The following is a 44,636-nucleotide window of genomic DNA, read 5'->3' as shown; positions in this document are numbered from 1 at the left end:
CGTCAACGCCTACGAGGCGAGCTCCCCGCCATCAAACTGCTCGGCGACGAGCGCACGCTCAAGGACGTCATGGACGACTTCATCGTCGCGAGCAACGCCGCGAACCTCGTCGAAGACGGCACGCTGGAGCTGCGCACGTTCGCCGGCGACGCGCGCTCGTCGATGCTCGTCACCGAGGAGCGCACGGTCGCGCTCGTCGACGTCGGCGGCCTCGTCGGCGGCCTCACCACCGACGACGAGGAGTTCGCCGCGACCGCCTACGACGCCGTCGCCGACGACTGGGCGGACGCCGAACAGTTCACGCTCCGCACGCCCGCCATCGACCGCGTCCGCCGGACCCTCGGCGAGGACATCGGGCCCGACGTCGAGGAGGACTTCGGCGACGTGCTCGCGTCCATGGAGACCGCGCGCGGCGACGGCGACGGCCTCGACGAAGTGACCGTCAGCCTGCTGGTCGCCGCGAAGAACCGCGAACTGCTCTACGACATCAGCAAGTGGGGCGAGGACGTCGGCATCGCGTCGAAGGCGACGTTCTCCCGCACGAAGACCAAACTCGAGGACCTCGGCCTCATCGACACCGAGAAGGTCCCCATCGACGTCGGCCGACCGCGCCTCCGACTCAAGCTCGCCGACGACCGCCTCGAGGACGCGCCGCCCGCCGAACTCGCGAACGCCGCCCAGTCGGTCCTCTCGTAGGCCGTCCGCCGAATCCCGTACTGTTTTCCCCGCGTCGCCCCACCCAGTAGCCATGCCACTGGAGGAGTCGCCGTGACCGTCGCCGTCGTCGGCGACGGCCCGGCGGTCGAAGCGGTCCGGGACGCGCTCGCGGACGTCGACGCCGCCGTCGAGAGCACGAGCGTCGGGGGCGTCGCGGACGCGGCGTTCGCGGTCGTCGTCGGCGTCGCCGGCTCCGGCGGGTTCACCACCGCGAACGAGAACGCCCGCAAGGGCGGGACGCCGCTGCTCACCGTCGAGGTCGGCGGGCTCGGCGGCCGCCCGCTCGCGGACGTCGACGCGGGCGTCTCACTGCTCGCACCGGAGGGGCCGTGTTTCGAGTGTTTAGCGGCGCGCGTGACCGCGACGGGCCACGAACCGGCGGAATCGCCGAGCGCCGACCGGAGCGCGGTCCGGCTCGCGGGCGCCCACGCCGGCCGCCTCGCCGCGGACGCGCTCCGCGGAAACGCTGAACCCGGGACCGTCGTCGAACTCCCGTACGCCGAGCGCTCGCTCGCCCCCGTCCCGAACTGCTCGTGTGCGGCCGGCGGGCCGAGCGACGGCCTCGAACTCGGTGACGAGGACCGGTCGCTTGACGACGCGCTCGCGGCCGCCGAACCGCTCGTCGACGACCGCGTGGGCGTGCTGTCGGCGGTCGGCGAGCGCGAGTCGTTCCCCGCGCCGTACTACCTCGCGGTCGGCACCGACACCACGGGGTTCAGCGACGCCGAAGCCACCACGAAGTCCGCGGGCGTCGCCGCCGACTGGAACGCCGCCTACATGAAGGCCGTCGGCGAGGGCTCCGAGCGCTACGCCGCGGGCGTCTACCGCGAGAGCGACTTCGAGACCGCGCCCGCCGACCACCCGGCCGCCGTCCCGCCGGAGCGCTTCGTCCGCCCCGAGACCGCCAGCGACGACGGCGGCGAACGCGAGTGGGTACGCGGCCGGCAGCTCGGCGCGGACGAGTCGGCGCTGCTGCCCGCGGACCGCGTCGTCTTCCCGCCGCCCGAGGACAGCACGGGCCCGTCGATTACCACGGGGCTCGGCCTCGGGAACTCGGGAGTCGGCGCGGTGCTCTCGGGGCTCTACGAGGTCGTCGAACGCGACGCCACGATGCTGTCGTGGTACTCCACCTTCGACCCGCTCGGGCTCGCCGTCGACGACTCCGGCTTCGATGAGCTGGCGCGGCGCGCTCGCGCGGAGAACCTCACAGTCACGCCGCTGCTCTGCACGCAGGACGTCGACGTCCCGGTGGTCGCGGTCGCGGTCCACCGCGACGAGTGGCCGCGGTTCGCGCTCGGCTCCGCCGCCGACCTCGACGCCGAGGCCGCCGCGACGGACGCGCTCTGCGAGGCCGTCCAGAACTGGATGGAGCTCCGCGCCATGGGCCCCGAGCAGGCCGCCGACGAGGACGGCGCCATCGGCAAGTACGCGGACTTCCCGCGCGACGTCCGCGGGTTCGTCGACCCCGAGACGACGATTCCGGCCGCCGACGTCGGCCCGGACGACCCGCCCGCGGGAGCCGACGAACTCGACGCCGTGCTCGACGCGCTCGCGGACGCCGACCTCGACGCCTACGCCGCCCGCCTCACCACCCGCGACCTCGAATCCCGCGCTTCGAAGCCGTCCGGGTGTTAGTGCCGGAAGCCCAGCCGCTGTTCGTCAACGACGCGTTCTTCGGCGAGCGCGCGCGTGAGATTCCGCGGGAGATGGGGTTTCAGGCGCGGCTGGACAAGCCGTTCCATCCCTTCCCCTGAACCTTTTGCGCTGCGCGAGCGGCGCTACGCGCCGCTTGCTCGGCAAAAGCTTCACCAAAAGCACTCCTCACTCCCTACGGTCGTTCGTCGGCCCGCGAGCCTCCGGCTCGCGGTGAACGGCTTCGCTCGGGTTCTTCGAACCGCTCGCTCGCCGATTCTCGTCAGCGGTTGGGTCAACCGGTCGCGAGCGTCCGGCGACCGAGCGGGCCGGAGGCCCCGGAAGGTCGCCGGTTCACTGCGTGAGCAAACGAAGTGAGAGAACGCAGGCCGACGACCGACTAAGCACCGCGAAGCGCCACGAGCGCTGGAAAAGTGCGAATAAAGCGCTTCTTAGATACCGAACGTCGCTCTGAGCATGTCCCGACTTCCCGGACCTAACCCGACGGCGAGGACGGCGACGAGCATGAGCGTGAAGTACCGGGGGGCGTCCTCGCGGAGGCGGGCGTCGAACAGCCAGAGGACGAACAGCGCGGCGACGACTTTGAGCACGAGGAACGGCCACGCGTCGCCCGTGTAGTGGATGATGGAGGCGGGGAGGACGTCCTGCGTGATGTCGACGACCGCGGCGTTGACCGGGTGCTTGGGGACGAGGTCGTACGGGAGGCCGAGTTCGTCCGCCCAGTCGAGGCCGATGACGTTCGCGACGCCGTCGACGGCGTGCCCCCAGAGGACGACGGCGCCCGCGAACTCCGTGCCGGAGGCGACCTCGGGGAGCCGGCGGCGGACGACGTACCAGACGCCCGCGGTGATTATCGTGGCGAACAGGAGCGTGAGCAGCGTGAACTGCGGGAGCAGGGAGACGTAGTCGGTGCTCACGGCGAGGTAGACGAGGAAGCCGACCGTCGCGAGGAGGAGGGCGGTGCCGACGCCCGCGAGCGGCCGGAGGTAGCCGTCGACGGCGTCGGTGCGGCGCGCGAGCGCGACGCAGGCGACGAGCGCGACGAGCGTGATGGCGAACATCACGAAGTAGATGATGGGGCTGATGATGAGCGTGTTCGCGGGGAACGAGAGGAACTGCTCGACGCCCGGGGCGGCCGCGGCGGCGTCGTTGGCGTCCTCGACGACGCGGAGCGCGCCGCCGAGCAGGACGAACGGGAAGAGGGCGTACAGCATGTCGAGGTCCTCGCCGACTTCGAGGTTGTCGAGGAGGAAGGTGACGCCGACCAGCGAGACGAGCAGCGTGACCGCGTAGCCGACCTCGGAGACGAGCGTGTAGCCGGGGTACGCGACGGGCTCGGCGGCGGCCGAGCAGGCGCCGGCGTCGTAGAGGAGTTCGACGGCGCCGCCGTTCCACGCGGCGCAGTGCGCGCCGTTGGCGTCGGCGACGACTGGGCCCCAGAAGTAGTGCCAGACGAAGCCGCCGTAGACGGTGTCGGGGAACAACAGCGACCCGGCGGCGAGGGCGGCGACCGCGACCGCGACGAGCGCGGTCCACGCGCGTTCGCGGTCGGTCTCGGGGAACGTCATACTGGAAGTGGCGGCCGGTGGCGGTTTTACGGTTGCGGTCTGGGCGCGGCTACAGCGGGAGCTCGTGGGACTCGTACTCCGTGGCGAGGACGACCATCGTCTGGGAGCGCGCGAACCCGTCGACGTCCGCGATCTCCTCGAACATGAGCTCGCGGAGCGTGTCCGTGTCCTCGGCGTACACCCGCAACACGATGTCCCACTCGCCGGTCGTGAGGTGGATCTCCTGGACGCCGTCGATGTCCGCGAGGCGGTCGAGGGCGTCCTGCTCGCGGCCCTGTTCGACGCGCAGGCCGACGACCGCGGAGGTGCCGAGGCCGGCGGCCTTCGGGTCGACGTCGGCGTGGTAGCCGCGGATGACGCCGGCGTCCTCCATGCGGTTGACGCGGTCGTGGACGGTCGCGCTGGACATGTCGATCTCGCGCGCGATCTCGCTGAACGGCTTGCGGGCGTCCGCCTGGAGCGCGCGCAGAATCTCGCGGTCCGTCTCGTCTAGCTCCATACGCGGACAGTCGGGCGAGGCGCCCAATACGCTTACTGCTCGCCCGAGTTTCGCGACGCGCTACTCGATGTCCTGCGCGGCGTCGAGGACGACGTCGTGGGCTTCGCCGTTCGACGCCACCAAGCCCTCGCAGACGGGTTCCCAGCGGTCGCCGTGGACGTCGGTGACGACGCCGCCGGCCTGCCGCACGAGGTGGACGCCCGCGACGGAGTCCCACGCGTTCACGCGGACGTTCGTAATCGCGCCCTCGAGCTGGCCGCTGGCGACCATCGAGAGGACGGCCTGCGCGCAGCCGTACCGCCGGAGGTCCGCGAACCGGGTGACGACGGCCTCGCAGGCGCGGGCGTACTCGTCGCGGTCGTCGAACCCCCACCAGATGGTCGGCGCGACGGCGAACGTCTCCGGGTCGGTCTTCTCGCTGACCGTGACTGGCTCGCCGTTCCGCGTCGCGTCGCCGTCGCCGGCGACGTACTTGTCGCCGAGCGCGGGCAGCACGTTCGCGGCGGCGACCGTCTCGCCGTCCTTCACCGCGGCGACGGACGTTGCCCAGATCTGGGTGTCCCGCACGAAGTTGTTCGTGCCGTCGATGGGGTCGATAATCCACGCGGCGCCCGTCTCAGGGACCTCCTTCAGTTCGTCCTCCTCCTCGCCGACGATGGCGTCCTCGGGGTGGGTCTCCCGAATCACCTCGATGACGCGGCGCTGGGCGTCCCGGTCGGCCTGCGTCACGACGTCCGTCTTCCCGGACTTCGTCTCCACGTCGATGCCGGTGCGGAACGCCTCGTAGGCGACCTCGCTGCCTGCGAGCGCGGCGCGCTCGGCGACGCTCGCGCGGTCCTCGTCCATGCCCGGAGTGGCGGTCCGCCGCCCCAAAGTCCCGTCGGTCGACCCGGAGCCGTCGCTGGGCGGCGTCGTGCAGTGAAGTTTTGCGAGGGAAGTCCGCCTCGCGGACTTCCCGCATCCCGCGGCGCACGAGGCGCCGGCGATGCGAGGGAAGGGATTCGAACCCTCGAACTCCTACGAGAACGGATCTTGAGTCCGTCGCCGTTGGCCGAGCTTGGCTACCCTCGCACGCGTCGAGTAGTCCGCGCGTGCCGGGTTTAGGCGTTGCGAATCGGCCGAGAAGGCGTGCTCAGTCGTCGTCGTCACCGAGCACGCGGGAGGCGACCGGACCCGTGGAGGCGTCCTCCGTGACGTCCCGGAGCACGAACCGCTTCTTCACGACGTCGTAGGCGAAGACGACGGTGCCGAGGATGAGCATGGTGTCCCCGGGGAACCGCGCCCAGAACAGCAGCTGGACGAGGTCGCGGTTGTAGAACGCCAGCGAGCGGGCGGCCGCGTACCCCTCGGTGAACGCGGCCTCCAGCTGGAGGAAGCCGACGGGAAGCAGCGAGAGCCCGACCATCACGGCGAGGCCGGCGTTCCACAGCCAGAACGCCCACCAGAGGCGCTTGCCCACCCACTCCGCGGGGTCGACGGAGAGCCGCAGCATGTACGTCGCCATGCCGAGCGCGAGCAGCCCGAACGCGCCGAACATCGCGGCGTGGGCATGCGCGACCGTGAGGTAGGTGCCGTGCTCGTAGTAGTTGATGAGCGGGAGGTTGATGAAGAACCCGAGCACGCCCGCGCCGAAGAAGTTCCACACCCCGGACGCGATGATGAACGCGAACGGGAGCTTGTAGTGGAACGTGTCGTCGCTGGCGGCGAGCGCGCGGTACTGCCCGAGCGCCTCGAAGAGGATGAGGATGAGCGGGACGAGCTCGAGCGTGGAGAAGACGCTCCCGAACGGAATCCAGACGTCGGGCTGACCGATCCACCAGTAGTGGTGGCTGACGCCGATGACGCCGCTCCCCATCACGAACAACACCTGCAGGGCGACGGCCTTCTCCGCGGAGCGCTTGCGCAGCAGGCCCATGGAGACGAGGGTGATGCCGACGATGGCGACGATGAAGAACTCGAAGGCGCCCTCGACCCACATGTGGACGACCCACCACCGCCAGAACTCCGTCATCACGATGTTCGAGTCGGGCGTGTACAGCATGCCCGCGACGAACAGCAGGCCGATGGAGCCGCCCGCGTACAGGATCATGTGCGCGAGCCCGAAGCGCTGCTCGCGGTCGAGCAGCGGCTTGAGGCCGCGGTACGCGAGGAACGCCCAGATGGCGAACCCGAGCAGGAGGCCGACCTGCCAGACGCGCCCGACTTCGACGTACTCGAGGCCCTCGTTGCCGAGCAGCCACCACAGCGGGCCGTCGAAGAACCCCTTCGACCCGAGGTAGATGCCGACGAACCCGCCGACGACGACGAGGAGCAGGGTGCCGAGCAGGCCGTTGATGGCGGGCACCTGTCTGTCGGGCTCGTGGCCGGTCAGCAGGCCGGGGAGGAAGAGGCCGGCGCCGATCCACATCGTCGCGATCCAGAGGATGCCGAGGTCGAGGTGGTAGGTCTTCGCGAGCGCGAACGGCAGCCACTGGATGACGTCGACGCCGAGCGCTTCCCCGATGCCGAAGAACGCGTCGCGTTCGACGTAGTAGTGCGCGAGCAGCGCCCCGAGCAACACCTGGCCGACGAACAGCAGCGCCGCGACCGGTATGAACCGGGTGGCGGCGCGCTGGCTCGGGAGCAGGTCGACGTCCGCGGGGTCGGGGACCTTGATGCCCTCCGTGGAGGGCTCGGGGAGCTCGATGCTGTTGTACAGCCAGACGCCGAGGCCGGCGCCGCCGACGAGCAACACCATCGAGATGGCGCTCCACACCATCGTCGCGCCCGTGGGTTCGTTGCCGGCGAGCGGGTTGTACGGCCAGTCGTTCGTGTAGCTGTGGTCGGTGCCGGGGCGCTCGGCGTGGGAGACCAGCGCCGTCCACATCGCGAAGTCCGCGAACTTGCGGGCGTCCTCCGCGGAGCCGATCATCCCCTCGGGGATGCCGCGCTCGGCGTCGCCCTCGTGGTAGCGTTCGACGTACACCTCGCGGACCTGCTCGTGGGCGTACGCTTCGGCGGCGGTGTAGTCGGCGGAGTCGCCGGACATCGAGCGGTCGAGGTCGGCGGTCACGCGGCTGTCCACGCCGGCCTGCGCTTCCGCGGAGAGGTCGGCGTAGGGTTCGCCGTACCGCTCGTCGGCGTAGTACTCCCGCATGAACTCGGTCTTCAGTTCGAGCGCGTCGGCGGTGTAGTCGGCGCCGAAGTACGCGCCGTTGCCGAGAATCGACCCGTGGTTCATCAGCGCGTTCGACTGGAAGACGGCCTTGCCGTCCTGAATCGACTCGTGGGTGGCGAGCACGTCGCCGTCCGGCCCGACGATCTCGTCGGGAATCGGGGGCTGGTGCTGGTAGGAGTAGGCGGCACCGGCGCCCATGACGACGAGGTTCAGGACGAACACGACCGCGAGTATCTTCGCGAGCGTTGACCTGGTGACGTCCATGTTGCGGGGTTCAGGTGGCTGCTGGAAAAGGCTACGGCGGATTCCGAGACCCTGGGGACGGACCCGTCAGCCCCGGATGTACGGCCGCTCGAAGATGTTCGGGGCCGCTACTCGAGCAGCTCGCGCGCGATGATGTTCTTCTGAATCTCGGTCGTCCCCTCGTAGATCTGAGTGATCTTGGCGTCCCGGTAGAACCGCTCGACGTCGAAGTCGTCGACGTAGCCGGCGCCGCCGTGAATCTGGACGGCCTCGTCGGCGACCTCGACGGCGACCCGGGAGGCGAACTCCTTGGCCATCGACGCGAGCGCGGTGAGCTGGTCGTCCTCGTGTTCGACGCTCCACGCGGACTTCCGAGTGAGCGTGCGCGCGGCCTCCGTCTGCGTGTGCATCTCCGCGAGCTTGTGCTCGATGGCCTGGAAGTCGCTGATGGGGCGGCCGAACTGCTCGCGCTCCTGGGCGTAGTCGAGCGCGCGCTCGGCGGCGCCCTTCGCGATGCCGACGCCCTGCGCGGCGACCATCGTGCGCGTCTCGTCGAAGAACTGCATCAGCTGGAGGAACCCCCCGCCCTCCGTCCCGACGAGGTTCTCCTCGGGGACGCGCACGTCGTCGAAGCGCAGCTCCGCGGTGTCGCTGGCGCGAATCCCGAGCTTCCCCGTGATCTTCTCGGCCTCGAAGCCGTCCCGGTCGGCCTCCACGACGATCTGGCTGAAGCCGTTGTACCGGCCGCTCGCGTCGGGGTCGGTCTCGCAGAGCACGACGAAGAAGTCCCCGACGGAGCCGTTCGTGATCCACATCTTGTTGCCGTTGAGGACGAACTCGTCGCCGTCGCGCTCGGCGCGCGTGGAGACGCTGGAGACGTCCGACCCCGTGTCGGGTTCGCTGATTGCCGACCCCATGACGGCGTCGCCGGACGCGACGTCAGGCAGCCAGCGCTCCTTCTGGTCCTCGGTGCCGAACTCGATGATGGACTCGGCGCCGAAGCCGGCGCTGGAGACGCAGAGCCCGATGCCGGGGTCGGCGGCGAACAGCTCCTCGGTGATGAGCGCGGCCTCGACGGGCGAGTAGCCCGCGCCGCCGTAGTCGAGAGGGATGGTCGGCCCGAGCAGGCCGGCGTCCGCGGCCGCGTCCATCACCTCGTAGGGGTACGTTTCCTCGTTGTCGTACTCGGAGGCCACCGGCCGAATCTCGTTGTCCGCGAACCGCCGGACCTCCTCCTGTATCGCCTGCTGCTCGTCGGTCAACCCGAAGTCCATGTTGACGTGTACCGAACACCGGGACAAAAACGCTCGTAAACCCCGAACAATTCCCCCGGGGTTCTTCCGCGCGGCCCAACCGCTTTTGCCGGCGTCCCCCGAACCGCCGCACATGGCCGACGTGGACCGCAGCGAGGTCGGACGGACGCCGCTGGTGGAACTCGACGCCGGCGTCGCCCCGACCGTCTACGGGAAAGCCGAGTGGTTCAACCTCGCGCCCCTCGACCACGGCGGCGGGTCGGTGAAGACCCGCATCGGACAGGCGATGCTGCAGGCGGCGGCCGCGCGCGGCGACCTCGACGGCGACCGCACGATACTCGAGGCGTCCAGCGGGAACACGGGCTCGGCGGTCGCGCGCGTCGGCGCCGCGATGGGCCACGACGTCGAAATCGTGCTGCCCGACGACGCCGGCGGCGGGAAGGTCGACGCCATCCGGGACGCTGGCGCCGAACTGCGGTTCGTGGACGCCGAGGCGGGCTACGACGCGTTCGTGATGCGCTGCCGGGACCTCGCGGCCGAGCGCCCCGAGGAGTACGTCTACCCGAACCAGTACCAGAACCCCGCGAACCCCGCGGTCCACGCGGGCACGACCGGGCCCGAGATCTGGCGGCAGACCGGCGGCGAGGTGACGCACTTCGTCGCGGGCGCCGGAACGGGCGGCACGCTCGTCGGGGTGAGCCACGCGCTCCGGCCGCGCGGCGTGCGCGTCCACGGCTACGAGCCGCCCGCGACCGACCACGACATCGCGGGGCTGAAGCACATGCACGACCCGGGGACGTTCGTCCCCGACACCTACGAGTTCGACGCGCTGGACGGCCGCGAGTACGTCGACACCGACACCGCCTACGACTACGTGCGCCGGCTCCGGTGCCGTCACGCCGACGCAGCACCCGAGATTCGGGACGCCGGGCAGTGGTCCCGGGGGTTCGTCCGGTCGGAGCTCCGCGTGAACGGCGAGTTCCTCGTCGGGCCGTCCTCGGGCGGCGCCGTCGCGATGGTCGACCGGCTGGCCGAGCGGGGCACCCTCGACGCAGACGACGTCGTGGTCGTGCCGCTACCGGACCGCGGCGACCGCTACCCCGACCGCGAGCCGTACGCCGAGCACGTCGAGTAGTTGGACTTCCAACTAAAACGCGCTTCCGGAAACCACCAAGAGGCAGGGCCGCGTTGGGGTTAACTGGAATGACTGACTACGAACTGCCGCCGCTGCCGTACGACTACGACGCACTCGAACCGCACGTCTCCGAGCAGGTGCTGACGTGGCATCACGACACGCACCACCAGGGCTACGTCAACGGCTGGAACGCCGCCGAGGAAACCCTCGAAGCCAACCGCGAGGACGGCGACTTCTCCTCCTCCGCCGGTGCCATCGGGAACGTCACGCACAACGGCTCCGGCCACATCCTCCACGACCTGTTCTGGCAGTCGATGAGCCCCGAGGGCGGCGACGAGCCCGAGGGCGACCTGCGAGCCCGCATCGAGGAGGACTTCGGCTCCTACGAAGCGTGGGAGGGCGAGTTCCGCGCGGCCGCCTCCGCCGCGGGCGGCTGGGCGCTCCTCGTGTACGACAGCCACTCCGAGCAGCTCCGCAACGTCGTCGTCGACAAACACGACCAGGGCGCCCTCTGGGGCTCGCACCCGATTCTGGCCCTCGACGTCTGGGAGCACTCCTACTACTACGACTACGGCCCCGACCGCGGCGACTTCGTCGACAACTTCTTCGAAGTCGTCGACTGGGACGAGCCCGCCGCGCGCTACGCGGACCTCGTCGAGAAGTTCGAGTAACGCCGTATTCGACCGTCGGCCCGCCGTTCGGCATCCGAGCCGCGCCGGCCCGCCCCTGAAGACTTTTATCGGTTCCCCGTCTCGGTCCGCGCGATGCCCTCCAGACGCCGCGTCCTCGGCCTCGTAGCCGCCGGCACGCTCCCGGTCGCGGGCTGTCTCGCCGCGCCGAGCGACCCCGCGGTGACGACCACGGACGCCTCGGCGACCGACACGACGACCACGGCCACCGAACGCGAGCCGGTTCGCGGCGGGGCCGCCGAGGCCACCGTCGAGCGCACGGTGACGGACGCCGACTACCGGTACGTCGAGTCGAACGACACCGTGCGGTACCCGGCGACGATGGCCGGCGACGAGGTCGTCGAGTACGACTACGAGCCCTTCGAAGAGTGGGGTCACGTCGAGGGCGCGTCGGTCGCCGCGGAGTACGTCCGCTCGCTGCTGGACGAACGGCTCTCGGGCGAGGAGACGCCGACCGTCGGCATCAGTACTCGCGGCGAGCAGGACGGCTTTCGAATCGTGGTCTCGCTGACCACCCGCCTTTCGCGCGACGGCGAGGTGCTCTCGGAGCCGGCGGCGTCGCGCCACGAGGTGTCGCGGGCGACCCCGCACAGCGTCGACGCGACGGTTCAGTTCGCCGGCCGCACGCACGAGGACCGGTATCCCGTCTACGTCACCGAGCGCACGGTTCAGAACGAGTAGCGTCAGCCCGCGAGTTCGACCAGCGACAGCAGGAGGTCGGGGACGACGGCGAGCAGGATTCCGAGGACGAGCAGCACCGCGGGAATCCAGAGGAACGAGAAGTCCGCGAGCAGCCACAGCCCGAGCCCCGCGAGCGCGAGCACGAGGCCGAGCAGTCGGAACACCCAGACGAGTACGCCTTCGACGCCGGCGTCGGTCGCGAGCTCGGCGACTTCGAGTACTTCGTCCATGGTACGCGGACGGTCTGTGCGGAGCCACTTATGGCTCGTGGCTCCCGCTACCGTCAGCGGTTCGACGGCGACGACGAGGACTTCGTGGCGCGCAGCGCGAACGGCGACAGCAGGCCGCCGACGAGCGCGCCCGCGAACGCGAGCACGCCGATGTCGGACGTCGAGAAGTCGCTGCCGCCGCCACCGCCGCCGCTGCTACCGCCGCCGCTGCCGACGACGACGGCGCCTTTCATCCCCATCGTCTTGTGGGGGTTGCAGTAGTACTTCGAGACGCCCTCGCTGTCGTACGTCCGGGAGTACGTGAACCCGGACTCGTTGGTGAGTTCGCTCTCGTAGCTGCCGTCCTCCGCGACGACGTTGTGGGTGCCGTTCACCCACTCGAAGACGACCTCGGTGCCGGGGTCGACGCGAATCGCGGCGGGACTGAAGCCGTACGGGCCGCCGTTGGCCTCCGTCCCGACCTCCACGGTGACCTGCGACTGGCCGGTCTCGTCCACGACGCCGTCGAAGTTACTGACGCCCTCGAACCAGCCGTCGAAGTCGACCGCCTGGGCGCCGCCGGAGCCGGACTGCTCGCCGGAGCCGCTGGACGACGAGGCGCCGACGTCGACGTCGCCGACGACGACGGCGCCCTTCATGCCCATCGTCTTGTGCGGCGTGCACGCGTACCGGGTGACGCCCTCCTCGTCGAACGTCTGCGTGAACGTGAACCCGGACTCGTCGGTGAGCTCGCTCTCGAAGCTCCCGTCCTCGGCCGCGACGTTGTGTGAGCCTTCGACCCACTCCCACGTCACCGTCGTCCCGGGATCGACGCGAATCGCCGCCGGGCCGAAGCCGTACGGTCCGCCGTTGGCATCGACGCCGACCTCGACGGTGACCTCGGACTTGCCGGTCTCGTCGACGACGCCGTCGTAGTTGCCGACGCCCTCGAACCACGACTCGAGGCCGCCGTCCTGTGCGGCCGCGGCGCCGGTGAACGCCGCGCCGGTGGCCGCCGCGGCGCCCGCGGCAGCCGTCGTCTTCAGCACGTTGCGCCTCGTGACCGTGGGGGTGTCGTGCGTGGTCATGGTCCTGGGTCAGGCTTCGTAGCCCGCGTACTCCATCAGTTGGGCGAAGATGTCCGTGTCCATGGCGTCCCGGTAGACGATGCCGGAGAGCATGCCGCCGGGGTAGTACGAGCCGTTCATCACGTGGTTGACCTTGTGACAGTGCATCAGGTAGATGCCGGGCTCGGCGTCGGCCTCGAACTCGATGGTGTGGCGCTCGGCGGGCGCGATGTTCGTGATGTCCATCTCGTGCTGGGCGGCCTCGGGAATCTGCCCGCCGTCCTTCTCGATGCGCCGGAAGCGGTGGTTGTGGAGGTGCAGCGGGTGGTTCATGTAGCCGCCGTTGACGAAGTGGATGCGCACCGTGTCGCCCTCGTCGACGATGATGGGCGAGCCGTCCTCGGGGTGGAGGGTGCGCGGCGCGGCCTTCCCGTTGACCGTGAACACGTCCGGGCTGCGCGTGCGGGGGCTGTAGGAGACGTCCTCGCCGGCCATCTTCCGGTTGAGCCGGGAGTCCCAGTCCTTGACCGTCATGAAGTACTCCTTGTCCGCGGGCTCGTAGCCCTCGGGGTCGACGCGGAAGATGCCGTACATCCCCATGTCGATGTGCCGGTGGGTCTGGTAGTGGCAGTGGTAGACGTGCGTGCCGGGGACGTTCGCGGGAATCGTGTACGTGTGTTTCTCGCCGGGGTCGACGCGGATGCCCGTCGTGGTCGGGACGCCGTCGTCCTCCCACGCCTTCTGCGTGCCGTGGAAGTGCAGGGTGTGGGGGCGCTTGCCCTCGGTGTTGTCGAGGGTGACTTCGATGTCCTCGCCTTCCTCGGTGCGGACGATGGGGCCGGGGACGCTCGGGTCACCGTCCTCGGTCGCGAACGCCCACACGCGCGGGAGTTCCACGGGGCCGCCCATCGACTCGAGCGGGTGGGCGTGGTGGACGGCGGGCACGCTCTTCAGCGTCACTTGGTTGCCCTGTTCGGTCGCGTCGACGACCTCGGGCGGGCTGGTCGTCGGGAGCGTCGACTGGGAGGCCTGCTGGCTGGGGGTCGTCTCCGTCACGCTCTCGCCCTGCCGGGCCGGTGCGGTACAGCCGGCGAGCGCCGCGACGCCGGCGACGCCAGTGCTTGCGAGGAACCGTCTTCGGGAGTAGTGTTCGTCCATGTTGTCTCACGTGGTCGGTCGGCGCCAGACACACGTAAACCGGAGACCACAGTACTACGAGCCGGGAACGGAGCCGAACACGTTCGCGGCAGGGGTTAGGGCGGGCAGTTTCGAGTCGAATGCTAACTCCCCACATTCGGGGGTGGCGGCTGGGTTCGCGGGGCGGACCGACGGACCCAAACGCCGCGCTCGCCAATCGCGGGTATGGACGTGCGGTTCCTCGGCGGCGCCCGCGAGGTCGGGCGGAGCGCGGTTCTCGTCGACGACTCGCTGCTGCTCGACTACGGGATGAAGCCCGGAACGCCACCGGGCTACCCCGCGGACGTCGAGCCGGACGCGGTCGTCGTGAGCCACGGCCACCTCGACCACGCCGGCGCCGTCCCCGCGCTCGTCGCCGGCACCCGCCGGCCGCCGATTCACTGGACGCCCCCCACCCGGGACCTCACGCGCCTGCTCGCGCAGGACACGCTCAAACTGCAGGGCGGCGGCGAGCGCGGCGGCCGCTACGACTGCCCGTTCACGCGCGCGGAGGTGGCCGCACTCGGCGAAGTCTCCGTGACGCACGGCTACCGGGAGTCCTTCGAGGCCGCCGGCTACGAGGTGACGTTCTACGACGCCGGCCACATCCCCGGGAGCGCACACGTCCTAGTGGACGACGGAGATACGCGCCTGCTGTACACCGCGGACTTCAACACCGAGGACCAGCGCCTGCTCGCGGGGACGACCGCGCGCCCGGACGCGGACGTCGTAATCACGGAGGCGACGTACGCGGACGTCACTCGCGAGGACCGCGCCGGCATCGAGGAGCGGTTCGCGGCGTCGGTCGAAGAGACGATTCGCGGCGGCGGCACCGCCGTCGTCCCCGCGTTCGCGGTCGGGCGCACGCAGGAGCTGTTCATGGTGTGTGCCGCCCACGACGTCCCGTGTTACGTCGACGGGATGGGCGTCGCCGTCACCGAGCGGTTCGCGGAGACCGACGAGTTCCTCCGGGACGCCGACGCCTTCCAGCGGGCTCGCGGGCACGCGCGCTTCCTCGACAAGTCGACGCGGAACGGCCAGCGCGAGCGCATCGCCGAGAAGCCGACGGCCATCGTCACCACCGCGGGGATGCTCTCGGGCGGCCCCGCGATGACGTACGTCCCCGCAATCGCGGGCAACCCCCAGAACGAACTCGCGCTCACCGGCTACCAGGTCGAGGGGACGCCCGGGCGCGAGCTACTGGACACGGGGAGCGCGAAACTCGGCGGCCGCCACCGCCGGGTCGCCGCGCGCGTCAACAGCTACGACTTCTCCGCGCACGCCGACCGCGAGGGGCTGCTCGACTTCCTCGAGGACTACCGGGGCGCCGAGGTGCTCGTCAACCACGGCGACCGCTGCGAGTGGTTCGCCGACCAGCTGCGCGCGGACGGCTTCGACGCCAGCGCGCCCGAGCGCGGGCCGACGCTCACGGTGTAGCTACTCGTCGCTCTCCGCGCGGTCGGCGTACGACTCGAGGGCGTCGGCGAGCTCGCGGGCCTCGTCCGGCGAGAGGGTCGCGCGCTCTGCGTGCGCGGGCACGCGCTCGGTGTCCGTGTTGTCCAGTTCGAGCTCGAGGAGCACGTCGCCGTCGTCGGTCGTGACGTTCAACACGGCGAGGGCTTCCTCCGTCCACCCGTGGCCCTCGGCCTCGCCGTCGAGGAGGTTGAACGTCGTGTACGCGTTGACCTTGATGATGCGGTCGGCCATGAGGGGCGAACGCGGGACAGCCCCGTGGGTGTTTCGACAGCGGCAGCAGAGAGAAGAGAGGAGAGTTAGTCGTCCGCGGAGATGGGTTCGCCGTCGCCGTTCGTCGGCGCCGGGCTGGAGCCCATGTCGTCCTCGTCGGCGTACGGGTACCACGTCATCTTCGTGTTGTGCATGTACGGGTCCTCGTAGTCGGTCTCCTCGGGGTCAGCGAGCGCCTGCAGGGCGTCCTCGTCCTGCCGCTGGATGAACTCGCGGAACGTCTCCTCGCCCTCGCGCTCGTCCTCGTAGGTCGCGAGTAAGTTCTGGATGTACCCCGGCACCTCGTCGGCGGGCACGCGCATCTCCACCCACTCCGCGAACTGGGGGTTCTCGCCGAGGCCGCCGCCGAGGCCGACGTCGAGCGCTTCCACGGGCTCGCCGTCCTTGCGGGTCTTCATCCCGCGGAGGCTGACGTCCGCAATCTGGGGCTGCGCGCAGGAGGCGGTGCAGCCCGAGAGGTGGATGTGGAAGTCGGTGACGCCGTCCGGGACGTCGACGTTCTCCTTCAGCCAGCGCGCGTACCGCACCTGGCGGTTCTTCGTCTCCACGATGGACAGCGAGCAGTACTCGGTGCCGGTGCACGCGATGGAGCCCCGCATGAACGGGTGGGGGTCCGGCGAGTAGTCATCGAGGAGGTCCGCCGCGAGGAAGTCGTCGAGGTCCTCCTCGGGGATGTCCGTCACGATGACGTTCTGGCGCTGCGTGAGCCGGACCTCGCCGCTGCCGTACTCGTCGGCGAGGTCGGCGAGCTCGTAGACGTCGTCGACGCCCTGCCGGCCGACGAGGACGTTCAGGCCGACGTAGTAGTTGCCGTCGGGCTGCTCGTGCACGCCGACGTGGTCGCCGTGCTCGTGGCCGCCGGCGTTGTACGTGTACTGGTCGCGGAGGTCGTCGCCCGCGCTCTCCAGCTCCCAGTCGACGTAGTCCTCCTGGAGGACGCGACGGACCTTGTCGGCGCCCCACTCGTCGACGAGGAACTTGATGCGGGCGTTGTAGCGGTCCTCGCGATCGCCGTGGTCGTGGAACAGCTCGGTCGCGGCGCCCGCGATGTCGGTGACCTTCTCCTCGGGCACCCAGATGTCGACGTCGCGAGCGAACCGCGGCTCCTTGCGCGCGAGGCCGCCGCCGATGCGGACGTTGAAGCCGAGTTCGCCGTCCTTCTCCGCGGGCTCGAACGCGAGGTCGTTGATGTCGCCCTGCCCGCAGCCCTGGTCGCAGCCCGTCACCGAGACCTTCCACTTCCGCGGGAGGTTCGAGTAGTCGTCGTTGCCCTTGAACGTCTCGTGGAGCTCCTCGGCGACCGGCCACGCGTCGACGTGCTCGTGGGTGTCCTTGCCGGCGACCGGACAGCCGACGATGTTCCGCCACGAGTCACCGCAGGCCTGCTGGGTCGTGAGGCCGTTCGATTCGAGCTTCTCGAAGATGTCCGGGACGTCCTCCAGTTTGATCCAGTGGAGCTGGATGGACTGGCGGGTCGTCCAGTCGCAGTACGCCGCGCCGAACTCGGGGTTGTCGACCGGGCCGCGGGCGTACTCGTCGGCGACCTCCGCGACCGTGCGGAGCTGGCCGGGCTCGAGGACGCCGTTCGGCGTCCCGATGCGCATCATGAAGTAGCTCTCCTGGCCCTTCCGCTGGTGGTACAGCCCCCACCACTTGAAGCGCTCGAACCACGCGTCCTCTTCCTCCTCGGGGATGGCGTCCCAGCCCTCCTCGGCGAACCGGAAGAGATGCTCCCGGATCTCGTTACCGTAGACCTCGTCCTTCCACTGCTCGACGTCCGTGGGCATGTAGACACATACTCGGCTCCCTCCCTTACCAAAGCGTGCTTGCCGTCAAGGTTCCCCGCGGCCGTCCGGTAGCGGAGACTCTTACCGCTATCGCCGAACACCTTCGACCAGCCGGAAGCCGTCGTCGGTCACCTTCCCCACCGGGAGCCACGGCGCCGTGCCGGACTCCCCGCAGTTCAGGCAGTGGCCGTGCGGCCGCGCCTCCACCCGCCGGCCGTTCACGCCCACGTCGACGAACGCTTCCACGACGAGCCACGCGAGCTCGCACGAACAGAACGTCTCCGCGACCGGCCACACCTCGCTGGTCCCCACCGCGCGCTCGTCGTTCACGCTCACCCACGCGGCGTCGTCGAGCAGCCGGAGTCGCGTCGCCATACTCCCCCTCGGTCGGCCAGCCGTGTACTCCCGTCGGCGCTGGTAACGCCTGCCTGTCGTCACCACTACCGTCAAGACTCTCTGGTACCGGTCAGCGCTGGCGGGCGTTGCGCGCGAAGCGACAGTTATCCGTGTGCGCTCCCTACCGTGGCGTATGCACACCCGTACGCGCGGCAACCGCCAACACGCGTCCGCCGACGCCGCACCCGAGCTGTTCGCAGCGGAGGTGGACGGCGAGTGAACCAACACGCCGAACGCGACGCCGACCGCGACGAGCAGCGCGACGACGACCACCTCGCCGACGTCGAACCCGGCGCCGGCTGCACGGAGATCTGGGAGCACCTCTCGGAGCGCCGGGAGAACCACGACGACGAGGAGTAGGTGTTTTACGCGCGACCCCGTTACTCGATGGCATGACTGACGAGGAGCGGCTCCCGCCGACGGACCGCGAGTCGCCCGTCGGCGAGCCGGTCGTCCGCGGCGACGAACGCGTCACCGGCGAGCACGCCCGCGAAGCCGTCTCGTTCGACCCCGACGACCCCGACAGCGTCGCGGAAGCCGCCGACACCGTCGGCGCGTTCGCGCGCAACGAGCTCGGCGACAGCCACCTCTACATGCTCCGCGGCGCCGCCGCCTGCGCCGCGCTCGTCCGCGCGGAGAACTCCTACAAGGCCGCCGCCGAGCGCGCGGACGGCGACGTCGGCGTCTCCTTCATCCGGAAGTGGGCGCGCGTCCACGACCTCCCGCGGCCGTCCGCGAGCACGTCGCCGCCGGCCACATCCCGCCGACCGCCGCGAAACACATCGCGCGCGTCGGCGGCGACGACCGCTACCTCCTCGCGTGGGCCGTCGTCGACAACGACCTCACCGTCCGGGACGTCCGGCAGGCCGCCAGCGCCGTCAACGAGGGCGACGCGCTCGACGACGTCCTCGAAGAACTCGGCGTCACCCCCGGCGAACTCACGGTCACGCTCCCGTCACCGGTGTACCGGGACCTCCGGCGACACGCCACCGTCTCCGACCGCGACGCCGACGACGTCGTCGCCGAGGCGCTCCGCGACTACCTGTAGTTCTCGGCGAGGAACGCCTCGCCCGCGTCCGCGAGCGCGTCCACCGCGGTCTCGACCTCCCGGAAGTCGATGGTCTCGTCCGGGAAGTGCGCCTGCTCGATGCTCCCCGGCCCGAACAGCACCGCGGGAATCCCCGCCTCGACGTAGTGGCGCGCGTCCGCGCCGTAGGTCACGCCCCGGGGCTCGGTCTCCGCGAGGTCGTTCGCGCGCATCCCCGACTGGACGGCTCGCACGACCGGCTCGTCGGGCGGGATCTCGGACGCCTCGAACTGGACGGAGAACCGCTCGAACTCGGGCGGGTGGTCGGCGAGCCACTCGCTGTCCGCGACCACCTCGGCGAGCCGCTCGTCGAACGCCGCCTCCACTTCGGCGACGGTCTCCCCGGGCGCGACGCCGATGCGCCACTCCGTGGTCAGCGACGCCGGCACCGTCGACGCCCACTCGCCCGCTTCGACCGTCCCGCAGACCACGGGCCACTTCGTCGGGTACTCCTCGTACAGCGGGTGGGTGACTGCCCGCTCGCGCTCCGCGGCGAGCTCCGCGAACGCGTCCCGGACCCGGTCGAAGTGCGGGAGCACGGACTCGCCGCGCCACGGCGTCGCCGCGTGCGACGACCGGCCGGTCAGCCGCAGGCGCTTCATCAGACTCCCCTCCGAGGCGACCACGGGCGTGAGTGCGGTCGGCTCCGCGATAATCGCGGCGTCCCGCTCGAACGGGTAGGGGTTGTCCAGCGCCGCGGTCGCCGCGCCGAGGCCGCCCGCCTCCTCGCCGACCACGCCCTCGACGACGACCCGGCCGTCGACGTCACGCTCCGCGAGCGCGAGCGCCGCGAACACGCACGCCGCGAGCCCGGCCTTCATGTCCGCCGCGCCCCGCGCCGTCAGTTCGTCGCCGCGCCACCGCGCTTCGAACGGCTGCGACGACCACACCGCCTCGTCCGCCGGCACCACGTCGAGGTGGCCGTTCAACACGAGCGTCGGCCCCGCGTCCGGGTCGCCGAGTTCGAGGACGCCACCGACGCTGCGCCGGTCGGCCGCCCGGATCTCCGCCGGGTCGTCCGGGAACGACCGGTGGCCCGCGAGCAACTCCGCGTCCACGTCCCACTCGTACGTCTCGAAGCCCAACTCCGCCAGCTTCGCCGAGAACCACGCCGCCACCGGCGCCTCGTTCGCGTCCGTCGACTCGAAGGCGACCAGTTCGGACGCGAACTCGCGTACGCGCTGCATACCAACGGGTTCGCCGACGGCCGCGTAAGGGTTTCGCTGGATGGTAAACGTTTAACGTCGCGCTGCCCGACGTGAAATCGAGGGCCGATAGCTCAGTCCGGCAGAGCGTCTGGCTTTTAACCAGACGGTCGAGGGTTCAAATCCCTCTCGGCCCGTACTCCGTCGCGAGCGAACGCGAGCGACGAATCGGGTGGAGGGATTCGAACCCCGGAAGTCGCAGCCCACGCAGCCGAGCGAAGCGAGGTGAGCAGGAACGTCTTCCTCTGGTTCAAATCCCCCGCAGCACTCCCTCTCGGCCCGTATTCTGCCGTCGGCCGAGTCAGTACGGCGTCGCCACTGGGGGACGTTGAGAACGAGGAACGTGCTACGCTTGCGTGTGTGCGAGCCAGGCGAGCCCGACCCCGACGCCGACGGCGCCGAGCGCGCCGAGGACCTGCAGGACGGTGACGACGCCGCTGTTCGTGTACTGCCACGGCATACCGACGAGCGTCCCGATACCGACGAGCGCGACGAACGCGCCGACGAGGACGCCGTAGACGTCGAGCGTGTCAGCGAATGGCTGTTGCATGCACGACGCCTCGCCGCCGAACACGTTAACGGTGACGGAACGCCCCGGTGGCGTCAGTACCGCGACGGCATGAACGCCAGCATCACGAGCAGCGCCGCGGCCAGCGAGCTCAGGATGACGATGCCCCAGAGGCCGTTCATGCGCTCGTGGAACGTCGACTGCGCCGCGACGTCCGAGTTGTAGTCCTGGTAGTCGGTCGTCAGCTGGAGGACCGACTCCCCGCCCTGCTGTTCGAAGTGCGCGAGGTACGCCGTGTCACCGAGCGTGGTGTTCTCGCCCTCGGCGAAGCTGAGCTCGTTCGTCCGCGGCGCGAACCACTCGATAGTCACCGAGGTGTTGGTGACCGAGGCGACGACCGTCTCGTTGTCGTTGTCCGGGCGCTCGATCGCGTCGCCCTCCGAGAACTCGTGGACCACGGGCTCGGGGAGGTACTCGTCGCGCTCGACGAGGCGGCGCTCGCCGTCCTCCTCGACGATGACGTACGTGGTGCCGTTCTGCTCGACGGTCGGCCATTCGACCGTCTGGACCTCGCGGAGCTCGAACTCACTCGGGTCCGTCTGGTTCGGGATCGCGACCGAGTAGTTGTCGCCCTCGTAGACCACGGTGTCGTCGGCCTCCCACGTCTCCGTGTACCGCGCGGACTCGTTGGTCCACTCCGCGGTCGCCGAGCCGTCCGAGACCTCCGTGAAGCTGTACGACGTCCCCGCCACCGTCAGCGTCTCGCTCGCGGAGAGCGTGTGATCAGGGTCCTCGAGTGTCACGTCGGGCTGCTGGGCGGCGCCGATGAACGTGTACGCGCCGGCCGCCAGCAGAAGGAAGACCACGACAGACACCGCCGCAGCACGTCGTTGCATACTCGAAGCGTGGGGAGGGCGTCGTATAATCGTTACTTTCCCGTCGCGTGTCGCAGGCGGCGACGAGGCTGCGGATTAGCGGGCCGCAGCGCGCGCAAAAAAGCCAAGGGCCGGATTTGAACCGGCGATGAGCGGCTCTGCAGGCCGCCGCGTTAGGCCGAACTCTGCCACCTTGGCACCGTCTGGTGGTACTGCGCTCGCTCGCTTAAACGTAGCGGTCCGGAGCGTCGCCACTCCGCGCTACAAATGCGAAAAGCCCCGAACAGCACAGCTGCTGTTCGAGGCTGAATGAAGTATGATTGGCAGGCGGCGAACCGGATTTCCCAGAGGCTCGCGCACTCCAGTACTGACCGGAACGCAGGCGGGCTTATCTTCCGTGTTCGGGATGGGTACGGGAGTTGCCCCGCCGCTATGGCCGCCTTAATACCGACCAACGGAATCGAACCGTTGTCCCCGGACGGAAGTCCGGGACGCCAGTATCGGCGAACGTCCGTGTGTAAGTGCAATCCAGTTAACGCCTGGACTCGACCACGTATGTGGTTAAGTGCATGAGTGTGTGGCATCGGTCTGTTAGTGCTCGCGGGCTGAACGTCTCGTTGCCTTGACGCGTACACCCCGAGTCTATCGAACTCGTCTTCTACGAGTGACCTCAACGGTGATTCTTTTCCAGGTGGGTTTCGAGCTTAGATGCATTCAGCTCTTACCCCGTGGTGCGTAGCTGCTCGGCACTTGCCCTCTCGGACAACCGATACACCAGTGGCACCCGTTCATAGTTCCTCTCGTACTATATGAACGTTCCTGTCAATCACCAAAACACCCCCAATAGATAGCAGCCGACCTGTCTCACGACGGTCTAAACCCAGCTCACGACCTCCTTTAATAGGCGAACAACCTCACCCTTGCCCGCTTCTGCACGGGCAGGATGGAGGGAACCGACATCGAGGTAGCAAGCCACTCGGTCGATATGTGCTCTTGCGAGTGACGACTCTGTTATCCCTAAGGTAGCTTTTCTGTCAGCAATGGCCCGCATCAAGCAGGCTCATTGGTTCGCTAGACCAGGCTTTCGCCTCAGCGTCCCTCGTTGTGTAGGACACTGTCAGACTACCTTTTGCTCTTGCGCTCTTCTCCGGGTCTCCGACCCGGATGAGGTAGCCTTAGGGCGCGCTCGATATCTTTTCGAGCGCGTACCGCCCCAGTCAAACTGCCCGGCTACCGGTGTCCTCCTCCCGGAGTGAGGGTCACAGTCACTGACGGGTAGTGTTTCATGGCTGACTCGGTGGCATGCTAGCGCATGTACCTGTGTAACGTCTCCTACCTACCCTGCACATCAGCGACCGTGTCCCAGCGACAGCCTGCAGTAAAGCTCTATAGGGTCTTCGCTTCCCCTTGGGGGTCTCCAGACTCCGCACTGGAACGTACAGTTCACCGGGCCCAACGTTGGGACAGTGAGGCTCTCGTTGATCCATTCATGCAAGCCGCTACTGAAGCGGCAAGGTACTACGCTACCTTAAGAGGGTCATAGTTACCCCCGCCGTTAACGGGTCCTTCGCCCCATTGTACTGGGTGTTCAGATACCCGCACTGGGCAGGATTCAGTGACCGTACGCGTCCTTGCGGATTTGCGGTCACCTATGTTGTTATTAGACAGTCGGAGCCTCCGAGACACTGCGACCTGCCCAATCACTGGGCAGGCATCCCTTATCGCGAACTTACGGGACTAACTTGCCGAATTCCCTAACGTCGGTTGTTCCCGACAGACCTAGGCTTTCGCTGCCAGAGCACCTGTGTCGGATCTTGGTACGGACATCGTGCTCGTCTTTTCACGGGCCCCAGATTGACTCGAGTTTCCCTATCCCGCCGTTCGTCCGCTTCCTGCCATTACGGCTTCCACGGACTTGGACGGTTCGACCGGGCGATGGCCCGGCTCGAGCTACTCCGAGGCGTCGACTTTCACTGCACGATGGCACGGGAATATTAACCCGTTTCCCTTTTGTCCCGCTCGAATTACGACGGGACTTAGGACCGGCTAACCCTCGGCTGATTAGCATTGCCGAGGAACCCTTGCTCTTCTCGGTCGTCGGGGTTCTAACCCGACTAACGCTGCTACTATGGCCAGGATTTTCTTCCCCATTCGGTCCACTCGAGTTCTCACCCGAGCTTCCGCCCGAACAGAGTGCCAACCTACTGGATCACGCTGTCACGCGTGCCGTTAGGTCTCGGTGGTGAACTTGAGCCCCGATCATTTTGGGCGCCCCGAACCTCGGCCGGTAAGCTGTTACGCTTTTCTTGGAGGGTAGCTGCTTCTAAGCTCACCTCCCGGCTGTCTAGGGCTCGGGACCACCTTCAATCGCACTTAGCTCACACTTTGGGACCTTAACCTAACTCTGGGTTGTCTCCCTCACGGTGCACAGGCTTACCCCGCACACCGGATTCCCTGCGTCGACGGCGTTCGTAGGTTCGGAGTTCGACAGGAGGGCCAACTCCTCTCGGAGTTGGACCCTCCAATCGGTAGCTCTACCCCACGAACTACCTCGGCAGAGGTCATGCTTCGACATGTTTCGGTTGGAACCAGCTGTTGCCAGATTCGATGGGCCTTTCACCCCTACACGTAGGTCACGGGAGGGTATTGAAAGACACCAACCCTAACAGACCTCCACATGGCTTTCGCCATGCTTCATCTTGCCCACGCGTAGATCATCTGGTTTCGGGTCGTGTCCGTTTGACTCCCCGCCCTTGAAGACGGCGGCCCTCGCGCAAAGCGCTGCGGCCATGTCGGTTTCCCTACGCCTCCCCGGATGCTCCGGTTAGACTCGTCAGACAGACACACTCCCTGGCTCGTTTTTCAAAACGTACGACGGAACATCGGCTCCCCACAGGTCCTACTACAGGCTCGCGCCTGACTCGTTCCCAGTGAGGCCTTTTATGCCCCGTCGCTCCATCGCCACCTGATTTCAAGCCCTATTTCACCCCCCTTTGTGGGGTGCTTTTCAGCGTTCGTTCACACTACTTGTTCACTATCGGTCTCGGAGAGTACTTAGTCTTGGCAGTCGATGCCTGCCATCTTCACGAGGGATTTCCGACCCCCGCTACTCTGGAGCTGGCTCACGACTTACTTGTCCGCGGTACGGGGCTGTCACCCTGTATCGCGCTCCGTTTCAGGAGACTTCGCGCGAACGTTCAGTCGATGCATGCCAGTCCGAACACCACATTGCCCAGAAGGCTTCGGTTTGGACTGGGCCGCGTTCATTCGCCATTACTAACGGCGTCCCATTCGGTTTCTCTTCCTGGCCGTACTGAGATGTTTCAATTCCGGCCGTTCCCCATTGCGCGCAGCAATTGCGGTGGGGATTCCCATTAGGAGATCCTGAGTTCTTCGCCTCCGTGCGGCTCCCTCAGGCTTATCGCAGCTTGGCACGTCCTTCGTCGGCATCCGAGCCGAGCTATCCACCAGGTGGCACAGTAGCCACGTTGGATGTCAGCTGCAGAGCAGCTGACGATGGTACTCAACCACACGAAGTGGTCGAGGGTTGTTGGCGGTGAAGCCAACGACGATGAATGTCGACTGTAGAACAGTCGACGATGCTCACCACTGTGGGTGAGCGCTGTTGAGTCACGGATGTGACCAACAGTCGGTACTCGACCACGGTGGTCGAGTCCAGTGAGCGCCTGGATTGCACTTACACACGGTCGTCATCGTACGTCCTCGTGGTGAACGAGGAGCGTACATAGACCCTTCCCACCCGCACTTTCGCGGGGTGGTGCATCAGTCTTCGTCGGGATTCATCGTTGCGCCGTGTCCCACTTAAGGGACACGGTTCGCGGTGAATCCCGGACGGGATGGACCCACTGGGATTCGAACCCAGGGCATCCTCCTTGCAAAGGAGGCACTCTACCACTGAGCTATGGGCCCACCTCCCGAATCGGGAGGAGGTTGCGTTAGCCTTGATGGTTTGTAGGTGTCCAACTGGTCACGGCGTCGTCGAAAGGTGGGCCGGGGCTACGCCCCGGTCCCGATCGTTAGGAGGTGATCCAGCCGCAGATTCCCCTACGGCTACCTTGTTACGACTTAAGCCCCCTTGCGGAGCCCAGATTCGACCGGCGCATGCCGGCCTCATCCGAACCCCACTCGGGTGCTTTGACGGGCGGTGTGTGCAAGGAGCAGGGACGTATTCACCGCGCGCTTCTGACACGCGATTACTACCGAATCCAGCTTCATGAGGGCGAGTTTCAGCCCTCAATCCGAACTACGATCGAGTTTAGGAGATTAGCGCCTCCTCTCGGAGTTGCATCCCATTGTCTCGACCATTGTAGCCCGCGTGTTGCCCAGCTCATTCGGGGCATACTGACCTACCGTTGCCCGTTCCTTCCTCCGCTTTGGCAGCGGCAGTCCACCTAATGTACCCAGCTACCCAAAGGGTACTGCTGGCAATTAGGAGTGCGGGTCTCGCTCGTTGCCTGACTTAACAGGACGCCTCACGGTACGAGCTGACGGCGGCCATGCACCTCCTCTCAGTAGCGTCGGGTAAGGTCATCAACCTGACCGTCATTACTACTGTCGGAGCTGGTGAGATGTCCGGCGTTGAGTCCAATTAAACCGCAGGCTCCTCCGGTTGTAGTGCTCCCCCGCCAATTCCTTTAAGTTTCATCCTTGCAGACGTACTTCCCAGGCGGCCCGCTTCTCGGCTTCCCTACGGCACAGCGCAGGCTCGTAGCCTGCGCCACACCTAGCGGGCATCGTTTACAGCTAGGACTACCCGGGTATCTAATCCGGTTCGAGACCCTAGCTTTCGTCCCTCACTGTCGGATCCGTCCTCCTGAGGCGCTTTCGCCACCGGTGGTCCGTCCAGGATTACGGGATTTCACTCCTACCCCGGACGTACCCCTCAGGTCTTCCGGTCCCAAGCCGAACAGTTTCCGCTGGACGCCTGCTCGTTAAGCGAACAGATTTCCCAACGGACTTGTCCGGCCAGCTACGGACGCTTTAGGCCCAATAATATCGGCCATCACTCGGGCTGCCGGTATTACCGCGGCGGCTGGCACCGGTCTTGCCCAGCCCTTATTCGTACACCACCTTACGGTGTACAAAAGTGAAGGCTCTATGCCTTCACACTCGGAGTCCCCTTATCGCACTTGCGTACAGTGTAAAGGTTTCGCGCCTGCTGCGCCCCGTAGGGCCCGGAATCTTGTCTCAGATTCCGTCTCCGGGCTCTTGCTCTCACAACCCGTACCGATTATTGGCACGGTGGGCCGTTACCCCACCGTCTACCTAATCGACCGCAGCCACATCCTGTGGCGCCGTAGCGTTTCCAGCTCCGCCCGTTCCAGGGGCGGAGCGTTATTGGGAATTAGCCTCAGTTTCCCGAGATTGTTCCCATCCACAGGGTAGTTTGGCCACGTGTTACTGAGCTTTCCGCTGCGGGTCTAAACCCGCACAACTAGCATGGCTAAATCGGACTCCGATAGCAATGGCCTCCGGCAGGATCAACCGGAATTTTGCTGGGGTCAAGCCCCAGCGACCAGAACTAAAAGTCCTGGTTTGGCGGGAACACAAAGTGTTCCTCATAGCCACGACAAAGCGCCGTGGCCAGTTGGATGTCACCAAACCATCAAGGCTAACATCAGATTCCATCTGTACGGCGGACCGCAGGGGTGGAATCCTCATTCCTTCGGACCTGAACGTAGTCCACGACGGGTCATAAACCCATCGGACTTCGCTCGGTCCGAGACGACGTTCGCATTTCCTCCGACGCCCCGTTATTACTTAAGGGCATCGAACCGCGCTCGTGAGAGCGAGTCCGAACCCCGAAACGGGACCGAGGTAATGCATCAGTCGTCCGGAGAGACCCGGACGACCTCATCATCGTACGCATTACCTCGTATCCCCCGTTATTACTTAAGGGCATCGAACCGGACTCGTGAGAGCCCGATCGAGCACGGAGCGGGCGTCGGAAGCGTGCGTCAGTCACCCGGGAAACCCGAGTGACTTCATCGTCGTTCGCATTCTTCCGAAGCGCCCGGTATCACTTAAGGGCGTCGAACCAGACTCGCCGAAGGCGAGGGGTTCGACGCGGGGGCGTCGAGGCGTCAATCAGTGGCGTCGGGGTCACCGAGCCACCTCACGTCGTTCGCATCCCATCCGAGTGCCGGGTTACGTAAAACCCCATCGAACCGGAGACGGTTCGACACGCCACCACATGCCAGAAAACCACGTGACGGCGTACCGAGGACTGGGCGCGAAAATGCCGCGTGGGTGGAGGTCGACCGGTCGTCCCGCGCAGGTGCGTGCGGTCGGGCCGAGTGGTGCCCACGCGGGAGTCGCTACTGGCGGGAGCGACTAAGCCGTTACGCGTCGCGCACGCGAACAAAAAGTTTAGCAGCAGTCGTGCCGGGCGGCGTCAGTCTTCGATGTGTTTGATGCCTTCCTTGGAGACGTTCGCCTTCGTGATCTCGCCGGGCATCCAGTCGGGTTTGTCGCCGGGCGCCTCCTCCTCCCACGCCCACGCTTCGTAGATGTGGACCTTGTCGGTGCCCTTCTCGCGGAGCCGGAGCTCCTTGCGGTCGGCGTCCTGTTCACTGTCGGCGACGTCTTCGATGCGGCGAGCCGCCTTCAGTGCGGCCTGCCGTGGGGTGTTCCCGCTGAAGACGCTCGTCTCGTCGCCGGACTCTCGGAGCGCGAAGTTGCGCTTGCCGTCCTCACGTACCATGGTTTTGCTCCATGCTATGGGAACACAAGGCCGGGTGATAAATATATCGCCGATTTTGCCGGTAGATTTATGTACGAGTTCCGCTGGTTCGGGGAGAGCGACGGTCCGAGACCGCGGCGCCGACCGCCCGTATCCGGCCAGTCGCCGCCAGCGGGAGGGAACTCGGGCGGTCGGAAGAACTTAAGTACGGTGTGCGGCGAAAGGCAACGTAGACACTTCGCGATGGTTCGCAAGAAGACGCTCAGCCCGAGTGGCGCCAAAGGCGACGACGGGGAGTACCACAACGCCCACGTCAACCTCCACGAGGACGAACTGTCGGTCGCCGGCCTCGACATCGGCGACGAAGTCTTCGTCCGGGTGCGCGAGGACAAGATCATCATCCAGCGGGCCGACCAGGACGACGTCGAACACGACTTCTGACCGAATGTACCGGCTGGCCAAACCGCTGCTGTTCCGCCTCCCCCCGGAGACCGCCCACGGGGCGATAACGGGGCTGTTGCGCGTCGCACAGCGAACGGGCCTCGAGCGCGCGTACGCGAGCCACTACACCGTCGAGGACGACCGGCTGGCTGTCGACGCGTTCGGGCAGCCGTTCCCGAACCCCGTCGGCGTGGCCGCGGGCTTCGACAAGAACGCCGAAATACCACGAGCACTCGCTGCGCTCGGGTTCGGCCACGTCGAGGTCGGCGCGGTCACCGCCGAGGGCCAGCCCGGCAACCCGAGGCCGCGGATGTTCCGCCTCCGGGAGGACGACGCGCTCGTGAACCGCATGGGGTTCAACAACGCGGGCGCGGACGTCGTCGGCGAGCGCCTCGCCGACCAGCGACTCCCGGACGTGCCCGTGGGCGTGAACGTCGGGAAGTCGAAGTCCACGCCGCTGGCCGAGGCGCCGGAGGACTACCGGTACACGTACGAACGGGTCGCCGAGGGCGGCGACTACTTCGTGGTGAACGTCTCCAGTCCGAACACGCCGGGGCTGCGCGAGCTCCAGAACCGCGAGCAGCTCGCGTCGATTCTCGAGGCGCTGCAGGACGCTGGCGCGGCGCCCCTGCTCGTGAAGCTCTCCCCGGACCTCCACCGGGAGGCGGTCGTGGACGCGGTCGAGCTCGCGAACGACCTCGGGCTGGACGGGGTCGTCGCGACGAACACGACCACCGACCGCCCGGACTCCCTCCGGAGCCCGAACGCCGCGGAGAAGGGCGGCCTGTCGGGCCGGCCGATTCGCGAGCGCGCGACCGACCAGGTGCGCTTCGTCGCCGAGCGCACGGCCCTCCCGGTGGTCGGCGTGGGCGGCGTGTTCACGGCGGAGGACGCCTACGAGAAGATTCGCGCGGGCGCGTCCGTCGTCCAACTGTACACGGGCCTCGTCTACCGCGGGCCCGCCATCGCGAAGGACATCAACGAGGGCCTGCTCGGCCTGCTAGACCGCGACGGCTTCGCGTCCGTGGAGGACGCGGTCGGCGCGGACCTCTAATTACCGGAGCGCGCCGAGTTCGAACTCGAAGCCGGCGACCGGCACTTCGACGTCGTGGTCGACGATGACCGCGGGGTGGAGTTCGCCGACGACGCCCACTGCTTCGCCGTCGACGACGACGCTGGCGGCGCGGCCGTCGATGAACGACGGGTGGTCGGTGGCGGGCGTCTCGAGGTCGACGTGGAACTCCTCGCAGAGCGCTGCGAGCCGCGCCTTCGCGTCCTCGTAGGAGGCGTCGTGGCGCGCGAGCACGGCGGCGACGGTGCGGCGTTCGGCGACGCCGGTCTCGGTGGCATCGTCGACGCCCGCGGCGAACCCGATCTCCGCGAGGTCCTGCGGGTACGACCGGTGCGTGTTGTTCTCGAGGACGGAGACCAGCGACGGGAGCGCCCACGTGCGGAGGATGGTGAAGTCCTCGCTGTAGGGCTCCTCGATGGTCGCGGGCGCCGCGGCCCCGACGGCGTCGTCCTCGGGGGAGAGGCGCATCCGCTCGAAGTTGTCGGCCTCGCTGGTCATGTTGAAGTTCAGGAGGTCCTCGAAGCCGAGGCCGACGAGCGTCTCCCGGGCGGCGGCCTCCAGCCTCGAGGTCTCCGTGCGCCCGCCGATGGTGCCGACCTCGGGGTAGCGCGGCACGAGTTCGTTGAATCCGTACGCGCGCCCGATGTCGTCGGCGACGTCGACGGGGTGGAGCACGTCGACGCGGTACGGCGGAATCTCCACGTCGTAGGTGAGGTCGTCGCCGCCCTCGGGCTCGGCGTCGAGGCCCGCGCGCTCCGCGAGGTCGACGACCTCGTCGGGTTCGAGGTCGATGCCGAGCAGCGTCTCGACGCGCTCGTGGGGGACGCGCTTGGTCCGGACCTCGAAGTCCGGGCGCACGAGCTCGGTGTCGCCGTACTCGACGGTGACGTCCTCGACGGTGGCGCCGCGGGCGTCGAGGGCGTAACAGACGATGGCGCACATCCGGTCGATGGTCCACTGGTCGGTGCCAGTGAGTTCGACGAACAGCTCCCGGGAGTCCGTCGACACCTCGGTGCGCCGGCCGTTGATGACCGGCGGGAACGAGAACAGCCCGATGTCGTCGTAGATGGCGGGGAAGGTGTCGTACTCCGCGAGCAGGTCCGCGTACTGCTCGCCGGTCGGGTGTTCGGTGAGGACTTCCGCGGGCGTGCGCTCGGCGTCGTCGTCCAGCGGGACGAACGTGTCGCCGTCCGGCTCGACGCCCGTGTACGTGATGGAGCGCCTCGCGTTCCCGTCCGCTCCGCTGACGGACTCACCTTTCAGCATGGCGAGGTCGTGGATGCCGATGGCGCCCTTCGCGCGCTTCCGGCCCATCGTCGCGTGGAGCTTCTCCTGCAGCTGGATGAGCGAGTCGAGGGCGTCCTCGTCGAGGTCCACGCCCCGGATGACGGCGCCCGTGACGCAGGGCCGCTCGTCGGGGACGTCCTGCACGTCGATGGTCCACTCGGCGCTGTTCGTGTCGGGGACGTAGACGCCGCGGTCGTCGCCGTAGTGGTAGCGCAGCGAGCGCGCGATGCCCTCCACGGAGAGCCGGTCGAGGCGGTCGGCCTCGAACTCGAGTTTGAACTCGCCCTCGTCGTCTCGCCCTCGTACTCGACGCCGAGCCCGAAGAGGTCGTCCTTGAGTTCGTCGTCGCTCTTCTCCGTGTGGCCCGTGAGCGTGCGGAGTTCGTCGGGGTCGATGTCGACGACGGGCATCAGTACACCACCTCCGCGTCCCGCAGGAACTCCAGGTCACACAGCGTCCCGTGGACGTCGCGGATGTCCTCGAAGCCGGTGACGAGCATGAGCAGCCGTTCGAGGGCGAGCCCCCACGCCATCACGTCCGCCTCGACGCCGAGCGGTTCGAGCATCTCCGGGCGGAAGATGCCGGAGTTCCCGATTTCGATGAGCTCGCCGGTCTCCGGGTGGCGGCCGAACAGCTCGAACGAGGGTTCGGTGTAGGGGTTGTACGTGGGCTTGAACTCGATGTCCGTGATGCCGAACTGGCTGTAGAACTCCCGGAAGGTGCCCATGAGGTCCCGGACGGAGAGGTCCTCGGCCATCACCCACCCCTCGATCTGGAAGAACTCCAGCAGGTGGGTGGCGTCGAGGGTGTCGTTACGGTAGGCCTTCTCGACGCTGAAGTACCGCTGGGGCGGCTCGACGTCCGCGCCGGCGACCCCGGAGAGGTAGCGGGCGGTGAGACTCGTCGTGTGCCCGCGGAGCGCGAGTGAGCGAGCGAACTCCTCGTCCCACGGCGAGTGGTAGCCGTCGCCCTCGGAGCCGACGCCCTCGCGGTGGGCGCGCTCGACGCGCTCGACGAGGTCGTCGGGCAGGTCGTCGATTTTCTCGGGCTGCTCCAAGGCGAACCGGTCCCAGTGGTTGCGCGCGGGGTGGTCCTGGGGCATGAACAGGCAGTCGTTGATATAGAAGTCCGCGTCGACGTGGGGCCCCTCCATCTCCTGGAACCCCATCCCGACGAGCACGTCCTTGACGCGCTCGGCGGCCTGCCGGAGCACGTGGGTCTTCCCGGGCGTGTACTCGGCGGCGTCTGCTTCGACGTTGTAGTCGGCGAACTCCGCGTCCCGCCACTCGCCGGACGCGAGCATGTCGGGGGGTGAGCTGGCCGACCTCCTCGCTCGCCTCGACGCCCGCCATGAGTTCCGTGACGCCCGCCTCCGTCAACAGCACCGAGCGGACGGTGCGCTCGCGGACGGCGACGAGGTCGCGGCGCTCCAACTGGTCGAGGGCGTCGTCGTCAGCGACGGACCCCCCGGAAGCAAGCGCCTCGAGTGCGGCGGCCTCCGCGTCCCCGCTCGGGTCCGCGTCGGGGTCCGCGGAGAGCTCGCCGCTCTCGATGTCCCCGTAGCCCTTCCGGGCGTAGTTCGACAGCGCGATGTCGACCTGCGGGCCCTCGAGGCCGGACGCGCCGATGACCTCGCCCATCGACACGGGCGACTCGTCGGCGCCGGCCTCGAGCGCGGCCTCGTAGAGTCGGACCTCGGGCAGTCCGTCCTCGGCGTACTCGCGGCCCTCCTCGGTCAGTTCGACCTCCTCCTCGGTCTCCTCGACGACGTCCACGAGGCCGGCGTCCTCCAGCTCGAACGCCGCGCCCGTGACCGTCTCCGGCGGCCGCTCCATGTCGGCCGCGAGGTCGGCGATACGTCTCGGTTCGTCGGCGCTCGCCGCTTCGAGCACCGCGACCTGCTGTGGTGGCAGTTTCATTGTGCGTAGGGGTGTGTGGCAGTCAGTTATCCGTTCCGCTCCCGGCCCGAACGAGCGGGTTCGGCCCCGCGACGGCTCCCGCCGCCGTGGGGCGTCCACCGCTCGCTCAGGCGAAGAAGAACCCGAACCCCGGAGCCGCGGCTGCTTCGCGTGCGCTGCGACCGGCGTGGGGTTCGGACGCCATGTGCGCCAGAATGACACAGCCGCTCAAAAGGGTTCCGTCAGCGGGCCGTCACGCCCGCGCGGAGTCCAGCTCGACGTCCAGGTCGTCCAGCACTTCCTTCGCTTCCTCGCGTTTCTCCTGGTGGTCCTCGAGGAACTCCGCCATGAGTTCGGCGGCTTCCTCCTTGCAGCCGCCGCAGAGGCGCTCGCCGCCGGCGCACTCCTCGTAGACGCGCTCGGCGAACTCGTCGTCGTCCCCCGCGAGCAGGTACGCGTACAGCTCGTAGACGGGACACTGGTCGGGCTCGCCGCCGAGTTCGCGCTGCTTCTCGGCGGTCTCCCGGCCGCCCGTGGTCGCGGCCTTCACCTTGTCGTAGCCGTCCTCGGGGTCGTCGAGGAGGCTGATGTGGCTCGCGGGAATCGAGGAGGACATCTTCCCGCCCGTGAGCCCGGTCATGAAGCGGTGGTAGATGGAGGAGGGCGGCACGAACCCGTAGCCGCCGTGGTCGACCTCGACGGCGAGCGCGAGGTCCTCGGCGGTCTCGCGGTCGATTTCGAAGGCGTCGACGTGGCCCTCGAAGACGCGCTTCTCGCCGGCGACCTCGTCGATGAGCGCCTCGAAGGCCTCGTCGGTCGCCTGCCGGTCGAAGAACCGAATCCGGGGGCGGAGCGGCTCCATTCCCGCGTTCTCGAGCTTCTGGACGACGCCGGCGACGAGGTCGTCGTCGTACTCGCCGACGACCGCGGGGTCCTCGCGGAGCCAGTCGGCGGCCTCCGTGCAGCGCGGCTGGTCGGCGTCCTCGGCGTACCGGTCGCGGGCGTCGTAGGCGGCGGCGACCAGCGGGCGCTCGTCGTCGTCGAACGCGACGCTCGCGTACGCCTCGGTGACCTTGAAGTAGCGGGTGCGCTCGGCGAGGTCGCGCGCGAGCCGCATGTGGGGGTCCTGGTCGGGGCCGACCGGGATGACCGTGGGCTTGGACGCCTCGAGTTGCGGGTAGAGGATGTCCGCCATCTGCGTGACGACGCTCTGCATGTGGGAGACGTCGGTCTCGCCGTCGAACCCGTAGATGGCTTCGAACTCCGAGAAGTTCGCCTCCGCGCCGAGCTCGAACGCGAGGTCCTGCAGTTCGCGGTTCGCGGACTGCCGGTAGAGCTCGCCGTCGTCGGCGTCGAAGCCGAGCGCGAGCAGCGAGAGGAGGTAGTCCCTGGCGTGCTCGTCGATCTCGTCCCACGAGAGCCCGCGGGCGGCGTGGGCTTCGAGGTCCGCGATGAGCGCGTACGCGTCGGCGCCCTGCTGCTGGTGCCAGATGATCTCGTCGAACACCATCTTGTGGCCGATGTGGGGGTCGCCGGTCGGCATGAATCCCGACAGCGCGGCGAACGGCTCGTCGTTGCGCATCGCGTCGGCGACCCGGCGGTAGTCGCGGTGGCCGAAGATGATGGCCCGCCGCATCAGGTAGTGCGGGTCGGGCACCTCGTCGATGACGTCCTCGAAGGACTCGATGCCGAACTCGTCGAAGAGCTTGCGGTAGTCCGAGACCGTCGAGGACCCCCACGGGTCGAGGGCGACGCTGTCGGCGCCCGGCGCGTCCGTCTCGTCGGCGTCTGTGTCAGTGTCGGTCATGGTGTCACGGCGTGAGCCTGCTCACGGCGAGCCAGCGAATCGTGTCCGCACTGGGACTGTCGAGCGCAAAAACCATTCGCTTCCGGACCCCGTGGGCGAGCCGCACGTCCAGCGAGAGGTCCCGCGGCGAGAACACGACGTCGGCGGGGAGCACGCGCACGAGCAGTTCGGAGTGCCCGAGTTCGTCGACTGACTCGACCTCGCCGTAGACGCGGAAGTCGGCGCCGAACTTGAACCCGGTCTTGGGCACCATCCCGCGGTCCCGGAGCGCGCGGTAGACCCGCAGCCGCCGGTCGAAGCGGTCGGCCTCGCCCGCTCGCCCGCGCTCGAAGACCGCTTCGACGTCGTCGTCCCCGAGGTCGAGGACGCCCTGCGCGGCGAGGTACGCGGCCTCCAGCAGGGAGAGCTGGAGCGCGTCGTGCTCGGCGGCCCGGCCGCCGAGCGGCTGCCCGTAGAACCCCTGTTCGTGGAGGGACGCGGGCGGGTCCCAGACGAGCACGCGGTCGTCGAGCAGCACGCCCTCGACGCCGGTCGGCGGCGCGTACTCGGTGTCGCCGTCGGGCGCGAACGACTCGACCTCGAGGTACGTGATTTCGCTCTCCTCGTCGACGACCGCGAGCACGACGCCGCCGAGGTCCTCGGCCGGCACGGTCGTGCGTTCGTCGACGACGCGAATCCGGTGTTTCACGACGCCGTCGCCGGGCCCCTTCCCGCGCGGGAACACCACGAAGTCGCCGTCGCCGGGGTCGTCCCACCACGGCCGGCGGTCGGGCGCGAGGTAGAACCCGCGGTCCCGGAGGTCCGCGTACACGAGGAAGCGCGCGGCGAAGCCGGCGTCGCGCGCGGCGAAGAACTCCCGGAACCCCGCGCCGTCGACCGCGTCGAGGTCGCCGCGGAAGAGGAGGTGGGCGGCCTCCACGAGCGAGAGCGCGACGGCGTTGCCGTCGAGCGGGTGGCCGTAGCCGCGGGCGTCGTGGAACCGCTGGCGGGCGTCCCCGCCGACCCGGACCTCGTCGCCGCGAAGTTCGCCGTCCATGCGAGTCGTTCCGGTTCGCGGCGTCAAACGGCTTCCGGTGTATTTCCGCGGGCCCGCGGTACCGCTGACCCCCTCGTCGCGCCCCCGGCGTCCGGGCGGCCGCTCAGCGAGCCGGTACCGAATCCGAACACCGCCGCGCAACGGCGTCGTTCTGCGCCGAAGAGACGCAGTAGTAATGAATAAGTGAGTGGTGTGTTCGTCCTACACATGACGAGGGGATTCGGCGGGGCGGAGTTCGCGTCGCAGCTGCCGGACGTCGTCGTCGCCGTCGCCGGGCTCGTGACGCAACTCGGCGACATGTGGTTCGTCGTGGTCGCCATCGCGCTCCTGTTCGTGCTCGGGCGGAAGTACCAGTGGCTCACGGACTCGCCGGCGAGCGACAGCGTCTACCTCCTCGCGCTCGCCGTCGGCGCGTACTCGCTGACCGTCGCGCTCAAGCACGCGTTCGCGCTCCCGCGACCGCCGGGGGCGGCGACGGCGACCGCGCCGTCGTGGATTCCCGCGCTCGGACGCGGCGCCTACGAGTCACTGGTGACCGGCGACGGGTTCGGGTTCCCGAGCGGGCACGCGTTGAAGACGACGGTCGTGTACGGCGGCGCGGCGTTCGCGCTGGACGTCTGGAACCGCCGCCGCCGACTCGCCGTCGCTGGACTCGTGACCGCGCTGGTCGCGGCGTCGCGGGTCTTCCTCGGCGTCCACTACACGGTGGACGTCGTCGCCGGCTGCCTCGTGGGCGTCGCCTTCCTCGCGGTAGCGATTCGCCTCACCGACCAACGGCCCGCGCGAGCCTGGCGCTCTCGACGGGCCTCGGCGGCGTCGCGTTCGCCACGGCCGGGACGGCGAAGGCGGGGCTCGCGCTCGCTGCCGCCGCGGTCGGGTTCGTCGTCTGGACGGCAGTCGACCGCCGAGCCGTCGGAGCCGAGTGAGCACCGCCACCTGCCGTCCCGTATCCAATTTCTCGCCGCGTCGCGTCAGGGCCCCGTCTCCGCCGCTCGCTCGCAGTCGACGTCGAGACACCGCGGCCCGCTCGGCGTCTCGAAGGCCGGCAGCCCGCACTCGCAGGCGCCGTCGACGGTCCCGCGCGGGAGCCGGTAGCTGGCGTCGCAGTCCGGACACCTCGCGTGGAGGCCGCGGTCGGCCGCGATGTCGAGGGCGGCGCCGCAGCGACACGCCCACTCGCCGCCGAAGCGCGCGGCGACGCGTCCGCGATTGGCGTGCAGTCGCGGTCGAGACACGCCGTCACCGCGTCGCCGCGCTCCACCCGCAACTGGGGGAGCCCGCAGTCCGGGCAGGGGTCGTCGACGACCGCGGCGTCCCGCGGAATCGCGTAGCTCGTCCGGCAGTCGATGCAGACCACGCGCCCGCCGTCCCGGACGAGCGTCCCCTCGCACTCGCAGGTGCCGACGGGCGGCCCGGCGGGCGACGCGGGGTAGTGGGCGTCCCCGTGCTCGGTCGCGCTCTCCACGACGAGGCGCTCGTCGCCGTCCGCCGCGTCGATGCGGAAGCCGCGGGCGTCCCGCGTGTACCGGACGACGCCGGGGCGCGTGAGCCACGCTGCGGGCTGGTAGCCGTCCGCGTCGTGCACGAGCACGGTGTCGTCTGGCTTCACGATGACGACGACGTCGCCCCGGAGGTCGCGCTCGGTTCGTCCGTCGGACTCGTACCGGACGGCACACTCGCCGGCGAGCACGCGAATCGCGTCCTGCATGGCCCGGGTTGGTCCCGGTCTAGTATTTCAAGTTGGAGGTGGGAGACGGTCGCTCCGGGAACATTACCGAACCGAACGCCCCCTCCCGCTCGCTGCACCTGACTCGCTGCGCGCCTCGTCGCTCGCTACGCTCGCTCCTGCGGTGCTTACGTCGTCACGTACGGCGACCGGTCGGCCCCGTTCGAGTTCCCGCCCTACCGGTGGTCGAGGAGGAGAAACCACCGTGGGGCGAGGGGCCAGCGACTTGGTTACTCCACGCGAACCGTCCGCGCCTCGGTGACGGGGAGCAGCGGGAGGTCGGAGAAGGAGACGGTGACCTCGAACTCGAGAACGTCTGCGTCGGCGCCGAAGACGCCGACCGGGACGGAGAGTTCGTCGTCGAGGTAGCCCGTGGTTTCGGTCATCTCCACGCCGTTGACGGTGACCGCGACGCCCGCGGCCGCGCCGCCGCCGGCGTTCCGCACGACGACCTCGCACATGCGGTTGTCGCCGGCCGGGATGCTGTCGGGGAGGTCGCTCCAGTCGACGACGACGTCGGGCATGTCGGCGGCCTGCTCGTGGACGCTCTCGGCGACGCCTGGGCCGAGCCCGGCAGCCTCGAGGCCGTCGACGCCCGCCTCGCGGACGTCCGCCGGCGTCTCGATACCCTCGTCGGCGAGCTTGTGCGCGCGGCCCGCGGCCACGCCGTCGAGGGCGGTGAGGCCCACGGCGTCCTCGGGGACGCCGGTGTCGATGCGGGCTTCGAGGCGGGCCGCGACGTTCGCGCCCGCGGGGTCGTCGTAGCGCTCGAAGAACGCGCCGAGCGCGGCGAGCAGGCGGAGCGCGTTCTGCTTGATGACCCACGCGTCCGAGCGCAGCTCCCGGGGGACGGAGCCGTCCATGCTCGCGCGCAGGATTGCGAGGACCTTCCGCGGGCCGGAGTCGAGGTCGTCGGCCTCGCTGCCGACGATGCGGTCGACGGCGTCCCGCTCGGACTTGCGCGCGCTCACGCTGTCGAACTCGCCGGCGCTCGCGACCGCGCGGAGCACGCTGTCGGCGTCCCCCTCGCCGTCCGCGACGTCCCGGAACTCGCGGGCGGTCTCGAGGCGGAGGTAGTACGTCGACGCGAGCACGCCGAGGCGGGTCGCGGAGAGGCCGAGGTCGTCGTCGGTCTCCACGAACCCCTCCTCGACGAGGTCGTCGAGGGTGTCCCGGACGCGGTCGCGGAGCCCCGGGAAGTCGTACGCGTCGGGCTCGGACTGCGCGCGCTGGTAGTAGAACGTCGTCTCCAGCCAGTCCATCACGTCCCCGAGCCCGCGAATCGTGCCCATCGCGATTTCCGCGTTCAGGTGCTCCGCGAGGTTGCCCGCGAGCCGGGACTCGATTTCCTTGCCCTCGCGGAGGAGAGTCCGGTACTTGTCGGCGTCCGACTCGTCGCAGACCACCCAGCCGTAGCCGACGTCGTCGTAGCCGGGGCGGCCCGCGCGCCCGAGCATCTGGAGGACGTCCAGCGGGCTCATGTCCACCTCGCCCTCGAGGGGGTCGTGGAGCTTCGTGTCCCGGATGACGACGCAGCGCGCGGGGAGATTCACGCCCCACGCGAGCGTCGACGTCGAGAACAGGATGCGGATCTTCCCCTCGCGGAACCACTCCTCGACGAGGTTCTTGTCGTTCGTGGAGAGGCCGGCGTGGTGGAACGCCACGCCGTCCAGCACGGACTTCCGGAGCGTCGCGTTGTCAAGCTCCTCGGTCTCGGTGTGGAACTCGTAGTCGCCCCGCGACCCCACGGGGATGTCCCGTTCGCCGATTTCGTCCCGGGTCTTCTTCGCGGCCTGCACGGTGTCCTGCCGCGAGGAGACGAACACGAGCGCCTGTCCGTCCTCCCGGAGGTGTGGTTCGGCGAGGTCCAGCGTCGTGAACAGCCGCCGGTACTTGTCCGCGAAGGGGTTGTCGCCGTGCGTGTACGTCCGCACGCCCGCGTGGAGGTCCACGGGCCGGTAGTCGTCGCCGAACTCGAAGGTCGTCTCCGGCTCGGCGTCGAGCCACGCCGCCACGTCGTCGATGTTCGGCATCGTCGCCGACAGCGCGACCACTCGGGGGTCGCAGAGCCGCCGCCAGCGCGAGACGACGACTTCGAGGACGCTGCCGCGCTTCTCGGAGTCCAGCAGGTGGACCTCGTCGATGACCACGCAGTCGACGTCCGTCACGAACGAGTACCGCGGCGAGTCGTGCTTCCGCGTGGCGGAGTCGGCCTTCTCCGGGGTCATCACGAGCACGTCCGCGCGCTCCGCGCGCCGGGGGTTGAGGTCGCGCTCGCCGGTGACGACGTACACGGAGTAGCCGAGGTCCTCGAAGCGCTCCCACTCGGACTCCTTCTCGTTGGTGAGCGCGCGCAGCGGCGCGACGAACACCGCGGTGCCGCCGGCGTCGAGGGTCTGGCAGATGGCCAGCTCCGCGAGCGCGGTCTTCCCGCTGCCCGTCGGCGCGGACGCGACGACGTTCGCGTCGGAGTTCACGAGCGCCGGCACCGCCTCGCGCTGCATCTCGTTGAACTCGTCGAAGGGAAAGGCGTCGGCGAACTCGGGGACGACCTCGGCGACTTCCATCACCAGTTGGGGAGGGCAGGCGGGCGGATAGGCGTTTCCTTAGTGGCGTAGTTCGGAACGAGCGTAGCGAGTGAGAACTACGTTGACGCGAGCGGGGAGAGCGTGCTCGACCGCAGGGAGAGCACGGAACGACGAACGGCGAGCGTAGCGAGCCGTGAGTATAGCGACCCGCGAGCGCGGTTCGGAGCGAACGAAGTGAGCGAGAACCGCGTTACAGCGAGCGGCGACTGGAAGGAGCCGCGAGCAGCGTGAGCGAGAACGAGCGTACGCGGAACCACAACCGCCACCCACGCAATATCGACCCGAAACGGCGGGCGACCCGAACCCCACAGTTTTTGCGGTCCCCCGCGAAGGAGCGTGTATGAGTAGTCGGCGGAAGCCGGATTGGTTGAAGATGCGGCCGCCGTCCGGCGAGCGGTTCACGGACATCAAGGAGACGCTCCGGGAGCACGACCTCCACACGGTCTGCGAGGAGGCGTCCTGCCCGAACATGGGGGAGTGCTGGAGCGGGCGGAACGGCCCGGGGACCGCGACGTTCATGCTGATGGGCGACCGGTGTTCGCGGGGCTGTAACTTCTGCGACGTCGAGACCGGGGGGATGGAGCCGCTGGACCCCGAGGAGCCGGCGAACGTCGCCGAGTCGGTCGCGGAGATCGGGCTGGACTACGTGGTCCTGACGTCCGTGGACCGCGACGACCTCGACGACCAGGGCGCGGGCCACTTCGCGCAGACGATTCGGGAGATCAAGGAGCGCGACCCGTCGATTCTGGTGGAGGTCCTGATTCCGGACTTCCGGGGCGAGGAGGGCCTCGTGCGGGAGATTATCGACGCGGGGCCGGACGTCGTCGCGCACAACGTCGAGACCGTCGAGCGCCGGCAGTTCCCGGTGCGGGACCGCCGCGCGGGCTACGAGCAGTCCCTCTCGGTCCTCGAGCAGGTGGACCGCGAGTCGGACATCTACACGAAGACGAGCCTGATGCTGGGCGTCGGCGAGTACGACCACGAGGTGTACCAGGCGCTCGCGGACCTCCGGGAGGTGGGCGTAGACGTGGTGACGCTCGGCCAGTACCTCCAGCCGTCGCGCTCGCACCTCGACGTCGCGGACTACGTCCACCCCCAGAAGTTCGAGACGTGGCGCCGCGTCGCCGAGGAGGAGTTCGGCTTCCTCTACTGCGCCTCGGGGCCGATGGTGCGGTCGTCGTACAAGGCGGGGGAGCTGTTCGTCGACGCGGTGTTGCGGGAGGGGAAGAGCATCGAAGAGGCGCGAGATGCGGCCCGGCAGGCCGCATCTAACTGAGCGAGCGGCGGCAGCCGCGAGCAGGGAGGCCGCCCAAAGGGCGGCCTCCGACTGAACGAACGGAGAGCGAAGGGAGGCCACGAGAACGTGAGCGTGGAACACACGTGACCCGCGAACGGGGAGCGAAGCGGGCCACGAACCACATCTGCGACCGGTCTAGCCACCGCTCGAACTCCGGCAATACTTCGAGAGGAGTGGCTGTCCGCCCAGTTTACGCGAGTCCTATCGAACGTTCAGTGTGCAGAGTCGTCTAGTAGTGGACGAGAGTTGTGCAAAACGCCGCGTCGGTAACCCGCTAGAAAGACCGTTACGAAAATCATATAGTCGCAGGGAGCGACTTCCCACACATGTCAGGACGGGGGTACCCGTGACTGCGACCGTGCACCGAGAACCCGACGACATGGTTCGGGTGCTCGACGAGGACGGCGAGCTCGTCGACGGCGCCGAGGTGCCGGACCTCGACGACGACGAGCTCGTCGAGATGTACCGGACGATGAAGCTCGCGCGGCGCTTCGACGAGCGGGCCGTGAGCCTCCAGCGGCAGGGTCGCATCGGCACGTACCCGCCGCTGTCGGGCCAGGAGGGCGCGCAGGTCGGCTCCGCGATGGCGCTCGGCGACGGCGACTGGATGGTCCCCAGCTACCGCGAGCACGCCGCGGCGCTCGTGCAGGGCCTCCCGCTGAAGCAGACGCTGCGGCTCTGGATGGGCGACGAGAACGGCTCGCACATCCCGGAGGGCGTGAACCTGTTCACCGTCGCGGTGCCCATCGCGTCCCAGATTCCCCACGCCACCGGGCTGGCGTGGGCGTCGAAGCTCAAGGACGAGCGGGACAAGGCGTTCCTCTGTTACTTCGGGGACGGCGCGACCAGCGAGGGCGACTTCCACGAGGGACTGAACTTCGCGGGCGTCTTCGACACGCCGAACGTGTTCTTCTGCAACAACAACCAGTGGGCCATCAGCGTGCCCCGCGAGCGCCAGACGGCGTCGAAGACGCTCGCGCAGAAGGCCGAGGCGTACGGCTTCGAGGGCGTGCAGGTCGACGGGATGGACCCGCTGGCCGTCTACAAGGTGACCGAGGAAGCGGTCGCGAAGGCCAAAGACCCCGACGAGGGCGAGCTGCGGCCGACGATGATCGAGGCGGTGCAGTACCGGTTCGGCGCGCACACGACCGCCGACGACCCCTCCGTCTACCGCGAGGAGGAGGAGGTCGAGAAGTGGAAGGCCAAGGACCCGATTCCGCGGCTGGAGACGTTCCTGCAGCGCACCGACCGGCTGGACGACGACGCGATTACGGCCATCGAGGAGGACGTCGAGGACCGCGTGGCGGACGCCATCGCGGCCGCCGAGGAGACGCCGCGGCCCGACCCCGTGGAGATGTTCCGGAACGCCTACGCGGGGATGCCACAGCGCCTCGAGGAACAGCTGGAGTGGTTCGAGTCCGTCCGCGCCGAACACGGCGACGAAGCGCTACTGGAGGACTAACATGGGAGAGAACTTGACCCTAGTGCAGGCGGTACGGGACGGCCTCCGCGACGCGATGGCCGAGGACGACGACGTGCTCGTGCTGGGCGAGGACGTCGGGAAGAACGGCGGCGTGTTCCGCGCCACCGAGGGACTGTACGACGAGTTCGGCGAGGAGCGCGTCGTCGACACGCCGCTGGCGGAGTCCGGCATCGTCGGCACCGCCATCGGGATGGCCGCGTACGGCCTGAAGCCGGTGCCCGAGATCCAGTTCTCGGGGTTCATGTACCCGGCGTTCGACCAGATCGTGAGCCACATGGCGCGGCTCCGCACCCGGTCCCGCGGCCGGTTCACATGTCCGATGGTGTTGCGCGCGCCGTTCGGCGGCGGCATCCGCGCGCCCGAGCACCACTCGGAGTCGAAGGAGGCGTTCTACGTCCACGAGCCCGGGCTGAAGGTCGCGATTCCGAGCACGCCCCACGACGCGAAGGGGATGCTCATCGCGGCGATTCGGGACTCGGACCCGGTCATCTTCCTCGAGCCGAAGAAGATCTACCGCGCGTTCCGCGAGGAGGTCCCCGACGGCCCCTACGAGGTCGACCTCGGGGAGGCCGCGGTGCGCCGCGAGGGCGGCGACGTCTCCGTGTTCACGTGGGGCGCGATGACGCGGCCGACGCTGGAAGCCGCCGAAAACATGGCCGACGACGTGGACGTGGAGGTCGTCGACCTGCGGACGCTCAGCCCGCTCGACGAGGACGCCATCGTGGAGTCCTTCGAGAAGACGGGCCGGGCGGCCATCGTCCACGAGGCGCCGAAGACGGCGGGCGTCGGCGCGGAACTCACTGCGACGCTCCAGGAGGAGTCGCTGCTCCACCAGGAGGCACCGATCAAGCGCGTCACGGGGTTCGACGTGCCGTTCCCGCTGGCCGCGCTCGAAGACTACTACCTGCCCGAACCCGAGCGCATCGAGTCGGGCATCCGCGAGACCGTGGAGTTCTGAGATGGCACGAGAGTTCAAGCTACCGGACGTCGGCGAGGGCGTAGCGGAGGGCGAAATCGTCAACTGGCTGGTCGAGGAGGGCGACACCGTCGCCGAGGACCAGCCGGTCGCCGAAGTGGAGACGGACAAGGCGGTCGTGGAAGTGCCGTCGCCCGTGAACGGCACCGTGCGGACGCTCCACTTCGAGGCCGGGGACGTAGTGCCGGTCGGCGACGTCATCGTGACCTTCGACGTGGAGGGCGAAGCGCCCGAAGCGGAGGCGGAATCGGAAGATGAGGAAGCCGCGGAATCGGCGACCGAGGAAGCGTCCGCGTCCGCGACCGAGAAAGCGTCGACGCGGACGTTCGCGCCGCCGAGCGTGCGTCGACTCGCGCGCGAGCTCGACGTGGACCTCGATGCCGTCGAGGGCACGGGGCCGTCGGGCCGCGTGACCGAGGGCGACGTGCGCGCCGCGGCCGAGAGCGACGCGACCGAGCCGCAGGAGGAACCGCCCGAGGACGTGCGCTCGGCCGTCGAACCCGTTGGCGAGCAGGCCGCCGACCACACAGAGAGCGGCGAGCCGGCCGGCGCGAGCGGACAGGCGCCGGCGGGCCGCGAGAAGACGCTGGCGGCGCCCGCGACGCGCGGGCTGGCGAAGGAACTCGGCGTGGACATCGACGACGTGCCGGCCGTCGAGGAGCGCGACGGCG

At 68.5% G+C, this 44,636-nt stretch carries 31 protein-coding genes, 4 tRNA genes, 3 rRNA genes and 5 pseudogenes; 16 read left to right on the top strand and 27 right to left on the bottom strand.

Going from position 1 to position 44,636, the window contains the following annotated elements; all coding sequences use genetic code 11:
* A partial coding sequence (gene tbsP / locus GJ634_RS15265; RefSeq protein ID WP_197425360.1) for a transcriptional regulator TbsP occupies positions 1-696 on the top strand: 696 nt, incomplete at its 5' end.
* Positions 697-768: 72 nt separating this feature from the next.
* A pseudogene (locus tag GJ634_RS02150) lies at positions 769-2,471 on the top strand (YcaO-like family protein).
* Between the two features lie 330 nt (positions 2,472-2,801).
* Here GJ634_RS02150 and GJ634_RS02145 read toward each other — a convergent pair.
* From GJ634_RS02145 to GJ634_RS02120, 6 genes are all read right to left on the bottom strand, one after another.
* Positions 2,802-3,938: a DUF63 family protein gene (locus tag GJ634_RS02145; protein ID WP_157500292.1), complete on the bottom strand. Its 1,137-nt coding sequence runs from the start codon at positions 3,936-3,938 to the stop codon at positions 2,802-2,804.
* Positions 3,939-3,987: 49 nt separating this feature from the next.
* Positions 3,988-4,437 carry an Lrp/AsnC family transcriptional regulator gene (locus GJ634_RS02140; protein ID WP_157500291.1) on the bottom strand — a complete coding sequence of 150 codons (450 nt, stop codon included), beginning with the start codon at positions 4,435-4,437 and terminating at the stop codon, positions 3,988-3,990.
* Between the two features lie 60 nt (positions 4,438-4,497).
* The gene (locus GJ634_RS02135; RefSeq protein WP_157500290.1) at positions 4,498-5,283 is read right to left on the bottom strand and encodes an inositol monophosphatase; all 786 of its coding nucleotides are present in this window, start codon (positions 5,281-5,283) and stop codon (positions 4,498-4,500) included.
* Positions 5,284-5,423: 140 nt separating this feature from the next.
* Positions 5,424-5,508, bottom strand: a tRNA-Leu gene (locus GJ634_RS02130).
* 61 nt (positions 5,509-5,569) lie between these two features.
* The gene (locus GJ634_RS02125) at positions 5,570-7,858 is read right to left on the bottom strand and encodes a nitric-oxide reductase large subunit (protein ID WP_157500289.1); all 2,289 of its coding nucleotides are present in this window, start codon (positions 7,856-7,858) and stop codon (positions 5,570-5,572) included.
* Between the two features lie 107 nt (positions 7,859-7,965).
* Positions 7,966-9,111 (bottom strand): acyl-CoA dehydrogenase family protein, encoded by a 1,146-nt coding sequence (locus GJ634_RS02120; RefSeq protein WP_157500288.1) that lies wholly within the window; start codon positions 9,109-9,111, stop codon positions 7,966-7,968.
* A 112-nt stretch (positions 9,112-9,223) separates the two neighbouring features.
* Here GJ634_RS02120 and GJ634_RS02115 point away from each other — a divergent pair, with 112 nt between their 5' ends.
* The 3 genes from GJ634_RS02115 to GJ634_RS02105 all read left to right on the top strand — a co-directional run bounded on the left by GJ634_RS02115 (position 9,224) and on the right by GJ634_RS02105 (position 11,595).
* On the top strand, positions 9,224-10,225 hold the full coding sequence (locus GJ634_RS02115) for a PLP-dependent cysteine synthase family protein (RefSeq protein WP_157500287.1): 1,002 nt from the start codon (positions 9,224-9,226) through the stop codon (positions 10,223-10,225).
* Positions 10,226-10,293: 68 nt separating this feature from the next.
* Positions 10,294-10,896: a superoxide dismutase gene (gene sod, locus GJ634_RS02110; protein WP_157500286.1), complete on the top strand. Its 603-nt coding sequence runs from the start codon at positions 10,294-10,296 to the stop codon at positions 10,894-10,896.
* 93 nt (positions 10,897-10,989) lie between these two features.
* Positions 10,990-11,595 carry a hypothetical protein gene (locus GJ634_RS02105; RefSeq protein WP_157500285.1) on the top strand — a complete coding sequence of 202 codons (606 nt, stop codon included), beginning with the start codon at positions 10,990-10,992 and terminating at the stop codon, positions 11,593-11,595.
* 2 nt (positions 11,596-11,597) lie between these two features.
* On the opposite strand, the gene GJ634_RS02100 is transcribed toward GJ634_RS02105, so the two are convergent.
* Genes GJ634_RS02100 through GJ634_RS02090 form a run of 3 tightly spaced genes read right to left on the bottom strand, consistent with a single transcriptional unit; the run spans position 11,598 to position 14,029 of the window.
* Entirely contained in the window at positions 11,598-11,825 is a 228-nt protein-coding gene (locus tag GJ634_RS02100) for a hypothetical protein (RefSeq protein ID WP_157500284.1), read from the bottom strand.
* A 53-nt stretch (positions 11,826-11,878) separates the two neighbouring features.
* Positions 11,879-12,892, bottom strand: coding sequence for a halocyanin domain-containing protein (locus GJ634_RS02095; RefSeq protein ID WP_157500283.1), 1,014 nt, complete (start codon positions 12,890-12,892; stop codon positions 11,879-11,881).
* A 9-nt stretch (positions 12,893-12,901) separates the two neighbouring features.
* On the bottom strand, positions 12,902-14,029 hold the full coding sequence (locus GJ634_RS02090) for a multicopper oxidase domain-containing protein (protein WP_157500282.1): 1,128 nt from the start codon (positions 14,027-14,029) through the stop codon (positions 12,902-12,904).
* 204 nt (positions 14,030-14,233) lie between these two features.
* Between GJ634_RS02090 and GJ634_RS02085 the strand changes: the two genes are divergently transcribed.
* Positions 14,234-15,484, top strand: coding sequence for an MBL fold metallo-hydrolase (locus tag GJ634_RS02085; protein ID WP_157500281.1), 1,251 nt, complete (start codon positions 14,234-14,236; stop codon positions 15,482-15,484).
* On the opposite strand, the gene GJ634_RS02080 is transcribed toward GJ634_RS02085, so the two are convergent.
* From GJ634_RS02080 to GJ634_RS02070, 3 genes are all read right to left on the bottom strand, one after another.
* Positions 15,485-15,754, bottom strand: coding sequence for a DUF6360 family protein (locus GJ634_RS02080; RefSeq protein WP_157500280.1), 270 nt, complete (start codon positions 15,752-15,754; stop codon positions 15,485-15,487).
* A 65-nt stretch (positions 15,755-15,819) separates the two neighbouring features.
* Positions 15,820-17,580 (bottom strand): nitrite/sulfite reductase, encoded by a 1,761-nt coding sequence (locus GJ634_RS02075; RefSeq protein ID WP_157500279.1) that lies wholly within the window; start codon positions 17,578-17,580, stop codon positions 15,820-15,822.
* 87 nt (positions 17,581-17,667) lie between these two features.
* On the bottom strand, positions 17,668-17,955 hold the full coding sequence (locus GJ634_RS02070) for a hypothetical protein (RefSeq protein ID WP_157500278.1): 288 nt from the start codon (positions 17,953-17,955) through the stop codon (positions 17,668-17,670).
* Between the two features lie 237 nt (positions 17,956-18,192).
* Between GJ634_RS02070 and GJ634_RS02065 the strand changes: the two genes are divergently transcribed.
* Both GJ634_RS02065 and GJ634_RS02060 read left to right on the top strand, forming a co-directional pair.
* The gene (locus tag GJ634_RS02065) at positions 18,193-18,336 is read left to right on the top strand and encodes a hypothetical protein (protein WP_157500277.1); all 144 of its coding nucleotides are present in this window, start codon (positions 18,193-18,195) and stop codon (positions 18,334-18,336) included.
* A gap of 32 nt (positions 18,337-18,368) precedes the next feature.
* Positions 18,369-19,024 (top strand): annotated as a pseudogene (locus GJ634_RS02060) (hypothetical protein).
* Here the strand turns inward: GJ634_RS02060 and GJ634_RS02055 are convergent.
* Positions 19,015-20,250, bottom strand: coding sequence for a M20 family metallopeptidase (locus GJ634_RS02055; RefSeq protein WP_157500276.1), 1,236 nt, complete (start codon positions 20,248-20,250; stop codon positions 19,015-19,017). The pseudogene GJ634_RS02060 and the gene GJ634_RS02055 sit on opposite strands and share 10 nt — an antisense overlap.
* A gap of 81 nt (positions 20,251-20,331) precedes the next feature.
* Here GJ634_RS02055 and GJ634_RS02050 point away from each other — a divergent pair.
* Positions 20,332-20,405: transfer RNA gene (locus GJ634_RS02050), tRNA-Lys, on the top strand.
* A gap of 209 nt (positions 20,406-20,614) precedes the next feature.
* Here GJ634_RS02050 and GJ634_RS02045 read toward each other — a convergent pair.
* From GJ634_RS02045 to GJ634_RS02010, 8 genes are all read right to left on the bottom strand, one after another.
* Positions 20,615-20,818, bottom strand: coding sequence for a hypothetical protein (locus GJ634_RS02045; RefSeq protein ID WP_157500275.1), 204 nt, complete (start codon positions 20,816-20,818; stop codon positions 20,615-20,617).
* Positions 20,819-20,871: 53 nt separating this feature from the next.
* Complete coding sequence (locus GJ634_RS02040; protein WP_157500274.1) at positions 20,872-21,672, bottom strand: hypothetical protein; 801 nt, start codon at positions 21,670-21,672, stop codon at positions 20,872-20,874.
* Between the two features lie 101 nt (positions 21,673-21,773).
* A tRNA-Cys gene (locus tag GJ634_RS02035) sits at positions 21,774-21,849 on the bottom strand.
* A 124-nt stretch (positions 21,850-21,973) separates the two neighbouring features.
* Positions 21,974-22,095 (bottom strand): 5S ribosomal RNA (gene rrf / locus GJ634_RS02030).
* Between the two features lie 128 nt (positions 22,096-22,223).
* A 23S ribosomal RNA gene (locus GJ634_RS02025) occupies positions 22,224-25,143 on the bottom strand.
* Between the two features lie 366 nt (positions 25,144-25,509).
* A tRNA-Ala gene (locus GJ634_RS02020) sits at positions 25,510-25,581 on the bottom strand.
* Positions 25,582-25,690: 109 nt separating this feature from the next.
* A 16S ribosomal RNA gene (locus tag GJ634_RS02015) occupies positions 25,691-27,163 on the bottom strand.
* The 16S, 23S and 5S rRNA genes sit together here with 2 tRNA genes alongside, the layout of an rRNA operon.
* A gap of 903 nt (positions 27,164-28,066) precedes the next feature.
* Complete coding sequence (locus GJ634_RS02010; RefSeq protein ID WP_157500273.1) at positions 28,067-28,375, bottom strand: non-histone chromosomal MC1 family protein; 309 nt, start codon at positions 28,373-28,375, stop codon at positions 28,067-28,069.
* Positions 28,376-28,597: 222 nt separating this feature from the next.
* Here GJ634_RS02010 and GJ634_RS02005 point away from each other — a divergent pair, with 222 nt between their 5' ends.
* On the top strand, positions 28,598-28,795 hold the full coding sequence (locus GJ634_RS02005; RefSeq protein ID WP_058984575.1) for an AbrB/MazE/SpoVT family DNA-binding domain-containing protein: 198 nt from the start codon (positions 28,598-28,600) through the stop codon (positions 28,793-28,795).
* 4 nt (positions 28,796-28,799) lie between these two features.
* Positions 28,800-29,849, top strand: coding sequence for a quinone-dependent dihydroorotate dehydrogenase (locus tag GJ634_RS02000; RefSeq protein ID WP_157500272.1), 1,050 nt, complete (start codon positions 28,800-28,802; stop codon positions 29,847-29,849).
* Here the strand turns inward: GJ634_RS02000 and pheT are convergent.
* From pheT to endA, 4 genes and pseudogenes are all read right to left on the bottom strand, one after another.
* Positions 29,850-31,564: pseudogene (gene pheT, locus GJ634_RS01995) on the bottom strand (phenylalanine--tRNA ligase subunit beta).
* A pseudogene (locus GJ634_RS01990) lies at positions 31,564-33,073 on the bottom strand (phenylalanine--tRNA ligase subunit alpha). The pseudogenes pheT and GJ634_RS01990 overlap by 1 nt, the downstream one beginning before the upstream one ends.
* Before the next feature lie 232 nt (positions 33,074-33,305).
* On the bottom strand, positions 33,306-34,859 hold the full coding sequence (locus GJ634_RS01985) for a tryptophan--tRNA ligase (RefSeq protein ID WP_157500271.1): 1,554 nt from the start codon (positions 34,857-34,859) through the stop codon (positions 33,306-33,308).
* Between the two features lie 4 nt (positions 34,860-34,863).
* Positions 34,864-35,895 carry a tRNA-intron lyase gene (endA, locus tag GJ634_RS01980; RefSeq protein ID WP_157500270.1) on the bottom strand — a complete coding sequence of 344 codons (1,032 nt, stop codon included), beginning with the start codon at positions 35,893-35,895 and terminating at the stop codon, positions 34,864-34,866.
* Between the two features lie 207 nt (positions 35,896-36,102).
* Between endA and GJ634_RS15810 the strand changes: the two genes are divergently transcribed.
* Positions 36,103-36,990, top strand: a complete 888-nt coding sequence (locus tag GJ634_RS15810; protein ID WP_157500269.1) for a phosphatase PAP2 family protein — start codon at positions 36,103-36,105, stop codon at positions 36,988-36,990.
* Here the strand turns inward: GJ634_RS15810 and GJ634_RS01970 are convergent.
* Positions 36,888-37,603: pseudogene (locus GJ634_RS01970) on the bottom strand (DUF91 domain-containing protein); the annotation flags it as partial. The gene GJ634_RS15810 and the pseudogene GJ634_RS01970 sit on opposite strands and share 103 nt — an antisense overlap.
* Positions 37,604-37,851: 248 nt before the next feature.
* The gene (locus GJ634_RS01965; protein ID WP_157500268.1) at positions 37,852-40,188 is read right to left on the bottom strand and encodes a DEAD/DEAH box helicase; all 2,337 of its coding nucleotides are present in this window, start codon (positions 40,186-40,188) and stop codon (positions 37,852-37,854) included.
* 361 nt (positions 40,189-40,549) lie between these two features.
* Here GJ634_RS01965 and lipA point away from each other — a divergent pair, with 361 nt between their 5' ends.
* From lipA to GJ634_RS01945, 4 genes are all read left to right on the top strand, one after another.
* The gene (lipA, locus tag GJ634_RS01960) at positions 40,550-41,485 is read left to right on the top strand and encodes a lipoyl synthase (RefSeq protein WP_157500267.1); all 936 of its coding nucleotides are present in this window, start codon (positions 40,550-40,552) and stop codon (positions 41,483-41,485) included.
* Between the two features lie 400 nt (positions 41,486-41,885).
* Positions 41,886-42,968 carry a pyruvate dehydrogenase (acetyl-transferring) E1 component subunit alpha gene (gene pdhA / locus GJ634_RS01955; RefSeq protein WP_157500266.1) on the top strand — a complete coding sequence of 361 codons (1,083 nt, stop codon included), beginning with the start codon at positions 41,886-41,888 and terminating at the stop codon, positions 42,966-42,968.
* A 1-nt stretch (position 42,969) separates the two neighbouring features.
* Complete coding sequence (locus GJ634_RS01950; RefSeq protein ID WP_157500265.1) at positions 42,970-43,947, top strand: alpha-ketoacid dehydrogenase subunit beta; 978 nt, start codon at positions 42,970-42,972, stop codon at positions 43,945-43,947.
* Position 43,948: 1 nt separating this feature from the next.
* A partial coding sequence (locus GJ634_RS01945; protein ID WP_157500264.1) for a biotin/lipoyl-containing protein occupies positions 43,949-44,636 on the top strand: 688 nt, incomplete at its 3' end.

Origin of the sequence: Halobacterium sp. CBA1126 (assembly GCF_009741975.1) — an archaeon.
Classification (GTDB): domain Archaea; phylum Halobacteriota; class Halobacteria; order Halobacteriales; family Halobacteriaceae; genus Halobacterium.
This window is presented reverse-complemented; position numbering and strand designations above follow the sequence as displayed.

Excerpts from the sequence above, each read along its gene's own strand:
- GJ634_RS02145 (WP_157500292.1), bottom strand. The coding sequence starts at position 3,938 with ATGACGTTCCCCGAGACCGACCGCGAACGCGCGTGGACCGCGCTCGTC.
- GJ634_RS02140 (WP_157500291.1), bottom strand. The coding sequence starts at position 4,437 with ATGGAGCTAGACGAGACGGACCGCGAGATTCTGCGCGCGCTCCAGGCG.
- GJ634_RS02135 (WP_157500290.1), bottom strand. The coding sequence starts at position 5,283 with ATGGACGAGGACCGCGCGAGCGTCGCCGAGCGCGCCGCGCTCGCAGGC.
- GJ634_RS02125 (WP_157500289.1), bottom strand. The coding sequence starts at position 7,858 with ATGGACGTCACCAGGTCAACGCTCGCGAAGATACTCGCGGTCGTGTTC.
- GJ634_RS02120 (WP_157500288.1), bottom strand. The coding sequence starts at position 9,111 with ATGGACTTCGGGTTGACCGACGAGCAGCAGGCGATACAGGAGGAGGTC.
- GJ634_RS02115 (WP_157500287.1), top strand. The coding sequence starts at position 9,224 with ATGGCCGACGTGGACCGCAGCGAGGTCGGACGGACGCCGCTGGTGGAA.
- sod (WP_157500286.1), top strand. The coding sequence starts at position 10,294 with ATGACTGACTACGAACTGCCGCCGCTGCCGTACGACTACGACGCACTC.
- GJ634_RS02105 (WP_157500285.1), top strand. The coding sequence starts at position 10,990 with ATGCCCTCCAGACGCCGCGTCCTCGGCCTCGTAGCCGCCGGCACGCTC.
- GJ634_RS02100 (WP_157500284.1), bottom strand. The coding sequence starts at position 11,825 with ATGGACGAAGTACTCGAAGTCGCCGAGCTCGCGACCGACGCCGGCGTC.
- GJ634_RS02095 (WP_157500283.1), bottom strand. The coding sequence starts at position 12,892 with ATGACCACGCACGACACCCCCACGGTCACGAGGCGCAACGTGCTGAAG.
- GJ634_RS02090 (WP_157500282.1), bottom strand. The coding sequence starts at position 14,029 with ATGGACGAACACTACTCCCGAAGACGGTTCCTCGCAAGCACTGGCGTC.
- GJ634_RS02085 (WP_157500281.1), top strand. The coding sequence starts at position 14,234 with ATGGACGTGCGGTTCCTCGGCGGCGCCCGCGAGGTCGGGCGGAGCGCG.
- GJ634_RS02080 (WP_157500280.1), bottom strand. The coding sequence starts at position 15,754 with ATGGCCGACCGCATCATCAAGGTCAACGCGTACACGACGTTCAACCTC.
- GJ634_RS02075 (WP_157500279.1), bottom strand. The coding sequence starts at position 17,580 with ATGCCCACGGACGTCGAGCAGTGGAAGGACGAGGTCTACGGTAACGAG.
- GJ634_RS02070 (WP_157500278.1), bottom strand. The coding sequence starts at position 17,955 with ATGGCGACGCGACTCCGGCTGCTCGACGACGCCGCGTGGGTGAGCGTG.
- GJ634_RS02055 (WP_157500276.1), bottom strand. The coding sequence starts at position 20,250 with ATGCAGCGCGTACGCGAGTTCGCGTCCGAACTGGTCGCCTTCGAGTCG.
- GJ634_RS02045 (WP_157500275.1), bottom strand. The coding sequence starts at position 20,818 with ATGCAACAGCCATTCGCTGACACGCTCGACGTCTACGGCGTCCTCGTC.
- GJ634_RS02040 (WP_157500274.1), bottom strand. The coding sequence starts at position 21,672 with ATGCAACGACGTGCTGCGGCGGTGTCTGTCGTGGTCTTCCTTCTGCTG.
- GJ634_RS02010 (WP_157500273.1), bottom strand. The coding sequence starts at position 28,375 with ATGGTACGTGAGGACGGCAAGCGCAACTTCGCGCTCCGAGAGTCCGGC.
- GJ634_RS02005 (WP_058984575.1), top strand. The coding sequence starts at position 28,598 with ATGGTTCGCAAGAAGACGCTCAGCCCGAGTGGCGCCAAAGGCGACGAC.
- GJ634_RS02000 (WP_157500272.1), top strand. The coding sequence starts at position 28,800 with ATGTACCGGCTGGCCAAACCGCTGCTGTTCCGCCTCCCCCCGGAGACC.
- GJ634_RS01985 (WP_157500271.1), bottom strand. The coding sequence starts at position 34,859 with ATGACCGACACTGACACAGACGCCGACGAGACGGACGCGCCGGGCGCC.
- endA (WP_157500270.1), bottom strand. The coding sequence starts at position 35,895 with ATGGACGGCGAACTTCGCGGCGACGAGGTCCGGGTCGGCGGGGACGCC.
- GJ634_RS15810 (WP_157500269.1), top strand. The coding sequence starts at position 36,103 with ATGACGAGGGGATTCGGCGGGGCGGAGTTCGCGTCGCAGCTGCCGGAC.
- GJ634_RS01965 (WP_157500268.1), bottom strand. The coding sequence starts at position 40,188 with ATGGAAGTCGCCGAGGTCGTCCCCGAGTTCGCCGACGCCTTTCCCTTC.
- lipA (WP_157500267.1), top strand. The coding sequence starts at position 40,550 with ATGAGTAGTCGGCGGAAGCCGGATTGGTTGAAGATGCGGCCGCCGTCC.
- pdhA (WP_157500266.1), top strand. The coding sequence starts at position 41,886 with ATGGTTCGGGTGCTCGACGAGGACGGCGAGCTCGTCGACGGCGCCGAG.
- GJ634_RS01950 (WP_157500265.1), top strand. The coding sequence starts at position 42,970 with ATGGGAGAGAACTTGACCCTAGTGCAGGCGGTACGGGACGGCCTCCGC.